We start from the raw sequence: 51,745 nt of genomic DNA, 5'->3' as shown, positions 1-51,745 counted from the left end.
TCGCCGTGCCATCAGGTATGATAACGCTCGCCTCGGACTTCCCGAGCCCGTACCCCGCAGCGATGCGGGGCGTGATCTGTTCCCGGTCGGACGCCCGGATCGAGGACGTCGCCCACGACTTCCCGCGCCAGGACGTGCGCGCGGCGGCCTTCTGGTTGCGCGAGGTGCTGCCGTACTTCCCGCCCGCCACCCACTGCGTCGTCGTCGACCCCGGCGTCGGGACCGACCGCGGCGCCGTCGTCGTCGAGGCCGGCGGCCACGAGATAATCGCGCCCGACAACGGCGTCGCGGTCCCGGTCGCTCGCGAGCTTGCAGGTGGCGGGGAGGCCGAATCCGGCGACGACGGGTCGGAGGACTTCGACGTGTGGGAGATCGAGTACGACGACGCGGAGACGGCGAGCAACACCTTCCACGGCCGGGACGTGTTCGCGCCGGCGGCCGCCGACGTACACGACGAGGGCGGCGCGGCCGCGCTGGACCGATGCAGCCGGACCGACGAGTGGGTCGACCTGACGTTCCCGGAGCCGGACATCGTCTCCGGGGGCGCCCGCGGCGAGGTGCTCGTCGTCGACGGCTTCGGCAACGTCATCACGAACGTCCCGGGCGAACACATCGAGGGCTGCGAGGGGATCCGCGTCGACGACGAACTGGTCCCGGTCCGGGACGCCTACGCCGCCCGCGACCCCGGCGACCGGCTCGTGACCGTCGGCAGCCACGGCAACGTCGAACTGGCGGTCAACCAGGGCCGCGGCGACGAGGCGTTCGACCTCGCCGCCGGCGACGACGTGCTACTGGAGTGGTAGGCGGGCGGTCGCACCGCTCCCGACGGGTCGTGAAGCGCGAGACTCGCCCGGAGACCGCCGTCAGTCGACGAACTCGCGGAGGTTCGCCAGGTTCTCCGGGCCGAGGCCGGCGACCGCCAGGAGCGCGTCGTCGCCGGCCGCCCGCACGTCGCTCTCGGTGACGTAGCCGGCGGTCCGGAGCTTCCCCGCGGTCTTCGGACCGATACCCGACACTTCCTCGAAGGGGACCTCCGGGTCGGCGCCGGCAGCCTCTGCGTCGTCGTCCGCGCGGTCGCGGTCTTTCGCGCCGGCGTCGCTGTCCGGGTTGACGAGCAGGTCTAGCGCTTCCCGGAGCGCGTCGGCCTTGTGTTTCGCCTTGCGGCCGTCCGCGCGCTCGTAGGCGGCGAGTCGCTCGCGCAGGCGGTCGTACTGCCCGGCGTCGCTGGGCATCTCGGCGCCCGGTCGCGGCCGGTAGCGCGTCCCGAGTTCGGCGTCGAACGAGTCGCGGCGGACGAGCGTCGTCCCGCCCGACTCGTCGCGCAGGAGCACCACCTGCGCGTCGGTGTAGATCACCTGCCGTAGCTCGGCGGTCCGCTGGTCTTCGAGGACGAGTCCGATCTCCGTGCCGATCCTGTTGGTTCTCGACGGATCGCGGTGTGCGTCTGCCATGGTCGGGTTCGAAGCCGTGCCTGGTTGTTTCTCGCTGGCACGTACCCCGTACGATCGCCACGCACTCGGGCGGTTTGGACCTGTCGCTTCCGGCTCCGGCCGGACCGGTCCGACGGTCAGAGCAGCGCCGCGAGATGCTCCGGATAGACGGTCACGTCGTCGAGCGCGTCGACCGGCTTCCACACCGCCTCGTAGGTCTCGCCGATTTCGGGTTCCTCGCCCTCGAACTCGTCGCGCTCGTAGGGCCACGACTCGGCGAGCGCGACCTCGTAGAGGAACCAGATCTCGTGGCCGCGCTGCCCGTCGAACGTGAACGAGTTCTCCAGCGTCTCCAGCAACTCGGCCTCGACGACTTCGACGCCGAGCTCCTCGTCGAACTCGCGAGCCAGCGCCTCGTCGCTCGACTCGCCGAACTCGATCGCGCCCCCGATGGGCCGGTAGAACGGTTCCCCGTCGTCGTACAGCCGACTGAGGAGTACCTCGCCAGGCCGCCGCGGGACGCCTACCGCGAGCGGTCGGATGTCGCGCCAGCTCACGGGAGCACCGATACACCCATCGTTCGAATATCGGTTTCGATCGCCGGGTCCGCTATCGGGGTCGGCCGTTCACAGCGCCTTCATCGCGTAGTAGAATCGCTGGACGGCGGTGAAGTGGCCGACGACGGCGAAGAAGACGAGCAGCCACCCGACCACGGTCAGCCCCGAGAGCGGTTCCGTGACGAACGCGGCCGCCGCGCCGACGGCGACGACCAGCGCCAGGCGGTCGGCGCGGCCGACGAGCCCGCCGTAGACGCGGTCGAGGCCGACCGCCTGGGCCTGGGTGCCGAGGTAGGAGGTCATCAGGACGCCGGTGACGGCGGCCAGGCCCAGGGCGTAGGCTTCGATGCCGGCCGCGAGCCCCGCGATCATCACGATGTCGGCGTAGCGGTCGAGGACGTGGTCGAGCAGGTCGCCGGCGTCGCTGCCGGTACCCGTCTCGCGGGCGAGTTCGCCGTCGACCAGGTCGAGCCAGCCGTTGAGCGCGACCGCGACGGCGCCGCCGAGATAGAGCAGGGGGTCGCGGCGCGGCGCGACGGCGAAGGCGGCGCCGCCGACGAGCGCCAGCGCCAGCGCGAGCACGCTCACCCCGTTGGGCGTCAGGCCGACGCGCTTCGCGAGGGCGACCGACGGCGAGACGGCGCCTTTCACCGCAGGGCGGAACCTGTCCAGGGTCATCCGGATCCGGTCATAGATAGTCCACGAACGAAACTGTACCGACCTGCGGTTCGCGCTCGCCCGCGACGACGGCCTCGATGGCGGCCGCCACCTCGTCGGGGTCCATGTCGGTCGCGTCGACCTCGTAGACGCCCTCCTCGCCGTGGCGCTCGACGGCCTCCGCGAGGATCACGTCCAGCGCCTCCGACTCGGCGTTCTCCTCGGCCTTCGCCGCCGGTTCGCCCCGCTCGGTCAGCCGCCGCTCCAGCTCCTCGGGGTGACACCGCAGGACGACCACCCGGTCGGCGTCGAAGTGGTGGGCGAGGTGCGATTCGAAGAGGGCGTCCTCGCGACCGTCGAGGTAGTCGGCCAGCGCGTCGAGGTCCGCGACCGCCGAATCGCGCTCCTCGTCGTGTTCGACGACGAAGTCTTCCTCGCGGATCACGTCGTTGAGGTGGAGTACGTCGAGGTCGGCGGCGGATCCGTCCGCGTCCGCGAGCCGCTCGACGGCCGTCGTCTTCCCCGTCCCGGGGGTACCGGTGACCGCGACGCGCATCAGGCGGACCCTCCCGCGGACCGATCCACAGCCGACCGCCGGACGGGCGTCACGCCGACACCTCCGCGACGATCTCGTTGATCGTCTCGACGGCGCGGCGAGTCTCCGCTTCGGTCCCGCAGGTGAGCCGGATACACTCTGGCAGGCCGAAACTGGTGCAGTCGCGGACGATGACCCCTTCGCGCTGGGCGGCGTCGGCGACGGCGCTCGCATCGCCGACCTCCACGAGGACGAAGTTGCCGCCGCTCTCCCAGGTCTTCGCGTCCAACTCGTCGTGCATGTACTCGCGAGCCCACTTCGCCGTCTCGACGGTCTTCTCGACGTGGTCGTCGTCGTCGAGCGCGGCCAGCCCCGCGCGACACGTCAACTCGGTCACGCCGAAGGGGGTGTTCACGCGGGCGTAGGCGTCGGCCCACTCCGCGGGCGCCACGGCGTAGCCCAGGCGCATCCCCGCGAGGCCGTAGGCCTTCGAGAACGTGCGGATCACGGCCACGTCGTCGCGCTCCTCGACGAGCCCGATCCCCGACGGGGAGTCCGTGAAGTGGATGTACGCCTCGTCGTAGACGACGAGCGTCTCCTCGTCGGTCTCCTCGGCGACCGTCCGCACGTCTTCCAGAGTCATCTCGGAGCCCGTCGGGTTGTGCGGGGAGGTGACGTAGATGATCCGGTGGCCCTCGTAGGCGTCGAGGACCGTCTCAGGGGTCTGGGCGAAGTCGTCGGCCTTCTCCAGGCGGTACTCGTCGACCGCGCCGTGGTGGTAGCGGGCCGACATCGGGTAGTAGGCGAACCCCGGCGTCGGGACGAGCACGCGGTCGCCGGGCTCGATGAACGCCCGGGCGATGTTGTCCAGCGCCGTGTCGCCGCTGGGAGTGAGCCAGATCTGTTCGGGGTCCAGGCCGTGGCGGTCTGCGACCTTCTCGGTGAGGTCGGTGTGGGCTGACTTGGGGTAGCTGGAGACGCGGTCGGCGTGCTCGCGGACGGCCTCGACGGCCTTCGGGCTGGCGCCGAAGGGGTTCTCGTTCGAGGAGAGTTTGACGAGGTCGTCGGGGTCGAGCCCGAGGTCGCGGGCCACCTCCTCGATGCCCCTCCCGGCGCGGTAGACGGTGTGGTCGGAGAGGTCCCGTGGTTCCATACCGGAAGGGAACGCCGGCCGCGCCTTAAGCGTGCTCACACGGCGTGACGCCCTGCCACCCGCCCCCCGTCGACGAGTCCCCGGCCGCGGCCCGCGAACCGCCGGAAGTGGGTAGCTTCAAGGGAGTCGCGTCCTCCGGGACGCGTATGTCAGCGCTGGACACGGCGATGTACGTTCTGCACCTCGTCTTCGGCGGGGTGTGGACGGGCAGCGTCGTCTTCGTCACCCTCGGCGTCCTGCCCACCGCGCAGGACGGCACCGCCAACGCCGAACCGCTCCGGCCCGTCGTCGAGCGACTCCGGTGGGTCTCGCGGACGAGCGCGCTCGTCCTGCTCGCCTCGGGCGGGCACATGGCCGGCACGCTGTACACGGTCGAACGACTGACCGGGCAGTCCAGCGGCCACCTCGTGCTCACGATGGTCGCGCTGTGGCTCGGTCTCGCCGCGCTGGTCGAGGTCGGGTCGAGCAAGCTCGCGGACGGCTTCGACCGGCGGAAGGTCCGCCAGCCCGCCCGCGAGGCCCGCCCGTTCTTCCTCACCGCGTCGGCCGTCTCGGCCGCGCTCCTCGTCGTCGGCGGCCTGCTGGCCTCACCGACGGTCGTCTGACCCGGCCGGACAGGGCCGTCCGAACCGCTCAGAGATCCTCGTCGACGTGGTCCGCCGCCTTCAGCGCCAGCGCTGCGATGGTGAGCGTGGGGTTCATCGCGCCGCTGGTGACGAACACCGACGACGAGGCCACCGAGAGGTTCGCCACGTCGTGGGTCCGCAGGCGCGGGTTCACGACGCTCGACTCGGGGTCGGCGCCCATCCGGGTCGTCCCCATGTGGTGGGCCGCGGGGCCGGTGTTGTCCGGCCCGACCGTCCACCCCACGTCGACGCCGAGTTCGTCCATCACGCGGCCCTGGATCTCGTTGGCCTTCGCGAGCGACCGCCGCGTCCGGTCGTCCAGGGACCACCGGATATCCGGCACCGGGTTGCCGTGGTCGTCGGTCGTCGACGGGTCGAGCGCGACCCGGTTGGACTTCCGCGGGAGCTGGCCGACGAGCCCGCCCATCGCGACGTGGTTCCCGTAGCTCTCCCGCAGCGAGTCGAGCAGGTCGTCGCCCCACTCCTCGGCGCCCAGCGCCTGCTCGACGGGGGATGGACCGGCGTAGTTGAAAAATTCCAGTTTGATCGGCCCCACGCCCTCGAAGTCGTTGTCGTAGAACTGGTGGGTCTCGGTGGTGTTGAACCCGACGTGGTTCTGCCGGGTCGGCCGGTCGAGCGTCCCGCCGGTCCCGGCGAACAGGTGCTCCATGAAGTAGCGGCCGACGAGCCCGCTGGAGTTGGCGAGCCCGTCGGGGTGGGCCTCGGACTTCGAGAGCAGGAGCAGCCGGGGAATCTCGACGCCGCCGGCGGCGAGGACGAACTGCCGCGCTTCCTGTCGGTGCTCGGTCCCGTCGGGGGTCGCGTAGACGGCGGCCGCCACTCGCTCGCCGCTCCGGTCCGTTTCGAGCCGCTGGACCGGGACGCGGTCGAGGACGCGCGCGCCGGCCTCCTCGGCCGCCTCGATCGTGTGGTCGGCGCTGTACTTCGCGCCCGAGGGGCAGACGGGCTGGCAGGTGCCGTAGCCGACGCACTGGCCGCGGCCGTCGTAGGCCTCGGAGTTGCGGGCGTTGGGCACGGAGTGGGTCGCGATCCCCAGTTCCTCGCAGGCCTCCGCGAACAGCGAGTCGCTGTAGGAGGGCGGAAAGGCGGGGAGCGGATGGGGGTCCTCCCGGGGCGGCGCGAAGGGGTTGTCCGACGCGCCCGCGACGCCGATGGCGGACTCGGCCTCGGCGTAGTAGGGTCGCAGGTCCTCGTAGTCGATGGGCCAGTCGGCGGCGACGCCGTCGCGCGAGCGCCGCCGGAAGTCCGACTCGTGGAGCCGCATCACCATCCCCTGCCAGTGTAGCGTCGACCCGCCGACGCCCTTCACGCGCATCGCGTTCAGCGGGTAGAACAGCTCGCCCGTCGAGCTGTGGGCGTCGCGCTCGCCGCCCATCCCCCAGACGGACAGCGACCCGTGGGCCGGCCGGATCGCCCGCTCCATGCGCTCGCGGCGGTCGGCGAAGTCGAACCGCGGCCCCGCCTCGAGGACGACCACCTCGTGTCCCTGCCCGGCCAGGCGGTTCGCCGCGAGCGCGCCCGCCGGACCGGCACCGACGACGCACACGTCCGCCCGCTCGCTCGGCGTCCGGTCGACGCCGCCCTCCGTCGCGCTCATGCGAGCGGATTAGGCAAACCTAAACTTATGGCTTGCCATGCGGGTTCCACGGACCGGGACGCGGCCCGCGCGTCGCCGCGGGCGGTGCGGAGTGTTTAATCCTCCCGGTCGTCTAGGTCGGTGTGCGTGCCTTCAGTCCCCGCCCGAGCGCACCCGAACGGGAGCGATGACAGCGCGGCGAACCCGGGCACGCGACACCGAGTGGCGCCGCAAGCGCCGGCCAGCCGAGGGGCCGAAGCGCCTCGGCGTTCGGTCGCCCGGTAGGGCGACCCGCCCGGCACGAGGGTTTCCCGGCTGACCACGGCACGCCGCCTGGGATGATGTCGGTCGTTAGTGTTCCGGGCGTACACTTCCGCTCGCGCAAGTCACTCGTGGAGCCACTCGTACCACTCGTCGAGATCGACGAGCTCGTTCTCGATACCCGTCGAGCCGTACTGATTGAATACCTCGTCTACTGTTCGGGCAAGCCCCTCGGGGTCGTTGTCGGGGAGTCTCTGGTCGTAGTACAGCAACATTCCAGCATGGTCGTGGGTTCGGTGGAGCGGTTCGAAATCCTTGGCGTTGTTCGTGAGCAAGACGACGGTCTCGTCTGCACACCACTGGAGGAGTTCGACATCGGTCGTGTGTTCTCCGAACTGGTCTTTCGCTTGAACGACGTCGTATCCGCGTTCGTAGAGCAGTCGCTCGAAGATCCGACCGACGTGTTCGTCCAGCAGAATCCGACCTCCCGTCACTGGATAGTCTCTTTTGGCTTCAGCGAGGATTCGCGGACACGCTCGAACGCATCCTCGTTCTCTCGTTCGAGATCGCGCATCTGCTCGACGTGACCGTAGTAGTACGACAGTGCCTCGTAGATCTCCGCGAGAGAGAGATCGAGCTGGTCAGCGACGTACGCAGGCGATTGATCGCTATCTATCACTCGCGCGGCCACGTGACGGACGCCGACTCTCGTCCCGTCGATACGGGGTTCCCCGCCGAGCACGTCGTCGTCACGAGTGATCGTCATACAGCCGTGTAGGGTCGCCTTCGTTTATACGTCTTTGGCGTAGCTCCCTCTCGTGCCCGTTTCACTTTCACCAGGCCTACTAGTAGATTCTCGCCCGGTAGTGTTCCGGGCGTACATTTCGAATTACCGGAGATACGTCCCGATCTCGTCGGCGACGGTACCGACGAATTCGTCGGTGACGCGACCCTGCCACGCAATCAGGTCCTCGGTTCGCGGTGAGTGGACTGCCCACGGCGAGACGAACGACTCGCGCGGAACGCCGCCGACTTCCCACACGTCGGAACCCAATGCGATCGAGTGTTCGTACTCCTTGGTCGAGATCGCGACCGCGAGAGACTGCTCACCGTCGAACGGGTGCGAACTGTTGTTGACGATCAACCACGGACGCTGACGCTCCTCGCCCAGCTTGAACGGATCGGCACTCCGAACGACATCTCCTCGCTCCGGTTGCATTTATCGGTCCCGTTCACTCGGGTGTGGTTCGCTGGGAGCGACGGCGTCCCACTCGTCCGGATCGATGCCCTCATCCTCGTCATCGAGCTGTTCCGTTGCAGCATGGAGATCGTACGCATCCTGTACCCGACCCAGGTCCTCGGTTATCGCCCAGTATTCGCCCTTGTGTCGGACGAGATCACGCTGTTTCAATCGGGAGAGCGCGGTTCCAACGGTGTTCGGATCTTCGCCGACTCCGGTCGCAATTTCCGAGCGGGTGAACGCCTTGTCCCGGTTCGTATACAAATAGACGAGTACCTGCTCGGGAACGCTCGGACCGTCTGGTAGGTCCCCCGTTTCGAACTCCTCGATACGAACTGGCATACGGAGTACTTAGCGTGCTGATGTAATGAATGTACTGCTGTGCCGGAGCTACAGGCGGTTGAGTCGGGAACACTTCTACCACGTCTACTAGTAGATTCTCCCCCGGTAGTGTTCCGGGCGACACGATTCCGACGGACAGCGACCGCCTCGCCGCGAGTCGCCCACCGTTAAGACACGTCGTTTCGAACGGCACGACGATGCCAGTCGAGCCCGAAACCGCGGCCATCGCGGTCGTCTCGCTGTGCGGTGCGGCCGCCGTCGCGGTCGTCACGCGCCGCCACTACGAACCACCGCCGCGGGAGGGCGAGGACGAGCCCCCCGAACCGGTGTTCGAGACGGTCGTGTTCTTCGCCCTGGCCGCGGGGCTGTTCGTCGGGCTCGGCTACGCGCTCGCAACCGTCGGCCGCTGGGGACTGGTGGGACGGGCCGTGACGCTGGCACTCTCGGTCGTCGGGCTCTCCTCGGCGTACGTGACTGCCACCGGCCGAGTCGCCGGGAACGCCGAGACGGCGAGCGCCCGCATGGGCGTCGTCAGCGCAACCGTACTTGGAGTGTATCCACCGCTGTTCTTCGTGCTGTCGGTGCTGTAGGGGATCAGAGGACGGCGAGGAGTGCCGAGGTCGCGTTCTGTGGGTCCGGAAGCTGGTCGCTGAAAACGATGACGACGTAGAGGAGCGTGAACAGCGTCGCGTTGTAGATCCCGTGGATCAGCGACGGCACGACGATGTTGTCGGTGAGTTCGTAGGCCGCTCCGAACACGAGCGAAGGGCCGACGAGGACCCCCAGCGCGACGAGGTTGCCGGCGGCCGACCCGCCGGTCAGCGCGAACCAGTGGAGGCCGGCGAAGACCGAACTGGCGAGGATGATACCCGCCACGGGACCGAGCACCTCGCGGAGCCGTCCCTGCACGACCCCGCGGAAGAGCAGTTCCTCGCCGGGGCCGATGACGAGGATCGACGCGGGGATCAGGATCAGCAGGACTTCGGGGTTCTCCATGCCGATCTCGGCGGCCTGGTTCGTGCCGGTGTCGACCTGCAGGAGCGTGACGAGGATCGACCCGCCGAAGGCGGCGGCGAGGGCGACCACGTACCCGCCGACGACGATGGCGACGCCGCGCAGGTCCGGCAGGTCGGCCTCGATGTCGAACGGCCCCGGGACGCCGTCGAACCCGAGGATCGACCTGATCTCCGGGCCGACGGCCGGCCGGAGTTTGAGGTACGCGAGGGCGACGCCGGCACAGCCGACCCCCTGGACGAAGACGAGGCTCAGGACGATCAGCGCGCTGGCCGAGAGTTCGATGCCGAGCCCGTAGGTCAGGACGGCCAGGGCGACGGAGACGAGGAGGAACCCGAGCAGGAGTCCGCCGCCGCCGAGGCCGACCGCCGAGACCAGCGCGACGGCCGTCCGGAGCGGGGACCGGTCACTCGTTGACATTCTCACCCGCCGATACACCCGTCGCACCCAAAAGCGATTCCCTCCCGGGGGGCAGCCGTCGGAGGTATCGACCGACCGACGGGCGGCGACCGACCCGCGCGAACGTATAAGGTGATCTTACGGCTTCCCGGGCGTCAATACCCGTTTCAGGGCAAGATATATGTGAACGTCTGTCACACGTTCGGGTACGATGGTAGAATGTGACCACTGCGGCGACGACGTGTTCCGCGCGTGGCGGCGACGCGAGCGGACGGAGACGATGACCCGCCGGACGGTATCCTGGGTCTGCGAGGACTGTCACCCCGAACTGGGCGAGACCGGCCGGACGACCGCGACCGGCAGCCGCGCGGTCGCGGACGGCGGCAGGCGCACTGAGCCCTGACGAGCGGCGTTCGGACGGTTTCGAGCGGGGCGCACGCGATTTCAACGGGCTGACCTCTCCGGTAGAAATTTGTAGGTGAAGCCGAAAGAACCGTGCGAAGCCGTCACTGGGTGTATGAGCAGGACGTTCTACGGCGTCCTCGGGGTGGGACCCGACGCCGACGAGGAGGCGATCCGCGCCGCCTACCGCGAGCGCGTCAAGGACCACCACCCGGACGTGAGTTCCGACCCCGACGCGGCCGTTCGATTCAAGCGACTGACCGCGGCGAAGGAGACGCTCCTCGACCCGACCGAACGCGCCCGGTACGACCGGTTCGGGCACCGCGCGTACGTGGCAGCGCACGCCGATTCGGCCCTCTGGACGACAGAGGCGTCGGCGGCGGCCGCGTCGACGGCCGACAGCTCGACGACCGGGACTCGTGACGCCCGCGAGACGGTCGGCCGAGACCGGGGTGGCACTCGCGACGCGACAGACGAGTCGCCGGCGAACGGATCGGACCGGAAGACGGCCACGGAGAATCGGCGTCGTCGCCCCGCGAGCGCCGACCCATCGAACACCGGGAGGCGACGGCGGACCCGGCGGCCGTCCGGGTCGTACGCCGCGACCAGTTTCTGGGGGACCGCCGAGCGCTCTCCGGGCGCCGGGCGGTCGTCGGGTCAGGCGACGCGGCGCGCGCTGGCCGCGCTCCGCCGGCTCGGGCCGTGGATCCCGGTCCACGCGCTGTTCCTCTCGCTTGCGGTCGGGACCGGCTGGTACGTCTACGCGGTCGTCCTGCCGCCGGCCGAGCGGTCGGCGGCGTTGCTGTTCGTGCTCATCGGCGAGGTGGGGCTGGCGGTGGTTCTGTCGTCGTTGCACATACTCACGCGGCTATACCGATAGCGGTCGCTCGGCGCTTCTGGGACGGGTTCGAGTTTCAAACGAGTTTTTGTCTTTTGGGAAAGCCCATTACGCTCGGCCATCTGTGCTAGGGTAATGGGTCGTCTGCTGCCGTTCAAGTCGGAGCCGACGCGGACGCCCGACGAGCCGAAGGTCCTCGACCTCGACGACGACGCGACCGAGGAGGCGCTGTCGGCGCTCTCGTCGGACACCGCGCGGAAGATCCTCGCGACGCTGTACGAGGAGCCGAAGACGCCGCCGGAGATCCGCGACGAAGTCGGGACCTCCCTCCAGAACGTCCACTACCACGTCGAGCGCCTGGAGGACGCCGAACTGATCCAGCCCGCCGGCGAGGGGTACTCCGAGAAGGGCACGGAGATGACCATCTACGCGCCGGCGAGCGAGGCGCTCGTGCTGTTCGCCGGCCAGGAACACGACCGCTCGCGGCTGAAGACGGCGCTGACGCGCCTGCTGGGGTCGGTCGGCCTGCTCGCGGTCGCGAGCCTCGCCGTCCGGCGGCTGTTCGGCGAGTCCGGCGGCCGCCTCGGCGACTACGGCGTCTCGTTCGGGATGGGGTCGCAGTCCGGCGCCGACCGCGGAGCGGGTGGCGGCGACGGCGGGGGGACGGCCGCCGGTGACGGCGCCGGCGGTACAGCCGGCGGCGACGGCGGCGACGGCGGCGGTGCAGGCGGTGACGGTGGAGACGGCGCGGACGCGGGCGACGGCGCCGGCGAGGCCACGACCACCGGCGACGGCGAGGTGGGGATCTTCGGCGGCGAGGACACGACCGACGCCGGCGGCGGGACCCCGAGTCCGACGCCCGATCCCGCCACCGCGACCGAGGCCCCGTCCGGCACGCCGTCGCCCGCGGGCACCCCGTCGCCGACCCCCGCGGAGACGGCGTCGGCGACGCCGGCGGGGACCCCGTCCCCTACTCCTGCGGGGACGCCGACGCCGGCCGCGACGCCCTCGCCGACATCCGCGCCGACGGAAACCCAGGCCGCGACGCCCGCCCCGACCTCGACGCCCACCGCGACGGAGACGGCGACGCCTCAGTCGACTCCCACGCCGACGGATCCGCCGTCGGCCGCGCCGACCGATACGGGGATGGACTCGGGGACGATCACGCTCGACGCCGAGACGCAGGTCCCCGCAGAGACCGTCGACGGTGCCCGGCAGGTCGCCGCGAGCGGCGACCCCCTGCTGGCCGACCCCGCGGTCGCCTTTTTCCTCGGGGGCCTGTTCATGATCCTCGTCGTCACGGCCTGGTGGTACGTCCAGGGGTGACTTCGGAGCGGTCGGGGGTTCCCGACGCTCGCCGTTCCAGCGACTGTCCGCGCTCGCCCGGTCACGATAGCAAGGCGTATGGGCCAGTCGCGGCAACGGCGAGGTATGAACGTGCGACGCGTGGACGCGCTCGGTCCCGACGAGCGGGCGGCGCTGTTCGACCGCGACGCGGGGGTCGAGGGGGTCCGCGACGACGTCCGCGGGATCGTCGACCGCGTGCGGTCGGAGGGCGACGTGGCGCTCAGGGAGCTCTCGCGGGAGATCGACGGCGTCGAGGTCGGCAACATCGACGTGACCGACCGGGTCGACGGGGCCGCCGAGGCGGTCGACGAGGAGACCCGGGCAGCCATCGAGGACGCGGCAGCGAACATTCGCGAGTTCCACGAGCGCCAGCTCCCCGAGGACTGGACGGAGGAGTTCGACGGGCGGGAACTCGGCCGGCGGTTCCGGCCGATCGAGTCCGTCGGCGTCTACGCCCCCGGCGGGACCGCAGCCTACCCCTCCAGCGTCCTGATGGGCGTGATCCCGGCGGTCGTCGCTGGCGTCGAACACGTCGTCGTCGCGACGCCGCCGGCCGAGGAGCTGAACCCGGTGACGCTCGCGGCGATCGACGTGGCGGACGCCGACGCCGTCTACCAGATGGGCGGCGCGCAGGCGGTCGCCGCGCTGGCCTACGGCACCGAGACCGTCGGCGCCGTCCAGAAGGTCGTCGGCCCGGGCAACCAGTGGGTGACGGCGGCGAAGGCCGAGGTCCGGGGCGACGTGGAGATCGACTTCCTCGCCGGCCCGAGCGAGGTGCTGGTCGTCGCCGACGAGACGGCCGACCCCTCGCTGGTCGCCGCGGATCTGGTCGCCCAGGCGGAACACGGCGAGACGAGTTCCGTCGTCGCCGTCACCGACGACGAGGAGACGGCCGACGCCGTCGCCGCGGCCGTCGACGACCACGCCGCGGGTCGCGACCGCGAGGAGACGATCCGCGCGGCCCTCGACCGGGACGCCAGCGGCGTCTTCCTCGCCCGGTCGATGCCCGAGGCCGTGCTGTTCGCCGAGGAGTACGCACCCGAGCACCTCTCGATCCAGGCTGCCGAGGCCGAGGCCTTGCTCGACCGGGTCCCGAGCGCCGGCAGCGCCTTCCTCGGTCCCTACAGCCCGGTCGCAGCCGGCGACTACGCCACGGGGACCAACCACGTCCTCCCGACCAACGGCAAGGCGCGGGTGACCGGCGGGCTCTCCGTCGACACGTTCCTCCGCTCGACCACGGTCCAGCGCCTCTCCGCGGACGCGCTGGGCGACCTGCGCGACACCGTCACGACCCTGGCGGACGCCGAGGGGCTCGAAGCCCACGCCCACAGCGTCGACGCGCGCTTCGAGGGCGACGACGCGAACGGCAGCCACGACGCGAACGACGGCGACGACCCCGGTGCAGGCGCCGGGAGCGCGGGCGAGTAGCGCCGGATTACCGGGCCGGGTTCGGGACCGGCCGCGTCGCGGGTCGTCAGGTCTTTCTGCGATAGCGTCGTTCGGTCGTGCATGACAGAGGACGTGCGCTACCGGCCCGCGAACGCCGGCGACGTGGACGGGATCCAGCGCGTCGCCCACGAGGCGTGGCACGCCGCTTACGACGACATCCTCGGCGAGGACGCGGTCGAGTCGACGCTCGACGAGTGGTACGAGGACGACGCCATCGAGGCCGGCGTCGAACACGACGCCCAGGACTTCTTCGTCGCGACCGTCGACGGCGAGGTCGTCGGCTACGCCCACGTCGGCCCGCACCCGCCCCGCCGGGTCCACCAGGTCTACCGCCTGTACGTCGACCCCGACCACTGGCAGGAGGGGATCGGACGCAACCTCGTCGCGGAGGTCGAGCAGGCGCTGTACGACCGCGACGTGACCGCCTACGAGGCGGAGGTGCTCGCGGGCAACGACCGCGGCGTCGCCTTCTACGAGGCGGTCGGCTTCGAGCGCGTCGACGAACAGGAGACCGAGTTCGGGGACACCACCGCGACCGAGTACATCTTCCAGAAGCGGCTGTAGCGCGGTCGCGGTCGCGCGGACCGCCGCCGAGCGACCCGTCGCCGTCAGGGTTAACACGTTCGGGACGGAACTCAAGGGTATGAGTTCCACGACGGAGTCCGACCCCGACCTGGGCGGCGAGGGCATCGAGGTCACGGAGGCAGCGGCCGAGGAGGCCCTGTCGCTGCTGGAGGGTGAGGACATGGACACGGACGTGGCGGGGCTGCGGCTGTTCGTCCAGCAGGGCGGCTGCGCGGGGCTGTCCTACGGGATGCGCTTCGACTACGAACCCGACGAGGACGACACCGTCTACGAACACCACGACCTGCGGGTGTTCGTCGACCCCGCGAGCATGGACTACGTCGGCGGGTCGGTCCTCGACTTCGAGGGCGGGCTCCAGGGCGAGGGGTTCCACGTCGAGAACCCCAACGTCGTCAGCGAGTGCGGCTGCGGCGAGAGCTTCCGCACCTAGTCTTCCAGCTCGAACGCCACCTCGACCTCGGCCTGGTACTCCCTGTTCTCGACGCTGGCGACCTCGACGCCCATCTCCTCGACCTCGACCCACTTGACGTTCTGCAGGGTGTCCTCCGCGCGGTCGACCGCGTCGTCGACGGCCGCGTCGAAGCTCTCTGTACTGGTCCCGATCAGCGTGATCTTCTTGAAAACCATCGCGACGTGTGATACGACCCCACGGTACAAAAGCTTCGGCCGGGTGACAGAGCAGCGGCGAGTTACGCGGACGGGCGAGCGCCCGCCTCGGCGGGGCGGGGTCGACCGGGTCCGCGGATGTCAGGCGGCCCGGTGTTCGAGCCGGTCCTGGATGTACTGGGAGACGTCGTTGAGGTGAGCGGTGCCCCAGGTTGCGACGACGACGGCGCCGAGCGTGTTGTAGACGAGGTCCCACAGCGAGTCCTCCAGGCCGTACTGGGTCAGCACGGAGTCGGTTCCCAGCAGGGCGGCCACCTGGCCGATGGTGAACTCGATGATCTCCCAGAAGACGCCGTAGGCGAGCACGAACATGAGGATGAACAGGAAGACGAACCGCGGCGGGAGGTTGATCTGGTCGGAGTGTTCGTCGAGCGCGCGGACGGTGGCGTAGCCGACGCCGGCGACGACCGACGACGACAGCGCGTGGGTCATGTGGTCCCACCAGGAGATCGAGACGTAGAAGCTCTCGCCGCCGGTGCCGATGGTCCCGAAGGCGTGGAGGAAGACGGCGCTGGTGATCCACAGCGTCAGTCCGGCGTCGAGGGGGACGCCGTAGTCCCGTTCCAGCACCGGGACGAGCTGGGCGATCAGCAGCGCCACGCCGGCGTTGGCGATGATCTTCACGTTCAGCTTCCAGAGGCCGTAGAGGAAGACGCCGAGCATGACCAGCTCCATCAGCCAGGTGAGCTGGCGCTGGCGACGCGCCGAGATGCCGAGGCGGTCTCGGATCCTCACGCCGTCTCACCCCGGATCCGGCCCTCGACCAGCGCCCGCCGCCTGACGTAGAACTGGAAGACGAGCCCGGCGACCAGCCCCGCGATCCCGGAGCCGACGAACTCGACCATCAGGCGGTGCTCGATGGCTTCGAGGTCCGCGTCGCTGAGGACGCCGTCCGGGCCGGGGTCGAGCAGGAGCGTCGTCCCCAGGTGCACGTCCGATCCCCAGCGCGCGAGCGCCCAGAGGCCGGCCGCGCCGAGCGTGGTGACGACGACGAACAGGACGGCGAAGCCGACGCTCATCTCGACGGGCGTGAACTCGTGGAGGATCACGGCGACCAGCAGCGCGAACGCGGCGATCGAGAGGTAGGTCGCGACGGTGCTGGTCACCCGCAGCGTCGCGACGGCGCGGCCGACCACCGGCAGCCCGGCCAGCAGGACGACCTCGGCGGGCGGCATCGCGCGCGGGTTCCGGAGCAACAGCGCCGGCAGCGCGACCACGACGCCGACCGTCGCGGCGAAGGCCGCCCACAGCAGGTCGCCAGTGAGCGCGCTCTCGATACAGACCAGGCCGACGACGCCGACCAGCACCCACGCAGCGCCGGCGTTGACCCGGGTATCGGTCAGCAGCTCGCCGAGGTCCCGTTGTGCCATCTATACCGTGACCGATTCGACTCCACACAGGAAACGCTACCGGCCGGATGAGTCGCTCGGGCCGGGTGAGTCGCTCGGGCCGGGAGAAACCGCCGGGCGCTCAGGCTGCGTTCCGGTGGCAGGCGACCTCGTAGTCGCCGTCCTCGTCGACGCCCATGATCGCCCACTCGTAGTCCGGGTCGGCCGCCTTCAGGCGGCGTTCGAGCTCCGGGACGTCCTCCGACCAGGCGACGAAACACCGATACTCCCCTGTCTCCGGCGTCTCGTCGAACTCTTCGGCCGGCGTGACGTGGACGACACGCCACTTCCGCTCGGCCAGGTACTCGCCGCCGCTGTCGGTTACCGTGTATCCGAGATCCGCGAAGATCGACTGGGCCTTCTCGTCGAGGTGCTTGGTAACAGCCCTCATTCGTGTCACGATACCACGCCGACCGGGATAAGTGTTCCTACAGTTTACAGGTGCCCGGGACGCGAGTCTGTCCTGTCCGCGGGTAATGACTGGTTACGCCGGCTCCACAGTGCCTGATACGCGGCGGTCGTTGTGATGCGCGGCGGTCGCTGGTCGGTGACGGTCCCGATGGCCGGGACGGCGTCACTCGTGGGCGGCGTCCCACTCCTCGGCTTTCCGCAGGTTGCCGCAGTCGGTGCACTTGATCCGCCCCATCGAGTCCATGGCGGTCCGGAACGAGTCGCAGTTGCCGCAGAAGTACCCCCAGCGGCGCTCCCGGTCGGGCGACCGGTAGACGACGAAGAAGGGGCCGTCCGACCCGCGTTCGGCGTCCTCGGTGTCGACGTACAGGGTCTCCGCGCCGGGACCGGTCTTCGTCTCCATGTGCGAGGGGAGGGCAAGGCCGCCCAAAATCCTTCCGTCCGTGACCGGACCGGGCGGTCCGCTACCGAAGACGCTATGAACGCGTAGGGACTCCCATCCGACGGATGTCGCCCCGGGTCCTCCACTACTCGGACGTCGAGAACGCCTACGACACGCCCGAGCGGGTCGCCCGGCTCGCCGGACTGGTCGCGGACCGCCGCGGCCCCGACACGCTGGTCGCCGGCTCCGGCGACAACACCGGCCCCGGCGTGCTGTCGCTCGTGACCGACGGCCGCCAGTCGCTGGACTTCTTCGAGGCCGTCGACCCCCACGTCGAGACGGCCGGCAACCACGACTTCGACCACGGCTTCGACGCGCTCCGGAGCGTGGTCGCCGACTCGCCCCAGCGGTGGACGCTCGCCAACGTCGGACTGGACGGCGAGCGGTTCGGCGCCGACGCCGGCGTCGAGGCCGGCGCCCTCGTCGAGCTGGCCGACGCGGCGGTCGGCGTCGTCGGCGTCCTCGACCCGGCGACGACGGAGATGACGCCCGGCACCGAGGCGCTGGAGTTCAGCGAGCCCGTCGACGCCCTCGCCCGCGAGGTTCCCCGCCTCCGCGAGGCGGGCGCCGAGTACGTGGTCGCGCTCGCCCACACGAACGACGAAGACGCCCGCGCGATCGCAGCGGAGACGGGGGTCGACGCCGTGTTCGCCGGTCACTCCCACCACCAGCACGCGACCGCGGTCGACGGAACGCCGTTCACCCGGCCGGGCGCGACCGGGGGGTACCTCTACGAGGTCGACCTCGACAGCGGCGAGGTGACCTGTCACGACACTCGGAGCGCCGACCCGGACCCGGCCGTCGTCGACGCCCTCCGCGAGCGGATCGCCGCTAGCGGCCTCGACGAGGAGGTCGCGCACGTCGATCGGCCCCTCTCCCGGGACCGCGAGCGCCGACTCGGCGGCGAGTGGCGACTCGGCAACTTCGTCGCCGACGCCTACCGCTGGAAGACCGGCGCCGACGCCGCCATCCAGAACGGCGGCGGGATCCGCGAGGGGCCGCCCCTGTCCGGCGACGTGACGGTCGCGGACCTGATCAGCGTCAGCCCGTTCGAGGAGCCGGTGGTCGTCACCTCGGTCACCGGCGCGGAGCTCCGGTCGGTCGTCGCCGAGGCGGACGGCCGCGCCGTCGACGGCCTGGACGACTACTGGTACGGCCACGTCAGCGGGATGCGCGTCGCCGCCGAGGACGGCGGCTACGAGCCGTACGTGGACGGCGAGCCGGTGGCCGACGACGAGCGCTACACGCTCGCGGTCCCGAACTACCTCCTGATCACCGACCTGGAGTTCCCGACGCTGACGGAGGCCCACGCGGTCGAGCGCTACGGCCTCCAGTATAAGGTCATCGTCGAGTACGCCCGCGAGTTCGGCATCGACGCCCGCCTGGAAGGGCGGATCCCGGACGCGGTCGCCGCCGAGTGACGCTACTGGGGCCGCCACCGTCCGGGGAGTGGCCGGGGAAAGCGACCGCGGGACGCAATGGAAAGGTTCAGGCGCCGGGGCGGACAACACCGGGGCAATGACGCAGGTCGTCGTCCCGGTCCGGTATCCCCTCTCGGAGCACTCGCGGGCGACCCTCTCGCGGGCGATCGAGATCACCGAGGAACGCGGCGGACAGCTCACCGTCCTCCACGTCAACCAGTACCAGGACAACCACCAGCCGACCCGCCGTGACCTGAAAGACGCCGTCGAGCGCGAGTTCGGCCGGCTGTCCGACGCCCGCTACGTCGTCCGCCAGGGACTGCTCGTCGAGGAGACGCTACTCGACGAGATCGTCGCCGAGGACGCCGACATCGTCGTCATCGGCAAGAAACAGGCCGGCCGCTGGCGGCGGATGATCCGCCGGCTGGTCGACGACCCCGACATCGAGACGTTCCTGCGCGACGAACTGGACTGCGACGTGGTCACCGCCGAACGCTGACCGGTGACTCTCAGCGCCGCCCGTCGTCACCGTCCCCGTCGCTCTCCGTGGGGTCGGGCGGTCGCTTAGACGGGTCGACACCCGCTCCCGGCTCTGACCGCCCCCGATCCGGTCGCTCCGGGCGGTCGGCCGCCCGTCCGTCGTGGACCCCGACCTGCATCTCGCCGCTCGTCTCGTCGAAGACGTGGTGCTGGTGAGGGTAGGCTATCTCCACGTCCTCCTCGGCGATGGCCTCGTCGAAGGCGGTCTGGATCTGCGAGCGGACCCGCAGCAGCCAGTAGGGTTCCTCGACCCAGTAGCGCAGCCGGAGGTTGATCCCGTGGTCGCCGAACTCGTCGACGTAGCAGGTCGGCCCCGCCGGATAGCGGGCCGCGCCGACCCGGATCCGCGGTCCCCCGCCGACCACGTCGTCGACGTTGCGGGCCGCGTCCTCGGCGAGTTGGCGGGCGCGGGCCAGGTCGCTCTCGTAGGTGACCAGGATGTCCAGCGACTGCCGCGTGCGGGTGTCCTCGGCGGAGTAGTTGACCACGTCGCGGTCGCGCATCGTCCCGTTCGGGATGACGAGGAAGGTGTTGTCGAGCGTGAATATCTTGGTGTACCGGAGCGTGATGTCCTCGACGAACCCGCGCTGGTTGCGGTCGGCGAGTTCGATCATGTCGCCGATCTCGTAAGGCTGGTCGGCCAGCAGGAAGACGCCGCTGATGACGCTGCCGACGATGGGCGCGAGGATGACACCCACCACCGCCGAGAAGACGGCGACCGAGAGCGTCAGGTCGGCGAGGCCGTAGCCGTAGATGCCCATGACCGTGAACGCCGCGAAGAGGAAGACGATCCCGCGGATGCCGCGCAGCGCCGTCCGCGTGAGGCTCGGCCGGCGGAACCGGCGGGCGATCCGGCGGCCGAGCAGTTTGACGAGCAACTGCGAGACGGCGTAGGCGAGGGCGATGACGACCAGCGACTGGGCGAGCTGGACGACCGGCGTCGGCGTGGCGTCGAGGACCCGCACCACCTCGTCGGGCAGCCACGACGGGGTCGTCGCCGTCCCCTCGGCCGTCGCGGTCCCGCCGGCCCCGCCGCCCGTCTGGGCGACCGCGACCGCCAGCGCCCGCAGCCACTGGACCATGGCGTGGTGTCCACTCCGCTCGGCAAAAGGGTTGTGTCACAGGCGGTCCGGCGGAGGGCGGCGGATCGACCCCGTCCGGGGACCCCGGTCTCAGAACTCGTGGACCTGTTCGTCGGTGATCGCGGCGTCGAGCAGTCGGGTTGGGGTCGCGTCGTAGGCGGGGTTCTCGACGGCGAAGCCGTCGGCGGGTTCGCGGATCACCTCGCTGGCCGAGCGGTGTTCGTTCTCGAAGGCGAACCCGCCGGTGACCATCTTCGCCTCGGCGCCGACGACGCGGACGGGCACGCCCGCGTCGCTCGCCGTGGCCGCCAGCGGGTAGGTGCCGATGCGGTTGTAGAGCGTGTCCTCGACGATGCAGTCCATGCCGACGACGACCTGGTCGATCTCCGGGAGGAAGTGGCCCGCCGCCCCGTCGACGATGAGGTGGGCCTCGACGCCGTCGAGGTCGGCCAGCGTCCGCACCATCTTCCGGCCGAGGTAGCGCGGCCGCGCCTCGGAGCAGTACACCTCGAGTTCGGTCCCCGCGTCGACGGTCCGCTCGATGGCCTCGAGGACGGTCGAGGAGTAGTCGTGGGTCAGCAGCGTGGTCCCGTCTTCGAGGTACTCGACGGCCCGCTCGGCGGCCCGGTCTTTGGCCGACTGGACGCGGTCGACGACCGACTCGACGGCCTCGCGGGTCAGCTCCTTGGCCGCGTCGACGGAGTCGGCGTCGGCGTCCTCGACGGTCGAGAGGACCTCCCGCTGGGTAGTCTGGAGGGATGCGTGAGAAGGGTTGGCCCGCCGGAGCGCGTGGCTGTTGCGTTCGAGCGTCCGGACGTACTCCTCGACGGTCGGGTACTCCCGCTCGGTCAGCGCGAGCAGCGCCTCGGCCGCCTTCACCGCGACGACGGACGAACTGTGCGTCTGCATGTCCGCGATCTCCTCGACCGTCTCGTCGATCATGGTAGGACCGTCGCCGCTCGCGGTCAAAGGCTTTCCCCCTGCCGATCAGACCCGACGGAGAAGCCCGCCCGGCCGCGAACCGGCCGCCCGCCTCTATCGATTCTGATACTCCCGCCGAAGCTGTTTTCGTCCCGTCTCGCGCTATCGTGAGTACATGACCGGTGGCGACCCGCGACGGGGACGAACCGACCGCGGCGGGAGCGAGCCAGGCGGTCCTCCCGGGGGCGACCGCGGCGTCTCGGAGTTCACCGGGGTCGCCATCCTGGTCGGGATCACGCTGCTCGTGACCGGGTCGGTGGGGCTGTACGTGCTCGTCGACTCCGGCTCGGGGAATCCGGGGCCGAACGCGAACTTCACCTTCCAGTACCTCGATAGCGCGTCGGTACTCGTCGTCACCCACGACCGGGGGGACAACTTCACGGCGAGCAACCTCACCCTCCGCAGTAGCGAGCGGTCGGTGCCGTGGCACGAACTCGCCAACGCGCCGGAGAACAGCAGTGTCACGCCCGGATCGACCGTCCAGCTCAGCCGGCGCAACGCCTACGGGGAGCCGGTCGGATCGGGCGACCGGATCGCCGTCGTCCACGCCCCGCCGGCCGGCAACGAGACGGTCCTCGACCGCTGGAACGGGACAGGGTGACGGCGAGGAGTCCGTCCCCGTCATCTGTCGGGTCGTCGACCGCGTCCGCCGACCTGTCCCGGCTCGACTCGGTGTTCAACCCTTGATGTTGCAGACCGGGAACGTGCGCGCGACGCGGTCGCCGATGCCGAGCGCGTCCGAGACGCGGACGACCTCGTCGACGTCCTTGTAGACGCCGGGCGCCTCCTCGGCGACGGTCGCGCCGCTCTGGGCCTTGACGTAGACGTGGTCCTGCTCGCGCAGGTCGTCCTGCACGTCGCCGCCCCAGAACTCCTGTTTGGCCTGCGTGCGGCTCATCAGCCGGCCCGCCCCGTGGGCCGTCGACCCGAACGTCTCCGAGAGGGACTGCTCGCCGCCGCGCAGGATGTAGCTCCCCGCGCCCATGCTCCCCGGGATGAGGATGGGCTGGCCAACGTCGCGGTAGGCCGGCGGCACCTCCTCGCGGCCGGCCGGGAACGCCCGCGTCGCGCCCTTCCGGTGGACGTACACCTCGCGCTCCTCGCCGTCTTCCACCTCGTGGGTCTCCTTCTTCGCGATGTTGTGGGCCACGTCGTACAGCAGGTCCATCTCCATGTCCCGCCACGAGCGGTCGAACACCTTCTCGAAGACCTGGCGGGTGCGGTGGGTGATGAGCTGGCGGTTCACCCACGCGAAGTTGATGGCCGCGCACATCGCGCCGTAGTAGTCCTCGGCGAGCTGCGAGCCGGCGGGCGCCGCCGCCAGTTCCTTGTCCGGTAACTGCGAGAGCAGCCCCTGATGGGCCTGCTCGATGTCCCGAAGGTAGTCCGTACAGACCTGGTGGCCCAGCCCGCGCGAGCCGCAGTGGATCAGCACGACGATCTGGTCGGGTTCCAGCCCGAAGTCGGCGGCCACGTCCTCGCGGTACACGTCGGTCACCCGCTGGACTTCGAGGAAGTGGTTGCCGCTGCCGAGGCTGCCGACCTGGTTCTTCCCGCGGTCCTTGGCCTTCTGGGAGACCTTGCTGGGGTCCGAATCGTGGCGAACGCCCTCGTCCTCGCAGTATTCGAGGTCCTCGGGGACGGCGAAGCCCTCCTCCAGCGCCCACTCCATCCCGCGGTCGAGGATGGCCTCCACGTCGTCCATCGACCCCTCGAAGACGCCGCCGCCGCCCAGCCCCGACGGAACGTTCGCGAACAGCGCGTCGACGAGTTCCTCCTCGCGACCCTGCACGTCCGCGTAGGTGAGGTTCGTCGTCATCATGCGGACGCCGCAGTTGATGTCGTAGCCCACTGCTCCGGGCGAAATACAGCCATCCTCCGCATCGATGCCGGCGACGCCGCCGACCGGGAAGCCGTAGCCCTGGTGGCCGTCGGGCATACAGACCGCGTACTTGCGGACGCCCGGCAGGTGCGTCGCGTTCTTGAGTTGCTGGAGCGTCTTGTCCTCGCTGATCTCGTCGAGCAGTTCCTCGCTGGCGAGCACCCGCGCGGGAACGTTCATCTCGCCCTCCTGCGGGATCTCCCAGACGTAGTCCCTCACCTTCTCCAGGGTGATGCCGTCGGCGTCGTAGGTGGTCATACGCGAGTGTCCGCCCGGCGCGCCGAAATCGGTTTCGCTGTCTCCCGAGGCGGGATCGGTCGCCGCGCCCGCGGTTCGGGAGCGCCCGTTCACCGGAGGTCAGGGTTCGTGAAGTGGCCGATCGTCTCCAGGGGTTCCCAGTCGCCGACCAGCGTCTCGCGCAGTACCTCGTGGTGTTCCTCGTCGATATCGTACGCCTCCTCGTCGCCGGCCTCGTCGGCGGCCGCCAGGTCCTCGGCCTCCATGTAGACGTAGAGGTAGGCCTCCTCGTCGGTCGAGCGGACGAACGCCGTCTCCGTGTAGACGCCCTCGTGGCGGAGCGTTGCGACGACCTCCGACTCGCGTTCCTGCAGTTCCTCGAACCACGAGCGCAGTCGGTCCGCCTTCCCGTCCTCGATGCGGGCGCGGGCGAGCGTGACTTCCGGCATCCCGTTTCGGCCGTCGTATCAGCGGGGGATAAAGAACGCGGTCGTCCGTGTCGCCCTACGCGGTCCGCACCTCCGGTCGGGCGGGTCAGTCGGCGCTCGGAACCGCGTCGCGGTCCCGGTCGCGGTCCCCGGCGGCGCTCAGCCAGGCGTCGAGCGAGAGCGGGCCGCCGCCGAGCGTGAAGATGGCCGAGATCATGCCGAACAGCGTGATGTGGGCGAGCACGGGGTCGTCCGGCAGGCCGAACAGCGTCAGCACGAGCATCGTGAACGCGACGGCGGCCGCGCCGCGGGTGTAGTAGCCGACGACCAGCAGCAGACCGACGCCGATCTCCGTGAGGCCGGCGCCGAGCACCCACAGGCCGGGGTCGACCGGGACGACGGCCGTCAGGTCGTACCTGTCGACGACCTGGACCGCCCGGGAGGGGTTGGCGAGCTTCTCGACGAGCCCGAGGTAGGCGAACGCGAGGCCGACACCGACCCTGAGGACGGTCGCGACGTAGCGCTCGTGGGATTCGATCCGCTCGGCGAACCGCTCGGCGACGCCACGGACGGGGTCGATCCGCCCGTAGTAGGTCCCGGAGGAGCCCGCAACCACGCCGAGCATGTGGTCGGCGCTGGGGCGTCCACTCCCGAGGAGGATGATGGCGACGAAGCCCGGGACGTACTCGACCGCGAGCACGAGCGCCGGGTTGAACGCCAGGGCGGCGAGATACGTCAGGAGGCCGGCCGCGGCGACCGCCCGCGTCGCCAGGCCGAAGAGCAGGAGGAAGCCGAGGCCGACCTGGAGGACCCGTGCCTCGGCGGGGACGGCCGGGCTGAAGAGGTACCCGGCAAACCCGGCGCCGACGAGCGGCAGCCCGAGACTCAGCCGCAGCATCCACGGGACGTACTCCCGGTAGTCCGCCAGGGCGGCCCGCAGCGCCTCGATGTCGGGCACCGTCGGCCGGGTCACGAACAGCGCCGCCAGGAGCGCGACGACGCCGACCGTCCCACCCGCGACGAGCGCGAGGTTCAGCGGGTCCGCGAGCACCTCGGCGGCGAACTCGACCGCGTCCCGCGTCGCCGTCGGCGCGTCGGTCACGTAGTCGACGTGCGCGCTCGCCCGGCCGGCGAGCGTCGCGAGCGCGATGCCGACCACCAGCAGGGCCGAACCCGACCGCACGCCCGGTCTGTCCATGCCCGCCGGTTGGTGTCGGTCCGGGATAAGTGTCGGCTTCTCGCCCGCGGGTGGCGGGGAGACGCGGCTACACGTCGAAGACGACGTAGGCGTGCCAGCCGTCGGCGGTCTCCGAGAGGTCCATCTCCGAGTAGGTGACCGCCTTCAGGTCCCGGGCCTCCACGGCGTCGAGGGGCACCCCGCGCGCCGACCCGGAGAGGTGCCACTCGCCGTCGTCCGACGTGGGCGCTGCCACCGCGGTCTCGTTGTCGACCGGGAGGACGCCGCGCACGTCCCGCTCGTAGATGAGTTCGTCGAGGTAATCGAACAGCAGCGCCTCGCGACTCTCGGCGGCGACCGACAGTTCGAAGCGCTCGCCGCCCTCCCTGGGTATCTCGTCGCACATCGCCGCGGCCATGCCGTCGGCGACGGCGCCGAAGACGGCGTCCAGCGACTCCCCGCTGGCCTCGACGGCCACGTCGGCGGTGTGGTCACGGAGCGCGAAGCTCACGCGTCGCCCCCCGCGGCGTCCCCGTCGGTCGCGTCGCCCGGTCCATCGGTCGCGTCGCCGGTCGACGGTTCGGCCGAGGTACTGTCGTCGCTCGCGTCGGGGGACCCGTTCGTGTCCTCGCCGCCGGTCTGTTCGAGCATGTAGTGGCGGACGGCCTCCTCGCCGTCGACCTCGGTCTCGTCGATGTCCGGGTGGATCGCGGCGAACTCCCGGCGGGCCTGTTCGCGCAGGTCCTCGGCCGCGTCGCCTGTCAGGTCGCTGAGGTCGTCGACTGTCCGGGTTCCCCACGCGCTCAGGTCGCCGACGCCGTCGCGGGCCTGCTTGCGGATGGTTTCGAGGTCGACGAGCTCCTCCGGCGGTTCCCCCTCGGTCCGCTCGCCGGTCGCCACGCCGCTGGTGACGATCGAGCGGATGCCCTCCTCGACGGTCAGGTCCACGTCGTACACCCGGTCGTCGGAGACGTGGATGACGTATCCGCCCATGACGGGGTTGGGGGCGAGCGGCATGAACAGCGTCGTCACGTCGTCGTGGCCGGTCGTGTCGCCGATGGTCGGCGGCGCGTCCGCGGTGACGAACGCCAGCGAATAGGAGCCCTCGCGGGGGAACTCGACGAGCTTGACCTCGCGGAAGCTCTCGGCGTCGTTCGACAACAGGAGTTCGGTCATCTCGTTGAAGCTCGTGTAGACGGAGCCGATGCCGGGGATGCGGGCCATCAGCGTGTCGAACACCTGCTCGAAGCCGTCGCCGGACCGCGTCTCGGCGATCAGGCCGATCACGAAGATCATGACGACGAGCGTCAGCACGGCCAGCACCTCCAGCTGAAGCGAGGTGAGGTTCGTTCCGATACCGAACCGCCGGCTGAGGAAGTCCACGAACGGGCTGATCGCCTGGAGGATGAAGTTGACGACGAACGCCAGGACCATGGCCGTGATCAGGACGGGGATCGTCACCGCCGCGCCGCTGATGAACACCTGGCGGGCCTTCTCGGCGAGCGTCGTCCGCGCGGTGCTCGCGTCGGCGACGGACCTGGACGAGAGCAGCACCATACTCTCCTCCTGCGTGCCGGCCGCCGAAAGGTTTGCGACCGGGAGGGTTGAGGGCGACGCCGCGCCGATGGAATTATAGTGGCTTACCCGCTACAGCCCCGGTAGTGAGCGTCAACGTCGAGCGACGAGTCGTCGACCCGGGGGACGCCGACTACGTCGAGCAGGCCTGGCAACTCAAGGAGCGCATCCGCGCCGAGGACGGCGTGCTCCGCCAGCGCCGCGGGTTCTTCGAGAACGCCTACGAGCGGTCGACCGTCTACCTGTTCGTCGACCGAGCCGACCGCAACGCCCTCGTGGGGTTCGCGGCCGTCCGCCGCGACGGCTACATCCTCTTTCTCGCCGTCGACGCCGATTATCGGGGCGAGGGTTTCGGCGAGGCGCTGGTCGCCCGCGTCGCCGAGGACTACAGCTCCGTGACCTGCCACGCCCGGACGACCAACCGCGACGCCATCCACTTCTACCAGCACATCGGCTTCACCATCGAGCGCCGCATCGACAACTACTACGAGGACGGCGGCGACGCCTACTACCTCAAGCTCGGCGAGGAGGAAGGGCTCGCCGACCGGCTCTCGAAGCTGCTCGGCGGGTGAGCCCCACACGTCGACGGGAACGGGCGTCGGTCAGACCAGGACGAACGTGACGAGCAGCCCCGCGGCCGTCGCGAACGCGACCGTCGGTCCGCCCGAATCGTATGCGTCGGGCATGATCTCGATGGCGAGCGACGCGAGCACGGCGCCGCCACCGGCCGCCCGGACGACCGCCAGGACCGTCTCGCCGACGCCGGCGAATGCGACGTACCCGACGACGACCGTCCCCACCAGTCCGACGGCGGTCGCCGTCCAGACGGCGAGCGTTCCGGCCGGGGACCGACCCGTCTCAGTCATCTCCTCCGCGCCGGCGACGGCCTCGGGGAGGTTGTTCGCGGCGATGCCGACGAGGATCGCCAGCGGTCCGTTCGCCAGTCCGCCGACGAGGGCGACGCCCAGCGTGACGTTCTCGGCCACACCGTCGAAGACGACTGCAGCGAGGATCGCCCGCCCGTCGAGGTCACCGCCGGTACCGACGCGGTACTTCACCGCCACGTACAGGCCGGTCCCGGCGAACAGGGCCAGCGCCGTGCGGACGGGCCCCGCCGTTCGGAACGCGGGCTCGAACAGTTCGAACGCGAGGCCGGTGAGAAGCGATCCGCTCGCGAAGGCGAGCAACGCGCCCACCCATCGGTCGGACGGCGACAGGCAGATCCCGGCGACCGCACCGACGACCAGCGGGAGCGCGGTCCCGATCCCGAACAGGAGGGCCAGGGCGACCATCCGTGACCTCCGCCTTCGGGTCCGCGCCGGAAAACGACCGGGCCGGGTCGCGTCCGTCGCCGTCGGACCCGTCGCGTCGCCGGGGCGACACCGGCAGTCGTCTGGTCCCGGATCCGGGGCGTCCGGCGGTGAGCGAAACCGCTTTCACGCCCCGTTCGAAACCGGGTAGCCGTGCAGGAACAGACGCGGGCGTACCTCCGGGGGCGGTTCGGCGACCATTACCGCCGGACGGACCTGACGCCGCCGCCCGAGGCCAACGAGCGCGAATGGGGCTACGTCCCCTGGACCGACGGGCCCGGCGAGACGATGGTCCGTCACCGCTCGCTGCTGGACATGGGCAACCTCGACGACTTCCTCGCCCGCGAACGGCCGAAACACGTCTACTTCTCGGCCGGCCGCTACGAGAGCCCCGGCGCGAGTTCGATGGGCGAGAAAGAGTGGCGCTCCTCCGATCTGGTCTTCGACCTCGACGCCGACCACCTCCCCTCGGTGACCCTCGGCGAGGACAGCTACGCCGAGATGCTCGCGAAGTGCAAGGACGCGCTCCGCCGCCTGCTGGACTTCCTCGACGACGACTTCGGCTTCGACGACATGACCGTCGTCTTCTCCGGCGGTCGGGGCTACCACGTCCACGTCCGCGACGAGACGGTGCAGGAGCTGGGGAGCGACGCCCGCCGCGAGATCGTCGACTACGTGCGGGGGATCGGGCTGGACCAGGAGTACGTCCAGACCAGCGAGATGCGCGGCGGTGTCAGCCGCCGGGTCGTCCAGACGGGGGGCGGCTGGGGGCGGCGGGTCCACGAACACCTCCTCGAATTCGTCGACGATCTGCTCGCGATGGACGAGGACGAAGCGAAGGCCCGATTGCAGGAGCTGGACGGGATCGGCGAGGGCCGGGCGGAGACCGTCCACGGCGCCCTGGAGAGCAACGCCGAGGCGCTGGAGGCGGGCAACGTCGAGGTCGGCGGCGTCGGCCTGCGGACGCTGCTCGACGCGTTCGTCGCCGAGGTCGTCGAGGATCAGAACGCGCCCATCGACGAGCCGGTGACGACCGACGTGAACAGGCTGATCCGCCTGCCGGGCAGCCTCCACGGCGGGAGCGCGCTGGCGGTGCGACGCATCGACCGGGCGGACCTCGACGAGTTCGACCCGCTGGTCGACGCCGTCCCGGAGACGTTCGTCGGTCACGAGATCAACGTCGAGGTGACCGACCCCGGCACCGTGGAACTGCGTGGCGATACCTTTAATCTCCAGGCGGGCGAGTGTTCCGTTCCGGAGTACCTCGGCGCGTTCCTGATGACCAGAGGGCGCGCCGAGAAGGCACCAGAATGAGTAACCCGCGATGATGGACCTGGACGAACTGCGCTCGGTACAGAGCCGCGAACGGCAGACCGACAGCCTCCAGCAGCTGCGGGAGTCGTTCTACCAGGACGCCGGCGAGTTCATCCAGCAGTTGCACCGCGAGCGCGAGCGCGCCGCCGAGGAGGCCGACGACCCCTGGGACGCCCCGGAGGTCAACCGCATCAGCGACGACATCGACACCGCCGAGGGGACCGTCGAGGCCATCTACGAGCGCCGCGTCGGCAAGATCGTCAAGATGGCGTCGCTCGCAGCCGCGGACATGCCCACCGAGGACGAGGGGCTCACCGCCGAGGAGCGCACCCTCTTCGAGACGCTGGTCGAGGCCATCGAGGAGAACCGCGCCCGCGTCGAGGCGGTCATCGAGGGGGAGAACCCCGCCGCCGCGGCCGCCGACGTGGGGACGGGCGTCGAAACGGATGCCGGGGAGGGTCCGGAGACCGGCGGGACGGACGGACCCGCTCCGCCGGACGACACCGGCGCGTCGGGCGAGGCGCCCGCGGAGCACCCGCCGGATCCGCCGGCGAGCGATCCGGACGCGACCGGCTCGGACGCCGCGGACGGCGAGCGCGGCGAGGTACCGAGCGAGCCCGGTGACCTGGGCGACGCGCCGGCCTCGTCCGACGCCGGCGGCGAGTCGACGCCGAACCCGCCCGCGGACGAACCGGCCGAGGCCTCCGGTGTCGACGCCGCCGACCTGATGGGCGACGGCTCGGAGACCGCCGACGCGGCCGGCGCGACGGACGACGCCGACCCGGCCGCGCCGCCCGAAGCGTCGTCGGACGACGGGGGCCGCGACCACCCTCCACAGGCCGACGGCGGGGCCGGCGCGGTCGACGCCGGGGGGGGTTCCGAGCCCGGTCGCGAGGGCGGTCCGGCGGTCCCGGCGGGCGACGGCCCCGCGACCGAGTCCACGTCACCTTCGTCCGAGGAGGGGGCGAGCGGTGCGGAGGACGCGTCGGTCGACCGCGCGACGGTGAAGATCACGAGCGACGTGGGCGAGATCTTCGGCGTCGACCAGCGGGCCTACGACCTCACCGAGGAGGACGTGGTGACGCTGCCCGAGGCCAACGCCGGGCCGCTCGTCGAGCGCGACGCCGCCGAACGACTGGACTAGCACTTCTCCGCGGAACGGCAGCGAAACCGACCGCCCAGCGGCGGCTGGCGGGTGGGAAAGCGATCCTCGGGTGAGAAAGCGACCTCTCGGGTGAGTCGGCCCGAATCGGGGCGCTCGCCCGGTCAGATCGGGTCGGGACGGGACCCGAGCGTGAGTTCGACGCTCCGTTCCTCGCCGTCCCGGAGGACGGTCACGTCGATCGTGTCGCCGGGGCTGGTCTCCAGCGCGAGGAAACTGGCGAGCGCCTCCCTGGTGGGGATCGCGGTCCCGTCCATCGCGACGACCACGTCGCCGCCGGTCTCGACGCCGGGCTGGCCGGCCACGGTCGTCTCGCCGGTCGACCCCCGGAGGACGCCGTCGGAGGGGGCGCCGTCGCGGACGAGGTCGATGTAGACCCCGACGTGCTCGTCCACGCCGTTGGCCTCGGCGAGCAGCGGCCCGACCGTCTGGAGGCGGACGCCCATGTAGGAGTGCTCGTACTCCCCGTCCTCCAGCAGTGCGGGGACCACTCTGCGCGTGAGCGGCGCGGAGATGCCGAAGCCGATGTTGTCGCCGCCGCCGGAGTTGATGACGCCAGTCACGGCCCCGTCGAGCGTGACCAGCGGCCCGCCGGAGTTGCCCGGATTGACCGGCGCGTCCGTCTGGATCGCGTCGGGGATGCTGAAGTTGTTGGGCGCCGGGAGCGTCCGGTTGAGCCCGCTGACGATCCCGGCGGAGACGGACCCGGAGTAGCCGAACGGGTTGCCGATGGCGATGACCTCCGTCCCCACCTCGGGGTCGGACTCCCGGAGCGCGAGCGGTTCGGCGCTCTCGGGTAACTCCTCGACGGAGAGGACCGCCAGGTCGCTGTACACGTCCGTCCCCTCGACGGTGGCGTCGAGCCACCCGCTGTCGCTGAACCGGAGGTAGATCGCCTCGGCCCCCTCGACGACGTGCTGGTTCGTGACGACGTGGCCGTCGCTGTAGACGAAGCCGGTTCCCTGCGAGGGGCTCGGCGCGCCGGTGTACACCTGGATCTGGGCGACCGACGGGACGGTCGAGCGGTACACCTCGGCGTAGGTGCTCTCGCCGTCGGCGTCGAACTGCTCGAAGTCGCCCGCGGCCCCGTCTGCGCCGCCGTCCCCGCCGGAATCGGGGGCCGGCGTCGACGGCTCGGGGTCGACGGGCGTCGTGTCCTCGGTCTCGCTGCCGAGGAGCGAATCGGAACAGCCCGCGACGCCCGCCGAGAGCGCCGTCCCGCAGGCCGCGAGGAACCGCCGCCGCGACGAATCGGAGTCGTCCATATCGACACGTAGGACACCAGCCGAATAAAACCGCGGACGCATCGGGCCGGGACGGGTCCGGGTGCAACGGTGCCGGAACCGAGCCCGGCGGCAGGTTCCAGAGAGTCTCTCCCCCTGAGTCGGGTTTTTGAGCGCGAGCGGTCAAGCGGTGGCGACCGAATGGCACGTCCCGACCCACACGGCAGTTTCGACGAGATCCGCGAGGAAGTCGACGGCCGCCCGATGGTCAGCCTGTTCCGCTACGCGACCCCCTACTGGGCGCCGCTGGCGCTCGGCGTCGTCTCGACGATGGTCAACCGCGTCGCGCGGCTGTTCCCGGCGCTGCTCATCGCGGCGGCCATCGATCTGGCGGTCAACCCCTCCGGCACCGCCAGCAGCGTCCTCTCTGCGCTCGGTATCGTCCCCGCCGAGCCCGTCCCGCTCGACGACACCGCCGCGCGACTCGACCTGCTGTACTACCTCGGCGCGCTCGCCGCGGGCGCCTACGTCGTCCAGTCGGTCAGCCACTTCGGCTCCCGGTACTTCTTCCAGACGACCGCCCAGCGCATCCAGCACGACCTGCGGCTGGACACCTACGACCACATGCAACGCCTCTCGCTGGACTTCTTCAACAACCACCAGACCGGCGGCATGATGTCCATTCTCAACAGCGACATCAACCGGCTGGAGGACTTCTTCAACGCCGAGATCCGGGAGATCACGCGGGCGGTCATGATCTTCGGGCTCGTCGGCGGCTGGATGATATACACGGCGCCGTGGCTCGGGTTCCTCGTGCTCGTGCCGGTGCCGATCATCGCGCTGATCACCGCAAAGTTCATCATCTGGATCGAGCCGAAGTACAAGCGGATCCGCGAGCTGGTCGCGCGGATGAACACCCGGCTGTCGAACAACCTCGGCGGCGCGGCCATCGTCAAGTCCTTCGACCGCTACGACGTGGAGCGGGACCGCGTCGCCGAGCAGTCGGGCGGCTACCGCGACGAGAAGATCGACGCCATCACCGTCCGGAAGGCCTTCTTCGCCTCGCTGCGCCTGCTCGTCGGCGCGATGTTCGTGACTATCCTCGTCCTCGGCGGCCGCGACGCCGTCACCGCGGGCGGCCTGACCGCCGGCGCCTTCGTCACCTACTTCATGTTCCTGCGCTACCTCGACGGCCCGATGACCCGCATCGGGAAGACCGCCAACAACTACCAGAAGGCCAAGTCCAGCGCCGAGCGCGTCTTCGGCGTCCTCGGCTACACCGCCGACGTGACGACCGCCGAGGACGGCCACGCCCCCGACTCCGTCGACGGCCGCGTCGCGTTCGACGACGTGGACTTCAGTTACTCCGAGGGCGGCGAGCAGATCCTCGACGGCGTCGACCTCGAAGTCGAGGCCGGCGAGACGGTCGGCTTCGCCGGCACGAGCGGGTCGGGCAAGTCCACCCTGCTCAAACTCCCGCCGCGGTTCTACGACGTGGACTCCGGGGCCGTCCGGATCGACGGGACGGACGTTCGCGAGTTCGACCTGCAGACGCTACGCAACCGGATCGGCGTCGTCGAGCAGGACCCGTACATGTTCTCCGGGACCATCCGCGAGAACATCGCCTACGGCGACGCCGAGCTGTTCCGGTCGGTGCTGGCCAACTACGACGACATCCCCGCCGAGGTCGACCGGCGCGTCCGCGAGGCCGCGGAGGCGGCCGGCGCCCACGAGTTCGTCACCGACCTGCCCGACGGCTACGACACGATGGTCGGCGAGCGCGGCGTGAAGCTGTCGGGCGGCCAGCGCCAGCGCGTCTCCATCGCCCGCACGCTACTCAACGACCCGGACGTGATAATCTTAGACGAGGCGACCTCGGACGTGGACACGGAGACGGAGGAGCTCATCCAGCGCAACCTGGAGGCGCTGACGGCCGACCGGACGGCGTTCGTCATCGCCCACCGGCTGTCGACCATCCAGGACGCGGACCGCATCGTCGTCATGGACGACGGCGAGGTCATCGAGACGGGCACCCACGAGGAACTCGTCGACGAAGGCGGCGCCTACGCGGGCCTGTGGGCCTCCCAGACCGACGAGAACGCCGCACAGAGCCCCGTCGGCGCCGACGACTGACGGAGCTACCGGCCGGGACAAACTACAACACGGAGTTGCCCGAAGGGGCGGGTATGAGCCGATGGGTCGCGACGGACGAGTCCGGCCGCCCGGACTGGCGCCGGCCGGCGCTCAGGGTCGGCTTGGAGATCAGCCTGGTCGCGCTCGTCGCGGCCTACGTCGCGGTCCACCTCTCCTCGCCGCTCGTCGTCGCGGTCGTCGTCGTCGCGGCCGTCGTCGGATCGGCCGCGCTCCTGTTCCGCGCGCTCGACCGGCAGGCCTACGCGTGGGTCCGCTACGCGAGCGAGCGCGCCCGAGAGAGCCAGCGGAACCAGCGACGGGAGCGCGCGCAGCGACGACAGCGCAGCGGGCAGCGGAGCGGCGGCGGCCACCAGAGCGGCGGCGGAAGCCGACAGCAACAGCGGTCGGACGCCGAGGAGTGAGCGCCGTCGCTCCCTGCGACGACCTGCCGATAGTCGTAGCATTAAGTGCATCTGCCACGTAGCTCCGACCGACTATGGAGCTGACCTGGCACGGCCACTCGACGTGGCACGTGACGGTGGGGAGCACCGACCTGCTGATCGACCCCTTCTTCGACAACCCGAAGACGGATCTGTCGCCGGCGGACGTCGACGAGCCCGACTACGTCCTGCTGACCCACGGGCACGACGACCACGTGGCCCACGCCGGGGCGTTCACGGACGCGACGCTCGTCGGCACCCCCGAGGTGACGAGCCACGTCGCCGGCGAGGCGGGCTTCGACGAGGACGGCGTCGTCGGGATGAACCTCGGCGGGACCGTCGAGGCCGGCGACGCGTTCGTGACGATGCACCGCGCGGACCACACGAACGGAGTCGGCGCCGGGTTCGAGGTGCCGAGCGCGGGGTCTGCCGCCGGGTACGTGATCTCCGACACCAAGCCGACGCAGGTCGAGGACGCGGAGAGCGAGACGTTCTACCACGCGGGCGACACCGGCCTCATGACGGAGATGCGCGACGTGATCGGCCCCTTCCTCGAACCGGACGCCGCCGCGCTGCCCGTCGGCGACCACTTCACGATGGGGCCGATGCAGGCCGCGGTCGCAGCCGACTGGCTCGACGTCGACCACGTCCTCCCGATGCACTACGACACGTTCCCGCCGATCGAGATCGACCCCCAGGACTTCGTCGACGAGGTGGCCGCGACCGGCTCCGACGCCGAGGTCCACGTCCTCGACGGCGACGAGACGTTCGACCTCTCCGAGGGGTACTGACGGTCACTCGGCGTCCGGTCCGTCGACGCCCTCGACGGTGAACCGGGCGCCCCCTTCGTCCCTGTTCTCGGCGCGGAGCCGCCAGCCGTGGTCGGCGGCGATCCGCTGGGCGACGTAGAGGCCGAACCCGTCGCCGTCGGCGGCGGCGAACCCCGCGTCGAACACGCGGTCGGTCGGCTCGGCGGCGCTCCCTCCTCGGGGACGACCAGACAGTTGACCGTGTCGAAACAGAGCGCGTCTAACAGGTCCGAGGGGGACCCGACCGCGTCGACCGAGGCGGCGACCCCGGCGCGGTCGAGCGCCTCCGCGAGCGCCGACGCGTCGGATCGGTCGGTCGAGACGACGAGGACGTTGTCGGCCATCGGGATCCGTAGTTGCCAATTGCGATCACCGTAATTGAGTGTTTCCCCGTCCGACCGCCGGCAGTCTCCGGCGCGCTCGGAACGCTTGGGCACCTTTTAGAAGGGGGCGGTCGAACGTCTTCGCGTATGTCCGACATCGAAGTCACCAGCGTCTGCGAGGAAGGGTACACGGTCGAAAACGAGATCGACGGCGAGTGGTCGCTCGTCGTCGACGCCCTGAAGGAGGACGGCCCCGACGCGAACCAGGTCCTGGCCGCCGACTACGCGTCCTGTTACATCCCCGCGTTCCGCGTCGCCGCCGACCAGACCGGCTACGACGACGTCGGCCACGTCGAGATCGAGGTCGAGGCGGACCTCGACGAGGACGACGACCTTGAGTCCATGGAGTGGACGCTGAAGGTCGAGGCCGCCCTCGGCGAGGACGGCCAGGAGATCGTCGAACTCGGCGAGGAGATCTGCCACGTCCACTCGGCGCTGCGCGAGGGTCTCCACGCCGACATCACGCTCGAAGACGACGCGTTCTAGCGGGGACGCCACGCCACCGTTTCGCCGCTTCGCTCTCTCGCCCGGGTCCCGGGACAAGACGCTTGTCGGAGAGCGCCGACTGGCCGCCGTGGCGCGACTGACCGCGGGACCCGTGGCGCTCGTCGTCGGCCTGGCGCTCGTGACCGCCCCGCTGTGGGCGCCGGCGCTGAACGCGACCGGCCCCACCTACGAGTACCGGAGCCCCGGTCTGTCCGTCGAGGACGACCGGATCGCGTTCGCCGATACCCGACCCGCGGACGGCCTCGACGGGGTCGCCTGTTTCTCGGTCGATGTCAGCCGCCGCTGTGCGCTCGCGGCGGTGCTGACGAACGGGACGACGGTCGGGACCGGCTACCCCGGCGTCGAGGCGGACGCCGGCTACGCCGGCGAGCTACTGACGGCGCCCGAGGAATACGTGGCGTTCCGCGGCGACGGCCGGGTCTTCGAGCGGACGGCGCGGTACGACGAGACCGCCGACGAGTGGGTGCTCGGGCTGGAGCGCGTCGACGCGTGGGACGTACTGTCCGAGGTGGCCGTCGAGCCGCGCCGCGACGCGGTCCGGCGGGCCGTCGAGTCGGAGTTCGGGCTGGCCCCGGAACCGCTCGACGAGGGGCTGGTCGTCGAGACGAACGACGGGTTCGCGGTCGTCTACACGGCGGGGACCAGGGGGTCGCCGGTCGAGCGGCCGGCGGTCGAACGAGCGATAGAAGGGATATCGGTGGCGTTCGGGGTCGCGATACTCCGCCGACGGGGGCGTGGGACCGCCTGAGATTCAGGCCGCGACCTCTTCCTCGGCCTCGTCGTCGCCGTGGACGCGCTCGACCACGTCGTTGACGATGACGATGTCGCCGACGGCCTGGACCCAGCGGTAGGGGACGATGACGCCCCGGGACTGGGTGGCCTCGGAGCCGAACAGTTCCGCGTTGATCTGGTGGAGCGCGAGACCGGTCACCTCCTCGCCCTCCAGGTTCAGCCGCAGGTCCTCGACCTCGCCGACGAACACGCCGTTGTTGGTGTAGACTTCCCGCCCCACGAGCGTCGTTATCTCCTGTGGCGCCGTCTCGGGGTTCATGTCCCGTAACTCGGCTGGCGGGGTCTTAAATTCTTGTTCTGTGTCTGACGCGGTCCCCGAATTCCCGTCCGTCGGCCGTCGTTCGCGCGTCCGACGGACACGACGCCGTGGCGGTTAAACGGCCGCGGCCCCTACGTGGCGGCGATGAGCGAAGCCAGCGACGACACCGACGAGGAACTCGAACGGATCCGCGAGCGCAAGAAGGAACGACTCGCCTCCGGCGAAGGGTCGACGCTCTCCGACGGCGCGGGCGGCGGCCCCACCGCCGACACCGAGACCGCGGACACCCCCGACGAGCCGGTCCACGTCGACGGCCAGGCCGACTTCGAGGACGTCGTCGCCGACGGGGTCGTGCTGGTCGACTTCCACGCCGACTGGTGCGGTCCATGCAAGATGCTCGAACCGGTCGTCGAGGACATCGCCGAGACGACGGCGGCGACCGTCGCGAAGGTCGACGTGGACGCCCACCAGGGACTGGCCCGCGAGTACGGCGTCCAAGGGGTGCCGACGCTGCTCCTGTTCGTCGACGGCGAACTGACCGAGCGCCGCGTCGGCGTCCAGGGCGAGGGCGCGCTCCGAGAACTCGTCGGACAGCACGTCTGAAGCCCGGATTCACGGAGGCGCGAACCGAGCGGTACTGCGAGCGAAGCTGAACCGGAGAGTACCGCGAGCGGAGCGCGGACGGCGGTCGGGACGGTCAGTCAGCGGTCGCCTCGCCGGTGTCGATGGGGTCCTCGATGTCGCCGGTGACCGACTCGAGGAGGTCGGTGACCGTGACCATCCCGACCACCTCGCCGTCCTCGATGACGAGGGCGAGTTCCTGGTTCTCGGCCTGGAACTGGTCGATGGCGTCGCTCACGTCCACGTCGGGCGAGAGCGTCATCGGCGGCGCCGCCAGGTCCTCGAAGTCGATCGCCGCGTCGCTCGCCAGGTCCTCGCGGTGGCCGGCGAGGACGGGGAGATAGAGGATCCCGCGGAAGTCGGTCAGGTCTTCGCCCACCAGCGGGTAGCGGGTGTGGGGGCTCTCCTCCATCCGGCGGAAGTTCTCCTCGGCGTCGGCCTCGGTCGACAGCGCGACGATGTCGTCGGCGTCGAGCATCACCTCGCGGACCGGGCGCTCGCCGATGGTGAGCGCGTTCATGACCTCCTCGCGGCGGTCCTCGGGGAGTTCGCCCTCCTCGAGGACCGACCCGAGCTTGTTGCGCAGGTCCGCCCGGGACTCGATGACGTCCTCCTCGGTCTCCAGCCACGCGCCGGTCATCTCGATGCCGAACAGCCCCAGCGTCCACTTGGCGATCGCGTCGCCAAGGGTGATCAGCGGCGAGATGAGCCAGTTGAACCAGTACAGCGGCGCCGCGCCGTACTTGCAGACCATCCGCGAGCGCTCGACGCCCAGGTACGTCGGCGTCTGCTCGCCGTGGGTCAGGTGGACGAGGTTGATGATCAGGAAGGCGATGACGGCGCCGGCGCCGACGGTCGCCAGCCGCGTCCCCTCGAACAGCGGGTGGAACAGCGCCGCGAGCGCCGGCTCCGCGACGATACCGACCGCGATGCTGGAGGCGGTGATCCCCACCTGACAGGTCGTGAGGTAGATCTCCAGGTTGTTGGTCATCTCCCAGGCGCGTTCGAGCGCGGGAGTCCCGTCGCCGACGAACTCCTCCTCGGTGAACTGCCGGGCCCGGGTCAGCGCGAACTCGATCGCGACGAAGAAGCCGTTCGCGAGGATCAGCCCGACGCCCGCGATCAGTCGTCCCCAGACTTCCAGAGTGTTCATCGAGCCGTGCGCCTGCGCCACCCCGACGCCCGCGAGCAGTCGGATCCAGGTCTCCAGGGCGGTCATCGCCGCCGGCTTCTCTTTCGAGGGTTATAGTACCAGCGGAACGTCAGATCCCGGGAGCGAACGACGGTGTGGGCGATCGCCGCCGGATTCGGGCGGTCGGCCGAGCGGTCCTGATACGGATCATTGCAAGCGTGTACCGGGTCGACCGCACGACTGCGTGCGGTCGATCCCGGAATGTCTTGCAATGATCCGTATGAAAGGTTATGCCACTGCATCCCACAGGGGCGGATATGCCCTCGACGCTGGTGCATCTCGCCTTCGGCGGGATGATCGCCGCCGCCCTGCTGGGGTCGGTCTTCGACCGCCGGTCGCTGCTGGTCGTCCTCGCCGTCGTCGCCGCGCCGGACCTGGACTCCTTTATCGCCCTCTTTTTCGTCGCCGGCCACCGCACCGTCCTGCACACCTACGTCGTCCCGATCGCCGCGAGCGCGCTGCTGTACGTCGACCTGCGCCTCCGGGATCGCTCGTTCGTCCGCGACCGCTGGGGCCCGGAAGGGGTCCGGCTGGCGTGGGTCAGCGTCGTCGCGCTGGTCTTCGCGGGGATCGGGCTAGACTTCGTGGACCACGGCGTCAACCCGCTGTGGCCGCTCCACGACCAGTTCTACGTCCTCGACGGCCGCTTCGAGATCTCCGACCAGCGGGGGATCGTCCAGAGCTACGTGGACCTGAACCCCGAGACCGAACAGGCGGGACCGCGCAGCCGCGGCTCCTCCCAGGAGGTCAACATCTCGACGGGGGTCGACCCCAACCCCGGCGGGGAGGGCGGCGGCCCCGACCCGGACACCGTCGAGGACCCCGAGCGGATGTTCCCGGTCGTCCGCCACGGCTGGCAGCTCGCCATCCTCGTCACCGGCACCGTCGTGACCGCCGCGCGGCTGTGGACCGACGATATCGAGAACTGAAGCGGATCGCCTCCGGAGCCGACCCAGACACCGGTCACAGTTCGTCGGGCAGTCCCTCGCCGGCGGCGTCGACCGAGATCACGTCGCCGACGGCCTCGCGGGCGCTCGCCGAATCCTTGAGCCCCGTCCCGGTCGCGACGACGACGACGCGCTCGCCGGGGGCGACGGTCCCCCGCTCGACCGCCGCGCGGACGCCCGCGACGGCGGCCGCCGAGGCCGGCTCGGCGAAGACGCCCTCGCACTCGCCCAGCAGGCGCTGGGCGTCGAGGATCGCCTCGTCGGAGACGACGACGGCGTCGCCGCCGCTCTCGGCGAGCGCGCGGCAGGCCTTGCCCGCGTTGTGCGGGACGCCCACGTCGATGCTGTCTGCGGTCGTCTCGTCGACGCCCTCCCGACGCTCGTCGCCGGGACTCCGTCTGTCGGCCGTGACATCGGTCGAGTCGGCGCCGCCGTCCGCGGCCACCTCGTCGAACTCGGCAGCGAACCGATCGCGGATGGCCGTCGCGCCCTCGGCCTGGACGCCGAGCATCCGGGGCGCGTCGGCGACGACGCCGAGGCGTTCGAACTCGCGGAGCCCCTTCCAGGCGCCGGCCAGCGAGCAGCCGTTGCCCATCGGCATCGCGACCCAGTCGGCGTCGGGCGCCCCCTCGGCGAGTTCGAACCCGAGCGTGCGCTTGCCCTCGACCGCGTAGGGGTTCATCGCGGCGTTGCGGTTGTACCAGCCGCGCTCGGCCGAGACCTCCCGGCACAGCTCGTAGGCGTCGGCGTACGTGCCGTCGACGCCCAGGACGGTCGCGCCGTAGAGGCGCGGCTGGACGGCCTTGGCCTCCGGGAGGTCGGCGGGGACGAAGATGCGACAGTCGAGGCCGGCGCGGGCGGCGTACCCCGCGAGCGACGCCGCGGCGTTGCCCGTCGAGGCGCAGGCGACCGTGTCGTGGCCCGCCTGGCGCGCCCGCGAGACGACGACCGCACTGCCTCGGTCCTTGTTCGAGCCCGTGGGGTTGGTCGTCTCGTTCTTGACGAGGGCGTCGACCCCCAGCGCGTCGCCCAGCGTGGGCGCCGAGAGCAGGTCGGTACCGCCGGCGCCCAGCCTGACGGGGTCGCCGTCCACGGGGAGCAGGGGCTCGTAGGTCCACAGGTCTTCGGTCGGACCGTCGAGGACGCCGCCGAGTTCGTCGCCGAGGGCGTCGTCGTCGTAGCGTACGTCGAGGACGCCCGCCACGCCGTCGTGCTCGGGGCAGGTGTACTCGACGGCGTCGGGTGCGTAGCGGCGCCCGCACCGCTCGCAGACCAGGGCCTCGACGGGTGTCATGGGGTTTGCCTTGGCTACCTGTCGGCCCGACCGTCACAAATGCCTTCTGGCTTTTCGACGCCGCGAGCCCCGACCGACCGGCGCCGCGGGAGACGATCGACCGGCTCCGAGGGCGCAACCAACCGGGACCGACCACGCAAACGAGGTTATGCGGGCCGACCCCCAACCGGGCGACCATGAGCCTCTTCGCCGAGTTCCACGTCCCGTCGGAGGACTTCGCCCTGTCGTCGACGCTCGAACGGCTCCCGGACCTGGTCGTCGAGATCGACCGCGTCGCCGCCTCGGAGGAGGTGCTCACCCCCTACTTCTGGGTCTCCGGGGTCGACCTCGACGAGTTCGAAGCCGCGGCCGAGGCGGACCCGTCGATCGAGGACCTCCGGCGCCTCGACGACTTCGAGGCGGCGTCGCTGTACCGGGGGACCTGGACCGAGAACGTCGACACGATGGTGTACGCCTCGACGCAGGCCGGCGCGACGATCCTCGAAGCGAAGGGCCAGCACGGGGTCTGGGACATCCGCATCCGGTTCGACGGCCGCGAACCGCTCGACGAGTTCCAGCGCTACGCCGACCGCTACGACATCTCCTTCCGGCTGGAGAAGCTCTACGAGACCGACCACCCGCGGACGGGGAGCCGCTACGGGCTCACCGAGAAACAGTACGACGCGCTGAACACCGCCTGGGAGCTGGGCTACTTCGAGGACCCCCGGGAGACGACGCTGGACGAGGTCGCCGACGAACTGGGGATCACGCGCCAGTCGCTGTCCCAGCGGCTGCGCCGCGGCCACCACGCGCTCGTCGCCAACACCATCCGCGTGACGCCGCTCGCCGAGGAGAAAGCGTAGCCGTCCCGACCGCCCCCTGATAAACCCCTGACGTGGGCAGTACGAACCGGAACCCGGACGGGGGTCTACGATCGGTGTATGGAGTCACAGCCGACAGCGGCTTCGGACCCGGTAACGGACGCATTCGGACTGCTAGACCATCGGTACCGGCGGTACGTGGTGGAGACGCTGGAGCGCCACGACTGCGAGCTGACGCTGGCCGACCTCGCCGACGAGGTGGCCCGCCGCGAGCACGACCGGCCGGTGAGCGAGATCGACTCCGAGACGGTCTCGGAGCTGTACCTCGCGCTGTACCACACGCACGTCCCGAAACTCGCCGAGGGCGACGCCGTGCGCTACGACCAGGAGAGCGACACCGTCGAGCCCCGCGAGCGCGTCGAGACGCTCGCGCAGGTGCTCGACGCCGTCCGGTAGGAGGCGCGGCCGCCGATCTCCCACAATCGGGCCGGGCGTGGGACGACCGCGCTTCCCCGTGATTGATGTACCCGCTCACCGACCACGGTGGTATGAACGAGGGGTTGCGCGTGCGCGAGCGGCTCGGCGTCGCCGACGCGATCACGCTGGCCAACGCCGTCGTCGGGTTCGCCGCCGGCGTCGTCGCGCTCTCGGACCCCCACCTGGCCGCCCGGCTCGTCCTGCTGGCCGCCATCGCCGACGCGCTCGACGGGATCGCGGCCCGCACCTTCGGCGGCACCGAGGTCGGCCCCCTGCTGGACTCGGTGACGGACGTGGTGTCGTTCGGCGCGACGCCCGCCCTGCTGGTCGTCGGGATCGCCGGCGCCGAGTGGGGCTGGCTGGCCGACGGGATCGCGGCCGCGCCCCCCGCGCAGGCCGCCGCGGCCGTCGGCGTCGGGGCCGTCTTCGTCGTCTTCTCCGTGCTCCGGACCGCCCTGTACAGCGAGTTCGTCGGCGACGGCGAGAACCGCCCCGGCATCCAGAACACGCTCGGCGCGACCATCCTCGCGGCCGCCTACCTCGCCGGCCTGACGTGGGTACCGGGCCTGCTCGCCGCCGCCGCCGTCCTCTCGGTGGCGATGGTCGCGCCGGTCCCGTACCCGAAACTCCTCGCCCGCGACGCCGGGATCCTCGGCGTCGTCCAGGCCGCCGCCGTCCTCGCGCCGCTCGCGTTCGGCCGCGTCCTCCCGCGGTTCCTGCTCGTCGCGGCGCTCGGGTACATGTTCCTCGCGCCGCGCTTCTACTGGGGCGAGTGAGGCCGATCGTCGGCACCGACGACGGAGACGCCGGCCGCGGGGATCGACCCGGCCGGGGGAACTTTTTTCCAGCCGTCAACCGACGGGCCGATCGTGGTTTACGAGACCGGCAACCGGACGATAGACGACGCCGTCGAGCGCGTGCTGGCGGGCGAGCGGCTTACCCGACGCGACGGGCTGGCGCTGGTCGCGCAACCGGTCGAGCAGCTGGCCGCAGCGGCCGACGCCGTCCGCGCCGAGTTCGGCGACGGCACCGTCGACGCCTGCTCGATCGTCAACGCGAAGGCCGGCGACTGCGCCGAGGACTGCGGCTTCTGCGCACAGTCGGTCCACTTCGACACGGGAGTCGACACCTACGGGTTCCTCGACCCCGAGAAGATTCTGGAGGCGGCGAAGCGGGCCGAGCGCGACGGCGCCCAGCGATTCGGGATCGTCGTCGCCGAGAAGGGCGTCTCGAAGGAACACAGGCCCGAGGAGTGGGCCGAGGTGCTCCGCGCGATCCGGCTCGTGCGCGACGAGACCGACGTGGAGGTCGACGCCTCGCTAGGCATCCTCACCGAGGAGGAGGCGGCGATCCTGGCCGAGGAGGGGATCAACCACTACAACCACAACGTCGAGACCTCACCGAGCTTCTTCCCGGAGGTCGTCGACAGCCACTCCTTCGAGGACCGCGTCGAGACCCTGGAGGTCGCGAAGGAGGCCGGCATGGACCTCTGCGCCGGCGTCATCCTCGGGATGGGCGAGAGCCCGACCGACCGCGTGGACGCGGCCGTCGCCCTGCAGGATATCGGCGTCTCGTCGCTCCCGGTGAACATCCTGAATCCCGTCGCGGGGACGCCGCTGGGCGAGCGGTTCGACGACGGGGCGGCCATCTCGACCGAGGAGATCGTCTCGACCATCGCAGTGTATCGGCTGCTCCACCCCGAGGCGCGAGTGCGGCTGACCGGCGGACGGGAGGCGAACCTCGACGCCGCCGAACAGCACCTGCCGTTCGAGGCGGGCGCCGACGGAATACTCACCGGCGACTACCTCACGACGGAGGGGCAGTCGCCCGCCGACGACATCGAGGTCGTCGAGCGCGCCGGACTGGAGCCGAACACCGAGGCCAACGACTTCGACCCGGCCGCGGTGAAGGCCCGCCACGCCGACACCGGAACCGACGAATCGGCGAGCGCAGCCGGCGACGCGGAGAGCCCGGACGACGCGGAGAGGCCCGACGATGTGGGGACTGCCGCCGGCAACGCGACCAGCAACATCTCCGACTGACGACGGCGCGTGGTTCGACCGGGTCGCGGTGCGCTCGCGAGTCGCGTCACGCCGGTACCGCCTCGTCGCCGGCCGACAGCGCGTCGAGCCCGTCCTCCCGGAGCGCGTCCAGATCCGCCAGGAGCGCGTCGGCCGCGCGCCGGCGGATTCGCTTCGCGGTCGGCTCGTCGACCCGCCGCCGCCCGTCGATACGGCCGCCGGGCGGCCGGTAGGCGCCGGTGTCGACGCCGAGGTCGTCGAGGTACGACTCGACGGCCGGCGCCGACAGGCCCTCCGCGACCGCGGCGTCGACCAGGTCGCGAAGCCGGTCGAACGGCGGCAGCGAGAGGGCGTCGCGGCCGGCGTCGCCCCCGACCGTGGTCCCGCGCTCGACGGCCTCCTCGACGAGCCGCGCGGCGTCGGCGACGACCCGAACGACCGCGAGCGGCGGCGCGGCGTCGGGCGCCCGCCACTCGACGGTCCCGAGGTCGTCGCGCAGGCGCACGGGCGTCCAGACCGCGTCGGCCGGGGAGAAGGCGTCCTCGACCGCCTGGCGGTCCAGCCCCGGGTGGTCGGTCGCCGTCGCCACGAACGACTCGAAGCAGTCGTCGACGCGGTCGCGCCAGGCCTCGGCCGATTCGGGATACTCCCAGAGCTGGCCCAGTTCCGGCGCGGCGCCGTAACACAGCCTGCGGTAGGCGTGGGGTCGCGCGCAGGTCGCGAGCCGGCGACCGCGGTAGTACGGCGAGGTGTTGACGAGCGCGACCGCCGGGTCGAGGGCGGTGAGCGCCCGGAGCTGTTCGGCCGCGTCCACCTGCTCGAAGTGGACGTGCGTGCCGGCACAGCGGGCCGCGTGGTCGAGCGCGTCCCCGAGCACCGCACGCTGTACGTCGATCCTGTCGGACCGGCGCCGCGCGAGCGGGTCGCCGGTCAGCGGCGTCCCGAGCGGGACGAGCCGCCGGCCGTGCGAGCGGGCGACCTCGCGGACGGTTTCGAGCCTGTCCCCCAGCGTCGCCGCCAGCGCCTCGACGGACTCGCATGGCGGCGTCTTCACCTCCAGCAACGGGTCAGCGAACTCCCTGTCGACGAACTCGCAGTCGGCCGCGACCGGCTCGGCGGTCGCGAGCGAGCCGTCGCTCTCGACGGTCCAGTATTCGACTTCGAGCCCGATCTGCATGATCGCCGGGCGCCCGGTACGCCCTCCCTCCGTAGTGTCACTTACACGTCCATTTCGTCATAAATTTCCCGGATCGAATCGGTCGGGTCCGAGCGGTCGGTTCGAGCCGACGACAGCCGCCGCTGTCCGTCGGTCACTGCGACACAAAGGGGAACGGTGGGGCGGGATGCCCCAGCGTGTGACACTACGGAGCCAACTGGCTCCATCGGAAATAAGGGTTCGCGGACGTAAAAGTGTACTCGATCGTTGCCGGCGGGGAACGGCCACATTGTTGGGGTAAGACCGCGCTACCGGAGTTCGGTGACGGAATCCCGGGACCTCGCGGACCGGCCGATGACCGTTTCGGGTCCGCCGTCCCGAATGCCCTCACTCCTCGTCCGGTTCGGTGCTGTCGCCGCTGGACCCCTCCTCCTCCCCCGGGTCGGCGCCGGCGGTCGAGCCCGAGTCCGCGTCGTAGTCGGCCAGCAGTCCCGCCAGGTCGGCGTGGTCCGAGAGGAGGTCGACCATCCGCTCGACGGTCTCCGGGTCGCGGGTCCGGCCGGTGGAGATCACCTCCTCGACGCGGTCGACGGTCACCCTGGTGTCCGACTGGACGAGCAGGACCGGCACGTCCGCCTCGGCGGCCTTGCCGAGGATGGCGCCGGAGGGTCTGAGCCCGCCGGTCAGGACGATGCACTCGATGCCCGGCGCTTCGAGCGCGGCGGCCTGGATCTCCGAGCGGTCGCCGCCGGTGACCATCGCGGCGTTGCGCATCCGCCGGAAGTGCCGCAGGGCCGCGTCGCTGCCCATCGCGCCGACGGCGAACCGCTCGACGAAGCCGTCGGTCGAGGCCTCGGGGTTCAGCAGTTCGGCCCCCAGCGCGTCGGCGAGATCCGCGACGGTGACGCCGGCGAGTTCCTGCACGCGCGGGACGATGCCGAGGACGGGGATGTCCCGGGTCTCCAGGAAGGGTACCACGTCCGTGTTCAGCGAGTCGAAGTTGGCGTCGGCGACGGCGTTGAAGAGCACGCCCGCGAGGCGGCCCTCGAACTGGCGGGCGGCGGCGAGCACGCCGTCCACGTCGGCCGGGTTGGCGTAGCCGCCGACGACGACCGTGCGGGCGTCGAGCAGTTCGGCCACGTCGGGGTCGGTCAGGCCGACGATGCCGCCGGTCTCCAGGCGACCGCCGCCCTCGACGACGACCAGGTCGTACTCGTCGGCGAGCGCGTCGAAGTGCTCGCGCACCCGCTCGCGCACCTCGCCGTCGCGGTTGCCGCGGATGGCCTCCTCGATGAACGCCGGGGAGTAGACCACGGGTTCGAGGTCCGCCAGGTCGGCGTCGATGCCGAGCATCTCCTTCGCGAGCAGCGGGTCCTCGTCGCGGGTCTTGCCGACCGGGCTCTTGAGGCGCGTGCCCTTCGGTTTGAAGTAGGCCACGCTCAGGCCGCGGTCCTGGGCGAGCTTCGCGACGGCGATCGCGATGGCTGTCTTGCCGGTGCCTTCTCCGGTCGAGGTGACGAAAATGGGTTTCATAGTTCCTCCTGGTCGATGGTGAGTCGCACGTCGACGGCCCGGGCGCCGTCGGGGGTGGCGACGAGCGGGTTGATGTCCAGTTCCACGATGGCGGGGAAGTCGGTGACCAGCTGGGAGAGCCGCTGGATCGTCTCGACGACGCTGGCCTCGTCGACCGGCTCGCGGCCCCGTGCGCCGCGCAGCAACGGTGCGGCGTCGATCTCGTCGATCATCTCGCGGGCCGACGCCTCGCTGACGGGCGCGAGCCGGAGCGTCGTGTCCTCGAGCACCTCGACGAAGATGCCGCCGAGGCCGAACAGGACCAGCGGGCCGAACTGCGGGTCGCGGTTCATGCCGACGATGGTCTCGACGCCGCTGTCGAGATCCAGCATCTCCTGGACCTGGACGCCGAGGATCGTCGCGTCGGGCTGGTAGCTGCGGGCGCGGGTCACCAGGTCCTCGTAGGTGTCGCCGACCTCCTCGGGCGGGACGCCGACGGCGACGCCGCCGATGTCCGACTTGTGGAGGATGTCGGGGCTGACGATCTTCATGACGACCTCGCCGTCTCCGTCCCCGTCGCCGCCGTCGCCGTCGCCGCCGTCCCCGCCACCGTCGCCATCGGCGTCGTCACTGCCGCCGACGATCCGCTCGGCGGCCTCGACGGCGTCCGCGCGGGCGTCGACGATCTCGCCGTCGGGCGTCGGGATGCCGTAGGCGTCGAGCAGGCCCATCGCCTCCACGCCCAGCCGGTTGGTGTCCCGCCGGGCGGCCGATTCGAGGATCTCCCTGGCCGCCTCGCGGTCCACGTCGAACGTCTCGGGTTCGGTGTACTCCCGCTCGCTAATCGCCCGGTACTCCCGGAGCGCGTCGAGGCTGCGGACGGCGCGAGCGGGGTCGAAGTACGTCGGGATGCCGGCCCGCGAGAGCCGCTCGTTGGCGTCCCGGGCCGACGACCCGCCCATCAGCGTCGCGGCGACCGGCGTCTCGTACTCGGCCTGCAGGTCGACGACCGCGTCGGCCAGGTCCTCGTAGGAGAGGGTGGCGGTCGGGCAGGCGAGCACGACCGCGGCGCCGACGTTCGGGTCCGCGAGCGCGATGTCCAGCGCCTCCTCGAAGCGCTCGACGGGCGCGTCGCCGATGATGTCGACCGGGTTGTAGACGTTGGCCTCGTCGGGCAGCGCCGCCTGGAACCGCTCGACGGTCTCGTCCGTGAACGAGGCGAGCGAGAGGTCCGAGTCCCCGACGGCGTCGGTCGTCATCACGCCGGGGCCGCCGGCGTTGGTGACGATGGCGACGCCGTCCCGTTCCGGCAGGGGCTGGCCCGCGAGGATGCTCCCGAAGTCGAAGAGATCCTGGACGGTCTCGACGCGGAGCACGCCCGCCTGGTCCAGCGCGGCCTCGTAGGCCTCCTCCGAGCCCGCGATGGCGCCGGTGTGGGAGGCAGCCGCGGAGGCGCCGGCCTCCGTCCGGCCGGACTTGACGACGACGATAGGGGTGTCCGTCGAGACCTCCCGTGCGGATTCGACGAACGAGCGGCCGTCGACCACGTCCTCGAGGTAGCCCAGGATCACGTCGGTTTCCGGATCTTCGCCCCACTCGCGGACGAAGTCGGACTCGTCGAGGACGGCCTTGTTGCCCAGCGAGACGACGTTGCGGAAGCCGAGGTTGCGGTCGTTGGCCCAGTCGACGACGGCGGTGACGAACGCGCCCGACTGGCTCATGAAGGAGATCGAGCCCGGCTGGGCGTTCTCGGGGCCGAACGTGGCGTTGAGGCCGAGCCCGGTGTTCATGATGCCCAGGCTGTTGGGGCCGACGACGTTGAGGTCGTACTCCTCGGCGAGCTCCCGGAGCTCGCGCTCGCGGCGGGCGCCCTCGCTGCCGGACTCGCCGAAGCCGGCGGTGATGACGACCACGTCGCGGATCCCCGCCTCCGCGGCCTCGCGGATCGCGTCGAGGACGACGGAGGGCGGGACGACGATGACGGCCACGTCCACGTCGGGGACGGCGCCGACGCCGTCGTGTGCCTCCAGGCCCAGCACCTCGTCTTTCGTGGGGTTGACGGCGACCACGTCCCCCTCGAAGTCGGCGAGGAGGTTCGCCGTGATCGCCCGACCGACCGACCCCTCCCGGTCGGTCGCGCCTACGACGGCGACTCGCCGCGGTCCGAAGAGTGTGGCTAGTTCGCCCATCTACTCGGAGGTTCGCCCCGACCGGGTTTATAGGCTGGCCCGGCTTCTCACAGCGCAGGAAGACGGGCGGATCGGTCGCCGCGAGCCGGTCGGTCCGGGCGGCCACATCCCGCAGTACCGGTCACTCGGCGGCCACGTCCGCCGGCTCGGCGTCGGCCAGTTCCTCGATGCGCTCCGGGTCGACCGGGAAGACGGCCTCGGGGGTCCCGGCGGCGGCCCACACCGTCTCGAAGGCCCGGAGCGTCTCGTCCAGGTAGACGGGGACGGACCGCTCGTGACAGAACGGCGGCACGCCGCCGATGGCCCAGCCGAGCGTCCCCTTCACCTCGTCGGCGTCGGCCATCCGCACGGCCTCGGGGTCGACGCCGCGGAGGGCGGCGAGCTTCGCCTCGCTCACCCGGTTGGCGCCGCTGGTGACGACGACGACCGGCTCGTCGGCGACCATCGCGATGGAACTGGCGATCTGGGCGACCTCGCAGCCGATGGCCTCGGCGGCGTCGGCCGCTGTCTTCGTCCCCTCGGGGAACTCGCGGACCTCGACTTCGACGCCGCGGTCGGCCGCCCGCTCGGTGAACTCCCTCGCTCGCGGATGCATACCGCTCCGAACGGAGCGCAACGGTAAATGCGCTTGCACCCCGAGCGTCCGTCATGACGAGCGACGAACTCGGAGCCTTCGACGAGGCGGTCGTCGAGTCGGTCGCGGCCGACCGCGACGTGTCCGTCGAGCGACTGACCGACATTCTGCGCACCCACCAGGCGAACGTCCGCGAACTGCCCGGCGTCGAGGACATCGTCTACGAGTGGCGCAACTACTTCCACCTGGACCCGCTGGTCGGGCGGACCGAGGGCGCGTACTACCTGGCGCTCCCGGACCACGTCTGGACGGAGTTCACCGACGACCTCGCCCTCGACGACGCCGAGGCCGCGGCCCTGCTGGCCGTCCACGACGCGCAGGCGCGGGCCGCCCCGCCGGAGGCCGGCGTCGACGAGGCACGGCTAGACGGCGACGCCGCGCTCGTGTTGACCCGCCCGTGAGCTGTTCCTCGCTCATCACGACGGGGCGGCGTTCCCAGTTCGCATTCCGATACGGAAAACTCGATTTTGGCCATCCGAAAAAATTCTTTCCGAGTGGCAATCTTTAAGGGGCGAGCGGCCGATGATCAGAACGCAATGAGCACCCAGAAGCACGTCCTGCAGGAGGCCGGCACGGTCGAAGAGAACCAGCTCCGACTCGACCAGGGCAAGTCCGAGGAGATCGTCGAGGCGCTGAACGCCGACCTGGCGGACACGTACATGCTGTACCACCAGCTTCGAAAGCACCACTGGAACGTGGAGGGCGCAGAGTTCCGCGACCTGCACATTTTCCTCGGGGAGGCGGCCGAGAACGCCGAGGCGGCGGCCGACGATATCGCCGAGCGGCTCCAGGCCCTGGGCGGGGCGCCCGTGGCGAACCCGGTCAACCAGGCCGAGATGGCGACCGTCGAGTTCGAGGGCGACGACGTCTACGACATCCGCACGTCCCTGGAGAACGACCTGGGGATGTACGGCGACGTCATCGAGAGCCTCCGCGAGCACATCGAGCTCGCGACGGACCTGGGCGACCACGCCACCGCGGAGATCCTCCGCGAGATCCTCGTCCAGACCGAGGAGGACGCCCACCACATCGAGCACTACCTCGAGGACGACACGCTGGTCACCGACGCCGCGATCAACAGGTAGAACGCTATTCGCGGACCTCGACCGTCAGGTCGGTCGCGATCCAGCCGTCGCCGTTGTCCGACTCCGTGAACACCGTCCGCGTCTCCGTCGTCGAGTAGGCGGATATCTCCGGACAGTCCGCGCGTTCGGCCCGCCCGCGCTGTTCGTCCGCGTCGACGCGTGACTGCACCCCGTCGGCCGACTCGTCCGTTGCTTCCATATCTCGGTTTAGGCGAACCTAAAGAAATAAGGGTTGCGGTCGGTCCCGGAAGCCGACGAGCGGGCGCGACCGCGACGAAGGGGAACGTTCGACCGGAGTCCAGGGGATTGATTAGCGGGCTCACGAAGGCATGCCCATGAATCCGCTCTCGGTCGGGATCGTCGGCTGTGGCAACATCAGTTCCCGCTATCTCTCGGCGGACGCCACCTTCGACGCCTTCGACATCGTCGCCTGTGCCGATCTGGACGCAGAGCTGGCCCGCGAGACGGCCGCCGAACACGGGATCGAGGCCCAGTCGGTCGATGACCTGCTCGCCGACGACGCCGTGGAGGCTATCGTCAACCTGACACCGCCGAGCGCCCACGCGGGGGTCATCACGGACGCGCTGGACGCCGGGAACCACGTCTACACCGAGAAGCCGTTCGCCGCGACGGCCGAAGAGGCCGAATCGATCCGCGAGCGGGCCGCCGAGTCGGGCCTGCTCGTCGGCTCGGCGCCGGACACGTTCCTCGGCGCGGGCCTCCAGACGGCGCGGCAGGTGCTCGACGAGGGTCGGATCGGTGACGCCGTGGGTGCGACCGCCCACTGGACCTCGCCAGGGCACGAACTGTGGCACCCGAACCC

Annotated in this window: 63 protein-coding genes (1 of these 63 running past the window's edge); 29 read left to right on the top strand and 34 right to left on the bottom strand. The window is 70.6% G+C overall.

Features of this window, described 5'->3' with window-relative positions:
• Positions 1-17: 17 nt before the first annotated feature.
• Positions 18-803 carry an SAM hydrolase/SAM-dependent halogenase family protein gene (locus ACMGFI_RS15295; protein WP_436910686.1) on the top strand — a complete coding sequence of 262 codons (786 nt, stop codon included), beginning with the start codon at positions 18-20 and terminating at the stop codon, positions 801-803.
• Between the two features lie 60 nt (positions 804-863).
• On the opposite strand, the gene ACMGFI_RS15290 is transcribed toward ACMGFI_RS15295, so the two are convergent.
• The 5 genes from ACMGFI_RS15290 to hisC form a co-directional block, all read right to left on the bottom strand.
• On the bottom strand, positions 864-1,451 hold the full coding sequence (locus ACMGFI_RS15290; protein WP_436910685.1) for a helix-hairpin-helix domain-containing protein: 588 nt from the start codon (positions 1,449-1,451) through the stop codon (positions 864-866).
• A 116-nt stretch (positions 1,452-1,567) separates the two neighbouring features.
• Positions 1,568-1,987, bottom strand: coding sequence for an NUDIX hydrolase (locus tag ACMGFI_RS15285; RefSeq protein WP_436910684.1), 420 nt, complete (start codon positions 1,985-1,987; stop codon positions 1,568-1,570).
• Positions 1,988-2,056: 69 nt separating this feature from the next.
• Complete coding sequence (locus ACMGFI_RS15280; RefSeq protein WP_436910683.1) at positions 2,057-2,665, bottom strand: CDP-alcohol phosphatidyltransferase family protein; 609 nt, start codon at positions 2,663-2,665, stop codon at positions 2,057-2,059.
• Between the two features lie 10 nt (positions 2,666-2,675).
• Positions 2,676-3,200: an adenylate kinase family protein gene (locus ACMGFI_RS15275; RefSeq protein ID WP_436910682.1), complete on the bottom strand. Its 525-nt coding sequence runs from the start codon at positions 3,198-3,200 to the stop codon at positions 2,676-2,678.
• Between the two features lie 49 nt (positions 3,201-3,249).
• Complete coding sequence (hisC, locus tag ACMGFI_RS15270; protein ID WP_436910681.1) at positions 3,250-4,332, bottom strand: histidinol-phosphate transaminase; 1,083 nt, start codon at positions 4,330-4,332, stop codon at positions 3,250-3,252.
• A gap of 146 nt (positions 4,333-4,478) precedes the next feature.
• Here hisC and ACMGFI_RS15265 point away from each other — a divergent pair, with 146 nt between their 5' ends.
• Positions 4,479-4,937, top strand: a complete 459-nt coding sequence (locus ACMGFI_RS15265; RefSeq protein WP_436910680.1) for a transporter — start codon at positions 4,479-4,481, stop codon at positions 4,935-4,937.
• A 28-nt stretch (positions 4,938-4,965) separates the two neighbouring features.
• Here ACMGFI_RS15265 and ACMGFI_RS15260 read toward each other — a convergent pair whose 3' ends face one another.
• The 5 genes from ACMGFI_RS15260 to ACMGFI_RS15240 all read right to left on the bottom strand — a co-directional run bounded on the left by ACMGFI_RS15260 (position 4,966) and on the right by ACMGFI_RS15240 (position 8,398).
• On the bottom strand, positions 4,966-6,576 hold the full coding sequence (locus ACMGFI_RS15260; protein WP_436910679.1) for a GMC family oxidoreductase: 1,611 nt from the start codon (positions 6,574-6,576) through the stop codon (positions 4,966-4,968).
• Between the two features lie 365 nt (positions 6,577-6,941).
• Positions 6,942-7,310: a DUF5615 family PIN-like protein gene (locus tag ACMGFI_RS15255; protein WP_436910678.1), complete on the bottom strand. Its 369-nt coding sequence runs from the start codon at positions 7,308-7,310 to the stop codon at positions 6,942-6,944.
• Complete coding sequence (locus tag ACMGFI_RS15250) at positions 7,307-7,582, bottom strand: DUF433 domain-containing protein (RefSeq protein ID WP_436910677.1); 276 nt, start codon at positions 7,580-7,582, stop codon at positions 7,307-7,309. Before ACMGFI_RS15250 ends, ACMGFI_RS15255 begins: the two co-directional genes overlap by 4 nt.
• Positions 7,583-7,705: 123 nt before the next feature.
• Positions 7,706-8,035 (bottom strand): hypothetical protein, encoded by a 330-nt coding sequence (locus tag ACMGFI_RS15245; RefSeq protein WP_436910676.1) that lies wholly within the window; start codon positions 8,033-8,035, stop codon positions 7,706-7,708.
• The gene (locus ACMGFI_RS15240; RefSeq protein WP_436910675.1) at positions 8,036-8,398 is read right to left on the bottom strand and encodes a hypothetical protein; all 363 of its coding nucleotides are present in this window, start codon (positions 8,396-8,398) and stop codon (positions 8,036-8,038) included.
• A gap of 197 nt (positions 8,399-8,595) precedes the next feature.
• Here ACMGFI_RS15240 and ACMGFI_RS15235 point away from each other — a divergent pair, with 197 nt between their 5' ends.
• A complete protein-coding gene (locus tag ACMGFI_RS15235; protein WP_436910674.1) occupies positions 8,596-8,988 on the top strand; it encodes a hypothetical protein in 393 nt (130 codons plus the stop codon).
• A 4-nt stretch (positions 8,989-8,992) separates the two neighbouring features.
• Here the strand turns inward: ACMGFI_RS15235 and ACMGFI_RS15230 are convergent, their stop codons facing one another.
• Positions 8,993-9,832, bottom strand: a complete 840-nt coding sequence (locus ACMGFI_RS15230; RefSeq protein ID WP_436910673.1) for a CPBP family intramembrane glutamic endopeptidase — start codon at positions 9,830-9,832, stop codon at positions 8,993-8,995.
• A gap of 190 nt (positions 9,833-10,022) precedes the next feature.
• Between ACMGFI_RS15230 and ACMGFI_RS15225 the strand changes: the two genes are divergently transcribed.
• The 6 genes from ACMGFI_RS15225 to ACMGFI_RS15200 all read left to right on the top strand — a co-directional run bounded on the left by ACMGFI_RS15225 (position 10,023) and on the right by ACMGFI_RS15200 (position 14,862).
• Positions 10,023-10,214, top strand: a complete 192-nt coding sequence (locus ACMGFI_RS15225; protein ID WP_436910672.1) for a hypothetical protein — start codon at positions 10,023-10,025, stop codon at positions 10,212-10,214.
• 114 nt (positions 10,215-10,328) lie between these two features.
• Complete coding sequence (locus ACMGFI_RS15220) at positions 10,329-11,093, top strand: DnaJ domain-containing protein (RefSeq protein WP_436910671.1); 765 nt, start codon at positions 10,329-10,331, stop codon at positions 11,091-11,093.
• Between the two features lie 93 nt (positions 11,094-11,186).
• Positions 11,187-12,377 carry an ArsR/SmtB family transcription factor gene (locus ACMGFI_RS15215; RefSeq protein ID WP_436910670.1) on the top strand — a complete coding sequence of 397 codons (1,191 nt, stop codon included), beginning with the start codon at positions 11,187-11,189 and terminating at the stop codon, positions 12,375-12,377.
• Positions 12,378-12,482: 105 nt separating this feature from the next.
• Positions 12,483-13,826, top strand: coding sequence for a histidinol dehydrogenase (gene hisD / locus ACMGFI_RS15210; RefSeq protein WP_436910669.1), 1,344 nt, complete (start codon positions 12,483-12,485; stop codon positions 13,824-13,826).
• Between the two features lie 81 nt (positions 13,827-13,907).
• Positions 13,908-14,411 carry a GNAT family N-acetyltransferase gene (locus tag ACMGFI_RS15205; protein WP_436910668.1) on the top strand — a complete coding sequence of 168 codons (504 nt, stop codon included), beginning with the start codon at positions 13,908-13,910 and terminating at the stop codon, positions 14,409-14,411.
• 79 nt (positions 14,412-14,490) lie between these two features.
• Complete coding sequence (locus tag ACMGFI_RS15200; RefSeq protein ID WP_436910666.1) at positions 14,491-14,862, top strand: HesB/IscA family protein; 372 nt, start codon at positions 14,491-14,493, stop codon at positions 14,860-14,862.
• Here ACMGFI_RS15200 and ACMGFI_RS15195 read toward each other — a convergent pair.
• The 5 genes from ACMGFI_RS15195 to ACMGFI_RS15175 all read right to left on the bottom strand — a co-directional run bounded on the left by ACMGFI_RS15195 (position 14,859) and on the right by ACMGFI_RS15175 (position 17,300).
• Positions 14,859-15,059 carry a dodecin gene (locus ACMGFI_RS15195; protein ID WP_436910665.1) on the bottom strand — a complete coding sequence of 67 codons (201 nt, stop codon included), beginning with the start codon at positions 15,057-15,059 and terminating at the stop codon, positions 14,859-14,861. The two genes, ACMGFI_RS15200 and ACMGFI_RS15195, sit on opposite strands and share 4 nt — an antisense overlap.
• Positions 15,060-15,179: 120 nt before the next feature.
• The gene (locus ACMGFI_RS15190; RefSeq protein WP_436910664.1) at positions 15,180-15,833 is read right to left on the bottom strand and encodes a DUF2238 domain-containing protein; all 654 of its coding nucleotides are present in this window, start codon (positions 15,831-15,833) and stop codon (positions 15,180-15,182) included.
• Complete coding sequence (locus ACMGFI_RS15185) at positions 15,830-16,468, bottom strand: hypothetical protein (protein ID WP_436910663.1); 639 nt, start codon at positions 16,466-16,468, stop codon at positions 15,830-15,832. The genes ACMGFI_RS15190 and ACMGFI_RS15185 overlap by 4 nt, the downstream gene beginning before the upstream one ends.
• 100 nt (positions 16,469-16,568) lie before the next feature.
• Positions 16,569-16,877 (bottom strand): DUF7116 family protein, encoded by a 309-nt coding sequence (locus tag ACMGFI_RS15180; RefSeq protein ID WP_436910662.1) that lies wholly within the window; start codon positions 16,875-16,877, stop codon positions 16,569-16,571.
• Between the two features lie 183 nt (positions 16,878-17,060).
• Complete coding sequence (locus ACMGFI_RS15175; protein ID WP_436910661.1) at positions 17,061-17,300, bottom strand: DUF5816 domain-containing protein; 240 nt, start codon at positions 17,298-17,300, stop codon at positions 17,061-17,063.
• A 104-nt stretch (positions 17,301-17,404) separates the two neighbouring features.
• Here ACMGFI_RS15175 and ACMGFI_RS15170 point away from each other — a divergent pair, with 104 nt between their 5' ends.
• Positions 17,405-18,760, top strand: a complete 1,356-nt coding sequence (locus tag ACMGFI_RS15170; protein WP_436910660.1) for a bifunctional metallophosphatase/5'-nucleotidase — start codon at positions 17,405-17,407, stop codon at positions 18,758-18,760.
• 97 nt (positions 18,761-18,857) lie between these two features.
• Positions 18,858-19,259, top strand: coding sequence for a universal stress protein (locus tag ACMGFI_RS15165; RefSeq protein ID WP_436910659.1), 402 nt, complete (start codon positions 18,858-18,860; stop codon positions 19,257-19,259).
• A gap of 10 nt (positions 19,260-19,269) precedes the next feature.
• Here ACMGFI_RS15165 and ACMGFI_RS15160 read toward each other — a convergent pair whose 3' ends face one another.
• Complete coding sequence (locus ACMGFI_RS15160; RefSeq protein WP_436910658.1) at positions 19,270-20,382, bottom strand: mechanosensitive ion channel family protein; 1,113 nt, start codon at positions 20,380-20,382, stop codon at positions 19,270-19,272.
• 90 nt (positions 20,383-20,472) lie between these two features.
• Positions 20,473-21,324: an eIF2B alpha/beta/delta subunit family protein gene (locus ACMGFI_RS15155; RefSeq protein ID WP_436910657.1), complete on the bottom strand. Its 852-nt coding sequence runs from the start codon at positions 21,322-21,324 to the stop codon at positions 20,473-20,475.
• A 154-nt stretch (positions 21,325-21,478) separates the two neighbouring features.
• Between ACMGFI_RS15155 and ACMGFI_RS15150 the strand changes: the two genes are divergently transcribed.
• Positions 21,479-21,964: a type IV pilin N-terminal domain-containing protein gene (locus tag ACMGFI_RS15150; RefSeq protein WP_436910656.1), complete on the top strand. Its 486-nt coding sequence runs from the start codon at positions 21,479-21,481 to the stop codon at positions 21,962-21,964.
• A 75-nt stretch (positions 21,965-22,039) separates the two neighbouring features.
• On the opposite strand, the gene ACMGFI_RS15145 is transcribed toward ACMGFI_RS15150, so the two are convergent.
• The 5 genes from ACMGFI_RS15145 to ACMGFI_RS15125 all read right to left on the bottom strand — a co-directional run bounded on the left by ACMGFI_RS15145 (position 22,040) and on the right by ACMGFI_RS15125 (position 26,644).
• Entirely contained in the window at positions 22,040-23,503 is a 1,464-nt protein-coding gene (locus tag ACMGFI_RS15145) for an RtcB family protein (protein ID WP_436910655.1), read from the bottom strand.
• A gap of 89 nt (positions 23,504-23,592) precedes the next feature.
• A complete protein-coding gene (locus ACMGFI_RS15140) occupies positions 23,593-23,931 on the bottom strand; it encodes a DUF6176 family protein (RefSeq protein ID WP_436910654.1) in 339 nt (112 codons plus the stop codon).
• Positions 23,932-24,016: 85 nt separating this feature from the next.
• Complete coding sequence (locus tag ACMGFI_RS15135; protein ID WP_436910652.1) at positions 24,017-25,108, bottom strand: DoxX family protein; 1,092 nt, start codon at positions 25,106-25,108, stop codon at positions 24,017-24,019.
• A 67-nt stretch (positions 25,109-25,175) separates the two neighbouring features.
• Positions 25,176-25,598, bottom strand: coding sequence for an archease (locus tag ACMGFI_RS15130; RefSeq protein ID WP_436910651.1), 423 nt, complete (start codon positions 25,596-25,598; stop codon positions 25,176-25,178).
• A complete protein-coding gene (locus tag ACMGFI_RS15125; protein WP_436910650.1) occupies positions 25,595-26,644 on the bottom strand; it encodes a DUF502 domain-containing protein in 1,050 nt (349 codons plus the stop codon). Before ACMGFI_RS15125 ends, ACMGFI_RS15130 begins: the two co-directional genes overlap by 4 nt.
• Before the next feature lie 104 nt (positions 26,645-26,748).
• Between ACMGFI_RS15125 and ACMGFI_RS15120 the strand changes: the two genes are divergently transcribed.
• Positions 26,749-27,234 carry a GNAT family N-acetyltransferase gene (locus ACMGFI_RS15120; RefSeq protein ID WP_436910649.1) on the top strand — a complete coding sequence of 162 codons (486 nt, stop codon included), beginning with the start codon at positions 26,749-26,751 and terminating at the stop codon, positions 27,232-27,234.
• 30 nt (positions 27,235-27,264) lie between these two features.
• Here the strand turns inward: ACMGFI_RS15120 and ACMGFI_RS15115 are convergent, their stop codons facing one another.
• Entirely contained in the window at positions 27,265-27,954 is a 690-nt protein-coding gene (locus ACMGFI_RS15115) for a ZIP family metal transporter (RefSeq protein ID WP_436910648.1), read from the bottom strand.
• Between the two features lie 171 nt (positions 27,955-28,125).
• Here ACMGFI_RS15115 and priS point away from each other — a divergent pair, with 171 nt between their 5' ends.
• Together priS and ACMGFI_RS15105 are read left to right on the top strand one after the other, a co-directional pair.
• Positions 28,126-29,286, top strand: coding sequence for a DNA primase small subunit PriS (gene priS, locus ACMGFI_RS15110; RefSeq protein ID WP_436910647.1), 1,161 nt, complete (start codon positions 28,126-28,128; stop codon positions 29,284-29,286).
• A 13-nt stretch (positions 29,287-29,299) separates the two neighbouring features.
• The gene (locus ACMGFI_RS15105; protein WP_436910922.1) at positions 29,300-30,430 is read left to right on the top strand and encodes a hypothetical protein; all 1,131 of its coding nucleotides are present in this window, start codon (positions 29,300-29,302) and stop codon (positions 30,428-30,430) included.
• Between the two features lie 122 nt (positions 30,431-30,552).
• On the opposite strand, the gene ACMGFI_RS15100 is transcribed toward ACMGFI_RS15105, so the two are convergent.
• On the bottom strand, positions 30,553-31,713 hold the full coding sequence (locus tag ACMGFI_RS15100; RefSeq protein ID WP_436910646.1) for a S1C family serine protease: 1,161 nt from the start codon (positions 31,711-31,713) through the stop codon (positions 30,553-30,555).
• Between the two features lie 159 nt (positions 31,714-31,872).
• Between ACMGFI_RS15100 and ACMGFI_RS15095 the strand changes: the two genes are divergently transcribed.
• The 3 genes from ACMGFI_RS15095 to ACMGFI_RS15085 all read left to right on the top strand — a co-directional run bounded on the left by ACMGFI_RS15095 (position 31,873) and on the right by ACMGFI_RS15085 (position 35,035).
• A complete protein-coding gene (locus ACMGFI_RS15095; protein ID WP_436910645.1) occupies positions 31,873-33,804 on the top strand; it encodes an ABC transporter ATP-binding protein in 1,932 nt (643 codons plus the stop codon).
• Between the two features lie 53 nt (positions 33,805-33,857).
• Positions 33,858-34,226: a hypothetical protein gene (locus ACMGFI_RS15090; RefSeq protein WP_436910644.1), complete on the top strand. Its 369-nt coding sequence runs from the start codon at positions 33,858-33,860 to the stop codon at positions 34,224-34,226.
• Positions 34,227-34,300: 74 nt separating this feature from the next.
• A complete protein-coding gene (locus tag ACMGFI_RS15085; RefSeq protein WP_436910643.1) occupies positions 34,301-35,035 on the top strand; it encodes a metal-dependent hydrolase in 735 nt (244 codons plus the stop codon).
• A 3-nt stretch (positions 35,036-35,038) separates the two neighbouring features.
• Here the strand turns inward: ACMGFI_RS15085 and ACMGFI_RS15080 are convergent, their stop codons facing one another.
• Positions 35,039-35,200: a hypothetical protein gene (locus tag ACMGFI_RS15080; protein WP_436910642.1), complete on the bottom strand. Its 162-nt coding sequence runs from the start codon at positions 35,198-35,200 to the stop codon at positions 35,039-35,041.
• A 323-nt stretch (positions 35,201-35,523) separates the two neighbouring features.
• Between ACMGFI_RS15080 and ACMGFI_RS15075 the strand changes: the two genes are divergently transcribed.
• Positions 35,524-35,922, top strand: a complete 399-nt coding sequence (locus ACMGFI_RS15075) for an OsmC family protein (RefSeq protein WP_135363377.1) — start codon at positions 35,524-35,526, stop codon at positions 35,920-35,922.
• 88 nt (positions 35,923-36,010) lie between these two features.
• Positions 36,011-36,691: a hypothetical protein gene (locus ACMGFI_RS15070; RefSeq protein ID WP_436910641.1), complete on the top strand. Its 681-nt coding sequence runs from the start codon at positions 36,011-36,013 to the stop codon at positions 36,689-36,691.
• Between the two features lie 3 nt (positions 36,692-36,694).
• Here ACMGFI_RS15070 and ACMGFI_RS15065 read toward each other — a convergent pair whose 3' ends face one another.
• Positions 36,695-36,994, bottom strand: a complete 300-nt coding sequence (locus tag ACMGFI_RS15065; RefSeq protein ID WP_436910640.1) for a PRC-barrel domain-containing protein — start codon at positions 36,992-36,994, stop codon at positions 36,695-36,697.
• A 144-nt stretch (positions 36,995-37,138) separates the two neighbouring features.
• Here ACMGFI_RS15065 and trxA point away from each other — a divergent pair, with 144 nt between their 5' ends.
• On the top strand, positions 37,139-37,597 hold the full coding sequence (trxA, locus tag ACMGFI_RS15060; protein WP_436910638.1) for a thioredoxin: 459 nt from the start codon (positions 37,139-37,141) through the stop codon (positions 37,595-37,597).
• Positions 37,598-37,691: 94 nt separating this feature from the next.
• Here the strand turns inward: trxA and ACMGFI_RS15055 are convergent, their stop codons facing one another.
• A complete protein-coding gene (locus ACMGFI_RS15055; RefSeq protein ID WP_436910921.1) occupies positions 37,692-38,768 on the bottom strand; it encodes a hemolysin family protein in 1,077 nt (358 codons plus the stop codon).
• A 296-nt stretch (positions 38,769-39,064) separates the two neighbouring features.
• On the opposite strand from ACMGFI_RS15055, the gene ACMGFI_RS15050 reads away from it, so the two are divergent.
• Positions 39,065-39,736 (top strand): metal-dependent hydrolase, encoded by a 672-nt coding sequence (locus tag ACMGFI_RS15050; RefSeq protein WP_436910637.1) that lies wholly within the window; start codon positions 39,065-39,067, stop codon positions 39,734-39,736.
• 34 nt (positions 39,737-39,770) lie between these two features.
• Here ACMGFI_RS15050 and ACMGFI_RS15045 read toward each other — a convergent pair whose 3' ends face one another.
• On the bottom strand, positions 39,771-41,048 hold the full coding sequence (locus tag ACMGFI_RS15045) for a threonine synthase (protein ID WP_436910636.1): 1,278 nt from the start codon (positions 41,046-41,048) through the stop codon (positions 39,771-39,773).
• A 176-nt stretch (positions 41,049-41,224) separates the two neighbouring features.
• Between ACMGFI_RS15045 and ACMGFI_RS15040 the strand changes: the two genes are divergently transcribed.
• The 4 genes from ACMGFI_RS15040 (at position 41,225) to bioB (ending at position 44,367) form a co-directional block, all read left to right on the top strand.
• Positions 41,225-41,890, top strand: coding sequence for a helix-turn-helix domain-containing protein (locus tag ACMGFI_RS15040; RefSeq protein WP_436910635.1), 666 nt, complete (start codon positions 41,225-41,227; stop codon positions 41,888-41,890).
• Positions 41,891-41,968: 78 nt separating this feature from the next.
• Complete coding sequence (locus tag ACMGFI_RS15035; RefSeq protein ID WP_436910634.1) at positions 41,969-42,304, top strand: DUF7344 domain-containing protein; 336 nt, start codon at positions 41,969-41,971, stop codon at positions 42,302-42,304.
• A gap of 92 nt (positions 42,305-42,396) precedes the next feature.
• Positions 42,397-43,101, top strand: a complete 705-nt coding sequence (locus ACMGFI_RS15030; RefSeq protein WP_436910633.1) for a protein sorting system archaetidylserine synthase — start codon at positions 42,397-42,399, stop codon at positions 43,099-43,101.
• Positions 43,102-43,194: 93 nt separating this feature from the next.
• The gene (bioB, locus tag ACMGFI_RS15025; protein WP_436910632.1) at positions 43,195-44,367 is read left to right on the top strand and encodes a biotin synthase BioB; all 1,173 of its coding nucleotides are present in this window, start codon (positions 43,195-43,197) and stop codon (positions 44,365-44,367) included.
• Between the two features lie 46 nt (positions 44,368-44,413).
• On the opposite strand, the gene ACMGFI_RS15020 is transcribed toward bioB, so the two are convergent.
• The 4 genes from ACMGFI_RS15020 to ACMGFI_RS15005 all read right to left on the bottom strand — a co-directional run bounded on the left by ACMGFI_RS15020 (position 44,414) and on the right by ACMGFI_RS15005 (position 49,798).
• A complete protein-coding gene (locus ACMGFI_RS15020) occupies positions 44,414-45,523 on the bottom strand; it encodes a glutamate-cysteine ligase family protein (protein WP_436910631.1) in 1,110 nt (369 codons plus the stop codon).
• Positions 45,524-45,889: 366 nt separating this feature from the next.
• Positions 45,890-47,035, bottom strand: coding sequence for a phosphotransacetylase family protein (locus ACMGFI_RS15015; protein WP_436910630.1), 1,146 nt, complete (start codon positions 47,033-47,035; stop codon positions 45,890-45,892).
• A complete protein-coding gene (locus ACMGFI_RS15010; protein ID WP_436910628.1) occupies positions 47,032-49,203 on the bottom strand; it encodes an acetate--CoA ligase family protein in 2,172 nt (723 codons plus the stop codon). Before ACMGFI_RS15010 ends, ACMGFI_RS15015 begins: the two co-directional genes overlap by 4 nt.
• 121 nt (positions 49,204-49,324) lie before the next feature.
• Positions 49,325-49,798, bottom strand: coding sequence for a YbaK/EbsC family protein (locus ACMGFI_RS15005; RefSeq protein WP_436910627.1), 474 nt, complete (start codon positions 49,796-49,798; stop codon positions 49,325-49,327).
• A gap of 53 nt (positions 49,799-49,851) precedes the next feature.
• Between ACMGFI_RS15005 and ACMGFI_RS15000 the strand changes: the two genes are divergently transcribed.
• Both ACMGFI_RS15000 and dpsA read left to right on the top strand, forming a co-directional pair.
• Positions 49,852-50,238, top strand: coding sequence for a DUF8048 family protein (locus ACMGFI_RS15000; protein WP_436910626.1), 387 nt, complete (start codon positions 49,852-49,854; stop codon positions 50,236-50,238).
• 135 nt (positions 50,239-50,373) lie between these two features.
• Positions 50,374-50,922 carry a DNA starvation/stationary phase protection protein DpsA gene (dpsA, locus tag ACMGFI_RS14995; RefSeq protein ID WP_436910625.1) on the top strand — a complete coding sequence of 183 codons (549 nt, stop codon included), beginning with the start codon at positions 50,374-50,376 and terminating at the stop codon, positions 50,920-50,922.
• A gap of 4 nt (positions 50,923-50,926) precedes the next feature.
• Here dpsA and ACMGFI_RS14990 read toward each other — a convergent pair whose 3' ends face one another.
• Complete coding sequence (locus tag ACMGFI_RS14990; protein ID WP_436910624.1) at positions 50,927-51,121, bottom strand: hypothetical protein; 195 nt, start codon at positions 51,119-51,121, stop codon at positions 50,927-50,929.
• 136 nt (positions 51,122-51,257) lie between these two features.
• Between ACMGFI_RS14990 and ACMGFI_RS14985 the strand changes: the two genes are divergently transcribed.
• Positions 51,258-51,745: the beginning of a Gfo/Idh/MocA family protein gene (locus tag ACMGFI_RS14985; protein ID WP_436910623.1), read on the top strand. It continues 610 nt past the right edge of the window; 488 of the gene's 1,098 nt are visible here — the first part of the coding sequence; its start codon is at positions 51,258-51,260; its stop codon lies off the right edge, out of view.

Origin of the sequence: Halosimplex marinum, assembly GCF_051414075.1 — an archaeon.
In the GTDB taxonomy this organism is placed as follows: Archaea; Halobacteriota; Halobacteria; order Halobacteriales; family Haloarculaceae; genus Halosimplex; species Halosimplex marinum.
The sequence above is the reverse complement of the archived record's forward strand: the minus strand, read 5'-3'. Positions and strand labels throughout refer to the sequence as shown.

What these genes read in the sequence shown, in the direction of transcription:
- ACMGFI_RS15295 (WP_436910686.1), top strand. Translation starts at nt 18, where the DNA reads ATGATAACGCTCGCCTCGGACTTCCCGAGCCCGTACCCCGCAGCGATG.
- ACMGFI_RS15290 (WP_436910685.1), bottom strand. Translation starts at nt 1,451, where the DNA reads ATGGCAGACGCACACCGCGATCCGTCGAGAACCAACAGGATCGGCACG.
- ACMGFI_RS15280 (WP_436910683.1), bottom strand. Translation starts at nt 2,665, where the DNA reads ATGACCCTGGACAGGTTCCGCCCTGCGGTGAAAGGCGCCGTCTCGCCG.
- ACMGFI_RS15275 (WP_436910682.1), bottom strand. Translation starts at nt 3,200, where the DNA reads ATGCGCGTCGCGGTCACCGGTACCCCCGGGACGGGGAAGACGACGGCC.
- hisC (WP_436910681.1), bottom strand. Translation starts at nt 4,332, where the DNA reads ATGGAACCACGGGACCTCTCCGACCACACCGTCTACCGCGCCGGGAGG.
- ACMGFI_RS15265 (WP_436910680.1), top strand. Translation starts at nt 4,479, where the DNA reads ATGTCAGCGCTGGACACGGCGATGTACGTTCTGCACCTCGTCTTCGGC.
- ACMGFI_RS15260 (WP_436910679.1), bottom strand. Translation starts at nt 6,576, where the DNA reads ATGAGCGCGACGGAGGGCGGCGTCGACCGGACGCCGAGCGAGCGGGCG.
- ACMGFI_RS15250 (WP_436910677.1), bottom strand. Translation starts at nt 7,582, where the DNA reads ATGACGATCACTCGTGACGACGACGTGCTCGGCGGGGAACCCCGTATC.
- ACMGFI_RS15245 (WP_436910676.1), bottom strand. Translation starts at nt 8,035, where the DNA reads ATGCAACCGGAGCGAGGAGATGTCGTTCGGAGTGCCGATCCGTTCAAG.
- ACMGFI_RS15240 (WP_436910675.1), bottom strand. Translation starts at nt 8,398, where the DNA reads ATGCCAGTTCGTATCGAGGAGTTCGAAACGGGGGACCTACCAGACGGT.
- ACMGFI_RS15235 (WP_436910674.1), top strand. Translation starts at nt 8,596, where the DNA reads ATGCCAGTCGAGCCCGAAACCGCGGCCATCGCGGTCGTCTCGCTGTGC.
- ACMGFI_RS15230 (WP_436910673.1), bottom strand. Translation starts at nt 9,832, where the DNA reads ATGTCAACGAGTGACCGGTCCCCGCTCCGGACGGCCGTCGCGCTGGTC.
- ACMGFI_RS15225 (WP_436910672.1), top strand. Translation starts at nt 10,023, where the DNA reads ATGGTAGAATGTGACCACTGCGGCGACGACGTGTTCCGCGCGTGGCGG.
- ACMGFI_RS15220 (WP_436910671.1), top strand. Translation starts at nt 10,329, where the DNA reads ATGAGCAGGACGTTCTACGGCGTCCTCGGGGTGGGACCCGACGCCGAC.
- ACMGFI_RS15215 (WP_436910670.1), top strand. Translation starts at nt 11,187, where the DNA reads ATGGGTCGTCTGCTGCCGTTCAAGTCGGAGCCGACGCGGACGCCCGAC.
- hisD (WP_436910669.1), top strand. Translation starts at nt 12,483, where the DNA reads ATGAACGTGCGACGCGTGGACGCGCTCGGTCCCGACGAGCGGGCGGCG.
- ACMGFI_RS15205 (WP_436910668.1), top strand. Translation starts at nt 13,908, where the DNA reads ATGACAGAGGACGTGCGCTACCGGCCCGCGAACGCCGGCGACGTGGAC.
- ACMGFI_RS15200 (WP_436910666.1), top strand. Translation starts at nt 14,491, where the DNA reads ATGAGTTCCACGACGGAGTCCGACCCCGACCTGGGCGGCGAGGGCATC.
- ACMGFI_RS15195 (WP_436910665.1), bottom strand. Translation starts at nt 15,059, where the DNA reads ATGGTTTTCAAGAAGATCACGCTGATCGGGACCAGTACAGAGAGCTTC.
- ACMGFI_RS15185 (WP_436910663.1), bottom strand. Translation starts at nt 16,468, where the DNA reads ATGGCACAACGGGACCTCGGCGAGCTGCTGACCGATACCCGGGTCAAC.
- ACMGFI_RS15180 (WP_436910662.1), bottom strand. Translation starts at nt 16,877, where the DNA reads ATGAGGGCTGTTACCAAGCACCTCGACGAGAAGGCCCAGTCGATCTTC.
- ACMGFI_RS15175 (WP_436910661.1), bottom strand. Translation starts at nt 17,300, where the DNA reads ATGGAGACGAAGACCGGTCCCGGCGCGGAGACCCTGTACGTCGACACC.
- ACMGFI_RS15170 (WP_436910660.1), top strand. Translation starts at nt 17,405, where the DNA reads ATGTCGCCCCGGGTCCTCCACTACTCGGACGTCGAGAACGCCTACGAC.
- ACMGFI_RS15165 (WP_436910659.1), top strand. Translation starts at nt 18,858, where the DNA reads ATGACGCAGGTCGTCGTCCCGGTCCGGTATCCCCTCTCGGAGCACTCG.
- ACMGFI_RS15160 (WP_436910658.1), bottom strand. Translation starts at nt 20,382, where the DNA reads ATGGTCCAGTGGCTGCGGGCGCTGGCGGTCGCGGTCGCCCAGACGGGC.
- ACMGFI_RS15155 (WP_436910657.1), bottom strand. Translation starts at nt 21,324, where the DNA reads ATGATCGACGAGACGGTCGAGGAGATCGCGGACATGCAGACGCACAGT.
- ACMGFI_RS15150 (WP_436910656.1), top strand. Translation starts at nt 21,479, where the DNA reads ATGACCGGTGGCGACCCGCGACGGGGACGAACCGACCGCGGCGGGAGC.
- ACMGFI_RS15145 (WP_436910655.1), bottom strand. Translation starts at nt 23,503, where the DNA reads ATGACCACCTACGACGCCGACGGCATCACCCTGGAGAAGGTGAGGGAC.
- ACMGFI_RS15140 (WP_436910654.1), bottom strand. Translation starts at nt 23,931, where the DNA reads ATGCCGGAAGTCACGCTCGCCCGCGCCCGCATCGAGGACGGGAAGGCG.
- ACMGFI_RS15135 (WP_436910652.1), bottom strand. Translation starts at nt 25,108, where the DNA reads ATGGACAGACCGGGCGTGCGGTCGGGTTCGGCCCTGCTGGTGGTCGGC.
- ACMGFI_RS15125 (WP_436910650.1), bottom strand. Translation starts at nt 26,644, where the DNA reads ATGGTGCTGCTCTCGTCCAGGTCCGTCGCCGACGCGAGCACCGCGCGG.
- ACMGFI_RS15115 (WP_436910648.1), bottom strand. Translation starts at nt 27,954, where the DNA reads ATGGTCGCCCTGGCCCTCCTGTTCGGGATCGGGACCGCGCTCCCGCTG.
- ACMGFI_RS15105 (WP_436910922.1), top strand. Translation starts at nt 29,300, where the DNA reads ATGGACCTGGACGAACTGCGCTCGGTACAGAGCCGCGAACGGCAGACC.
- ACMGFI_RS15100 (WP_436910646.1), bottom strand. Translation starts at nt 31,713, where the DNA reads ATGGACGACTCCGATTCGTCGCGGCGGCGGTTCCTCGCGGCCTGCGGG.
- ACMGFI_RS15095 (WP_436910645.1), top strand. Translation starts at nt 31,873, where the DNA reads ATGGCACGTCCCGACCCACACGGCAGTTTCGACGAGATCCGCGAGGAA.
- ACMGFI_RS15090 (WP_436910644.1), top strand. Translation starts at nt 33,858, where the DNA reads ATGAGCCGATGGGTCGCGACGGACGAGTCCGGCCGCCCGGACTGGCGC.
- ACMGFI_RS15085 (WP_436910643.1), top strand. Translation starts at nt 34,301, where the DNA reads ATGGAGCTGACCTGGCACGGCCACTCGACGTGGCACGTGACGGTGGGG.
- ACMGFI_RS15075 (WP_135363377.1), top strand. Translation starts at nt 35,524, where the DNA reads ATGTCCGACATCGAAGTCACCAGCGTCTGCGAGGAAGGGTACACGGTC.
- ACMGFI_RS15065 (WP_436910640.1), bottom strand. Translation starts at nt 36,994, where the DNA reads ATGAACCCCGAGACGGCGCCACAGGAGATAACGACGCTCGTGGGGCGG.
- trxA (WP_436910638.1), top strand. Translation starts at nt 37,139, where the DNA reads ATGAGCGAAGCCAGCGACGACACCGACGAGGAACTCGAACGGATCCGC.
- ACMGFI_RS15055 (WP_436910921.1), bottom strand. Translation starts at nt 38,768, where the DNA reads ATGAACACTCTGGAAGTCTGGGGACGACTGATCGCGGGCGTCGGGCTG.
- ACMGFI_RS15050 (WP_436910637.1), top strand. Translation starts at nt 39,065, where the DNA reads ATGCCCTCGACGCTGGTGCATCTCGCCTTCGGCGGGATGATCGCCGCC.
- ACMGFI_RS15045 (WP_436910636.1), bottom strand. Translation starts at nt 41,048, where the DNA reads ATGACACCCGTCGAGGCCCTGGTCTGCGAGCGGTGCGGGCGCCGCTAC.
- ACMGFI_RS15040 (WP_436910635.1), top strand. Translation starts at nt 41,225, where the DNA reads ATGAGCCTCTTCGCCGAGTTCCACGTCCCGTCGGAGGACTTCGCCCTG.
- ACMGFI_RS15035 (WP_436910634.1), top strand. Translation starts at nt 41,969, where the DNA reads ATGGAGTCACAGCCGACAGCGGCTTCGGACCCGGTAACGGACGCATTC.
- ACMGFI_RS15030 (WP_436910633.1), top strand. Translation starts at nt 42,397, where the DNA reads ATGAACGAGGGGTTGCGCGTGCGCGAGCGGCTCGGCGTCGCCGACGCG.
- ACMGFI_RS15020 (WP_436910631.1), bottom strand. Translation starts at nt 45,523, where the DNA reads ATGCAGATCGGGCTCGAAGTCGAATACTGGACCGTCGAGAGCGACGGC.
- ACMGFI_RS15015 (WP_436910630.1), bottom strand. Translation starts at nt 47,035, where the DNA reads ATGAAACCCATTTTCGTCACCTCGACCGGAGAAGGCACCGGCAAGACA.
- ACMGFI_RS15010 (WP_436910628.1), bottom strand. Translation starts at nt 49,203, where the DNA reads ATGGGCGAACTAGCCACACTCTTCGGACCGCGGCGAGTCGCCGTCGTA.
- ACMGFI_RS15005 (WP_436910627.1), bottom strand. Translation starts at nt 49,798, where the DNA reads ATGCATCCGCGAGCGAGGGAGTTCACCGAGCGGGCGGCCGACCGCGGC.
- ACMGFI_RS15000 (WP_436910626.1), top strand. Translation starts at nt 49,852, where the DNA reads ATGACGAGCGACGAACTCGGAGCCTTCGACGAGGCGGTCGTCGAGTCG.
- dpsA (WP_436910625.1), top strand. Translation starts at nt 50,374, where the DNA reads ATGAGCACCCAGAAGCACGTCCTGCAGGAGGCCGGCACGGTCGAAGAG.
- ACMGFI_RS14990 (WP_436910624.1), bottom strand. Translation starts at nt 51,121, where the DNA reads ATGGAAGCAACGGACGAGTCGGCCGACGGGGTGCAGTCACGCGTCGAC.